Source organism: Campylobacter sp. W0066.1, from assembly GCF_024723635.1.
Taxonomy (GTDB): Bacteria; Campylobacterota; Campylobacteria; order Campylobacterales; family Campylobacteraceae; genus Campylobacter_D; species Campylobacter_D lari_C.
In genome coordinates this window covers 1-57,671 of record NZ_JANQCW010000001.1, presented here as the reverse complement: position 1 = coordinate 57,671, position 57,671 = coordinate 1, and the positions used below count along the sequence as shown (strand labels likewise).

Here is a 57,671-nt window from a genome sequence, read left to right as displayed (position 1 = left end):
ATCATGCCTTTTGTATCAGTGGCGAGTAATTTTGAGCTTTTAGAAAAAAGCTCCTATTTTCAACCTATATATGAGTATTTAAATTTACCAAGTTATAAGATTATTGCTTATTTTGGCTGTATATTAATCGCCTTTTATATTTTTAGAGCCTTTTTAAATGCCTTTTATTTTCATTTGCTTGCGCGTTTTTCTAAAGGGCGGTATCACAGCCTTGCTTGTCGTATTTTTGATAAATACTTACATCTTGAATATGAGAATTTTACTAATAAAAATCAATCAGAACTTTTAAAAACCATCACTCAAGAAGTATTTCACTTAAGTACTTTAATTAGTGCTTTTTTGCTTATGTTAAGTGAAAGCTTTGTGGTGTTTTTGCTTTATACTTTATTGCTAATTATCAACTATAAAATCACCCTAGCTTTAAGTGCTTTTTTACTTTTAAATGCTTTTATTTTGATCAAAATTCTTTCACCCTTGGTAAAAAAAGCTTCCATAGTTAGAGAAGAGGCGATGAAAAATTATTTTGAAATTTTAAATGCAAATTTAAACAATCTTAAAATCATCAAACTCAAAACCAAAGAACAAAGCACACAAAAGCTTTATGAAACTCAAAGTGGGCTTTTTGCCAAAGCAAATATTAGCAATGAAAGCATGTCAAGTATTCCTAGAATTTACCTTGAAGGTATAGGTTTTTGTATGCTTTGTTTTATTGTGGTATATTTAGTTTTAAGATATGAAAGTGATATTTCCTCTATCTTAGCAACTATCACCATTTTCGTAGTAGCTCTTTATAGGCTTATGCCAAGTGCTAATCGTATTATCACAAGTTATAATGAAATCACATATTATAAAAACTCTTTAGATATTATTTATAACATGCTCAATGAAAAAGAAGAAAAACTAGGCGATAAAAGTATTGAATTTAAAGAAAAAATCGTTTTGAAAAATCTTTTCTTTGCTTATAAGGGTAAGAAAAATTTATTTAAAAATTTAAATTTTGAGCTTAAGAAAAATGAAAAAATAGCTTTTATAGGTAAAAGTGGAAGTGGTAAAAGCACTTTAGTCGATCTTATCATAGGGCTTTTAAAACCAAGCGATGGAGCTATATTTGTAGATGGAATTAAGCTTGATGAGAGCAATATAAAAAGTTTTAGAAGTAAAATTGGCTACATACCTCAACAAATTTATCTTTTTAATGATTCTATTGCTAAAAATATTAGCTTTGGAGAAGAAGTAGATGAAGCACTTTTGCATAAGGTAATCAAACAAGCTAATCTTGAAAACTTTGTAAATTCACTTGAAGATGGAGTGCATACTAAGGTAGGTGATTCAGGTTCGTTTTTAAGTGGGGGTCAAAGACAAAGAATAGCCATAGCAAGAGCGCTTTATCAACAGCCTGAAATTTTAGTTTTAGATGAAGCAACTAGTGCTCTTGATCAAGAAAGTGAAGCAAAAATCATGGAAGAAATCTATAAAATTTCAAAAGATAAAACCCTCATCATCATAGCTCATAGACTTTCAACCATACAAGGTTGCGATAGAGTATTTGAAGTAAATCATGGGCATTTAAAGGAGCAAGTATGAAAATCACTTTCATCATAGCTACTTTAAATTCAGGTGGTGCTGAAAGAGTATTGGTCACTTTAGCTAATGAGCTTTGTAAAAATCATGAAATAAATATTATTAAATTTCACAAAGAAGACTCTTTTTACAAGCTTGATCCAAAAATCAAACTTTTTACCCTAGAGCAGTTTGACTTTTCCACTCTTTATAATAAAATAGCCTCACGCATTAAAAAACTCAAAGCCTTAAAACAAGCACTTAAAGATCATAAAAGCGATGTTTTTATCTCATTTTTAGATACCACTAACATCGCTTGCATTTGGGCAAATAAAGGTTCCAATACACCTTTAATCATTAGCGAGCATAGCTCTTATACTTATTTAAAATCTAAAATTTGGAAATTTTTACGCCGTATAAGTTTTCCTCATGCAAATGCTCTAACCGTGCTAAGTAATGATGATAAAAATTATTATGAAAACTTTGTTAAAAAAGTTATCAATATGCCAAATCCTTGTCATTTTAGCCCCATTAAAGAAAATTTAGAAAAAGAAAATAATGTCATTTTCGTAGGCAGACTTGATCATAATAAAAATGCTTCTATGTTTTTAAAAGCCATAGCAAGGCTAGATACAAATTTACAAAAACAATACAATTTTTTCATAGCAGGCGATGGAGAATTAAGACAAGATTTAGAACAAGAAGCTATGAAATTAAATATCAAAGTTAATTTTTTAGGTAAAGTTGAAAATATGCAAGAGCTTTATAAAAAAGCAAAAATAATCTGCCTTTGCTCTTTCATAGAAGGCTTGCCAACGGTTTTACTTGAAAGTTTATATTATCAAGTAGCACGCATTAGCACTAAATACACAAGCGGCCATAAAGATTTAATTGATGATGGAAAAGATGGATTTTTAGTAGATTTAGATGATGAAAAGGCTTTAAGCGAAAAACTCGCCCTTTTAATGCAAGATGAAAATTTAAGAAAAACACTAGCGCTTAATGCACAGCAGCGATGTAAAGATTATGAAGTGGCCAATGTAGCACAAAAATGGCTTGATTTAATCAAAGAAGTAAGGGTTTAACATGAAAAAACTAGCAATTTTTATTTATTCTTTAGGAAGCGGTGGTGCTGAAAGAGTTGTATCTACGCTATTACCTGTGTTAAATTTAAAATATGAAGTACATTTGATTTTAATGAATGATAAAATATCCTATGACATTCCTGAGGTTAATATCCACTACCTTGAAAAATCAAATCCAAGCGAAAGTAATTTAGCTAAATTTTTAAAACTACCCTTGCTAGCTATGAAATACAAAAAGCTTTGCGAAGATTTAAAAATCAATTTACAATTTGTATTATTAAATAGACCTAATTATATTGCTTTAATGGCAAAATCCCTAGGACTTGAATCAACCCTTATTATCAATGAATGTACTACTCCAAGTGTGATTTACAAGCATAATAATCTAAATTCTTTTATCAATAAATTTCTTATTAAAAAACTTTACAATAAAGCAGATTTAATCTTAGCAAATTCTATAGGAAATAAAGAAGATTTAATACAAAATTTCAATATAGAGGCTAAAAAATGCGATATTTTATACAATGCCATAGATTTAGAAAACATTATAGAAAAATCTAAAGAAGAAATAGACTTTAAAGATCCTTTTATACTAAGTGTTGGCAGACTTGATCATGGTAAAAATCATGCTATGCTTATAAGAGCTTATGCAAAAGTTAAAACTGATTTAAAATTAGTCATTTTAGGCGAGGGTATTTTAAAAGATGAACTTTTAGCTTTAATAGAAACTTTAAATTTAAAAGACAAAGTCTTTTTACTAGGTTTTGATAAAAATCCTTATAAATACATGAGTAAATGTGACTTTTTTGCTTTTGCTTCAAGTTTTGAAGGTTTTTCTAATGTTTTAATCGAATGCCTAGCTTGCAATACTGCCGTGCTTTGCACTGATCATAAAAGCGGTGCAAGGGAGCTATTTTTAGATGATGAGTTTGGACTTTTAGTAAAAGTAGATGATGAAAAAGCCATGCAAGAAGGCTTAGAAAAAATGTGTAATGATGAAGCATTAAAAGCTTCATATAGACAAAAGGCTTTTTTACGTGCAAAAGAATTTGATAAAATTAGCATAGCAAAGCAATTATTTGAATTTTTCAACAAGGCATAAAATGAAACTACGACAAAATTTCACGGATAATAATTCTATAAAATATACCTGTATTTTAATCCTTATAGCCTTTGCTTTTAGTGTTTTGTGTAGATTATACTGGGTAGCTTGGGCAAGTGAGTTTTATGAGTTTTTCTTTAATGATCAACTCATGATTACTACTAATGATGGTTATGCTTTTGCAGAAGGTGCAAGAGATATGATAGCAGGTTTTCATCAACCTAATGACTTATCTTATTTTGGAAGCTCACTTTCTACTTTGACTTATTGGCTTTATAGTATTTTGCCTTTTAGCTTTGAAAGTATTATTTTATATATGAGTACTTTTTTTGCTTCTTTGATTGTTGTGCCTATTATATTAATCGCAAGAGAGTATAAACTCACTACTTATGGTTTTATAGCAGCCTTGCTTGGAAGCATTGCAAATAGTTATTACAACCGCACTATGAGTGGGTATTATGATACTGATATGCTAGTATTAGTTTTACCAATGCTTATTTTACTTACTTTTATACGCTTAACTATTAATAAAGACATTTTCACCCTACTTTTAAGTCCGGTTTTCATTATGATTTATTTATGGTGGTATCCATCAAGCTATTCTTTAAATTTTGCTATGATAGGACTTTTTGGACTTTATACTTTAGTATTTCATAGAAAAGAAAAGATTTTTTATCTAGCTATTGCTTTGATGATCATAGCTTTAAGTATGCTAGCATGGCAATATAAACTTGCTTTGATTGTATTATTATTTGCTATTTTTGCTTTTAAAGAAGAAAAAATTAATTTTTATATGATTTGGGCTTTGATTTTTATTAGCATTTTGATATTACATTTAAGTGGTGGTTTAGATCCTGTTTTATATCAACTTAAATTTTATGTTTTTAAAGCTTCTGATGTGCAAAATTTAAAAGATGCTGCCTTTATGTATTTTAATGTTAATGAAACTATTATGGAAGTAAATACTATCAATCCTGAAGTATTTATGCAAAGAATTAGCTCTAGTGTTTTAGTATTTATCCTTTCTTTTATAGGTTTTATCTTACTTTGTAAAGATCATAAAAGCATGCTTTTAGCTCTACCTATGCTTGCACTAGGTTTTATGGCTTTAAGAGCTGGACTTAGATTTACCATTTATGCAGTTCCTGTGATGGCTTTGGGTTTTGGGTATTTTTTATATGCTTTTTTTAATTTTTTAGAAAAAAAACAAATCAAACTTAGTCTAAGAAATAAAAATATCTTACTCATACTTATTGCATTTTTTAGCATAAGCCCTGCTTTGATGCATATTTATTATTATAAATCCTCTACTGTTTTTACTTCTTATGAAGCTAGTATTTTAAATGATTTAAAAAATAAAGCTCAAAGAGAAGATTATGTCGTTGCTTGGTGGGATTATGGTTATCCAATACGCTATTATAGCGATGTAAAAACCTTAATCGATGGTGGAAAACACCTAGGAAAAGATAATTTTTTCTCATCTTTTGTCTTAAGTAAAGAACAAATTCCAGCAGCTAACATGGCAAGACTTAGCGTAGAATACACTGAAAAATCTTTCAAAGAAAATTATCCTGATGTTTTAAAAGCTATGGTAAGAGATTATAACCAAACAAGTGCTAAAGATTTTTTAGAAAGTTTAAATGATAAAGATTTTAAATTTGATACCAATAAAACTAGAGATGTATATATTTACATGCCTTATAGAATGTTGCGTATCATGCCCGTGGTAGCACAATTTGCAAATACAAATCCTGACAATGGAGAGCAAGAAAAAAGTTTATTTTTCTCCCAAGCTAATGCTATAGCTCAAGATAAAACCACAGGTTCTGTTATGCTTGATAATGGAGTAGAAATTATTAATGATTTTAGAGCCTTAAAAGTAGAAGGTGCAAGTATACCTTTAAAAGCTTTTGTGGATATAGAATCCATCACTAATGGCAAATTTTATTACAATGAAATTGATTCAAAAGCTCAAATTTATTTGCTCTTTTTAAGAGAATACAAAAGCTTTGTGATTTTAGATGAAAGTCTTTATAATAGTGCTTATATACAAATGTTTTTATTAAATCAATATGATCAAGATTTATTTGAGCAAGTCACTAATGATGCAAGAGCAAAAATTTATAGGCTAAAAAGATGAAAATAGGAATTTTAACCCATAGTGCAATGAGTGTGTATTATTTTCGTCTTGCACTCATTAGGGCTTTAGAAAAAAATAATCATGAAGTTATAATCATCACTCCAAAAGATGATTTTGCTATTAAGTTACAAGAGCTAGGCTATAAGGTTTGTTTTTATGATTTAGCTAGATCAAGTGTCAATCCTTTGATTGTTTTTAAAAATCTACTTAGTTTAAAAAATACACTCAAAAGTTTAAATTTAGATCTTTTACAAACAAGTGCTCACAAAAGCAATACAACAGGTATCATAGCAGCTAAAATGGCGGGCATTAAATACACTTTTGGTTTGGTTGAAGGCTTAGGAAGTTTTTATATAGATGATGATTTTAAAAGCAAATTAGTAAGAATGAGCATTAATTTACTTTATAAAATTTCTTTTAAACTTGCTAATGGTTTTATTTTTGTCAATGAAAGCAATGCTTTATTTATGAAAAATTTAGGCTTAAAAGAAGAAAAAATCAAAATCATCAAATCCGTAGGACTAAATTTAAAACAATTTTTACCTTTAAAAATTAACACAGAAGAAAAACAAGCTTTTTTAAAAGAACACAATATGCCCAATAAGCCTATCGTTTTAATGATTTCAAGAGCGCTTTGGCATAAAGGTATTAAAGAATTTTATGAAGCAAGCCAAATTTTAAAAGATAAGGCAAATTTTGTTTTAGTGGGTGGAAGAGATGATAATAAATCTTGTGCACCATTAGAATTTTTAAACTCAAATGATGTTTTTTATCTTGGCGCAAGAAGTGATATTGCACATTTATTAAATTTATGCGATATTTTTGTTTTACCAAGCTATAAAGAAGGCTATCCAAGAACGGTTTTAGAAGCACAAGCTTGCAAAAAAGCATGTGTTGTAAGTGATGCTGAGGGTTGCATTGAGGCAGTGGATAATGCCATAGATGGTTTAATTTGTAAATGTAAAGATAGTAAAGATTTAGCTGAAAAAATCGCAGTTTTATTAGAAGATGAAAAACTAAAAAATACTTTAGCACAAAATGCTTTTCTTAGAGCGCAAAATTATGATGAAAATATCATAGCTTTGAAATATCTTGATTTTTATAGGGGTTTTACAAATGTATAAAAATGGTTTAAAGCGTGTTTTTGACTTTTTTTTGGCTTTGATTTTATTGATTATTTTTTTACCCTTTATAGTGCTTATCGGTATTGTTTTAAAAATCGTTCAAGGAAGTGTGCTTTTTAAACAAGCAAGACCAGGATTAAATGAAAAAATTTTTTATATTTATAAATTTAAAACTATGAGTGATGAAACCGATGAAAATGGAGAATTACTTCCTGATGCATTACGCCTAAAGCCTTTTGGTAAGCTAGTTAGAAGCTTGAGCTTGGATGAATTACCACAACTTTTTAATGTATTAAAAGGCGATATGAGCTTCATAGGCCCAAGACCTTTACTTGTAGAATACTTACCCTTATACAATCAAGAGCAAAAAAAACGCCACGATGTAAGACCGGGCATTACAGGTTGGGCACAGATTAATGGACGCAATGCTATTTCTTGGGAGCAAAAATTTAAATATGATGTAGAATATGTGCAAAATTGCTCTTTTTTATTTGATCTTAAAATCTTTTTTATGACCATTGTTAAAGTTTTAAAAAGAAGTGGGGTTAATAAAGAAGGAGTAGCTACAACGGATAAATTCAATGGACACAACTAAAAGTATTTATATATATGGTTCTAGTGGGCATGGTTTAGTCTGTGCTGATGTGGCTAGAAATTTAGGGTATGAAAAAATCATCTTTTTAGATGATAATAAAGGCTTAAAATATCACTCCAACTTAGAAAAACATGATATGTTTATTGCTATTGGCGCAAACTCTATTAGAGAAAAACTTTTCAAAAAAGCAAAAGATGATGGATTTAGATTAGTAAATTTGATACACAAAAGTGCTATTATTAGCCCAAGTGCTTTTTTAGATGATGAGGGTATTTTAATCATGCCAAATGTCGTAGTTAATGCTAAAGCTAGCATTGCAAAAGGTGTGATTTTAAATACTGCCTGTGTGATTGAGCATGAATGTTTTGTAGATGAGTTTAGCCATATTAGCGTTGGAGTTAAACTAACAGGAAATGTAAAAATAGGAAAGCGTTGTTTTTTGGGAGTTAATTCAAGCGTTATTCCTTGTATGAGTTTAAATGATGATATAACTTTAGGCGCAGGAGCAGTTGTAGTTAAAAACTTAACTTCTAAAGGCATTTATGCTGGAGTTCCTGCTAAGAAAATAAAGGAGGTAAAATGAGATTTTTTCTATCAGCACCACATATGAGTGGAAAAGAATTAGAATACATACACAAAGCTTTTGAAAGTAATTATATAGCACCTTTGGGTGAATTTGTTAATGCCTTAGAACAAAGTATTAAAGATTATACAAAAAGTTCTAACGCACTTGCTCTAAATGCAGCCACTGCAGCTATTCATTTAGCTTTAAGAGTTTTGGGTATCAAAGAGGGTGATGTGGTTTTAGCTTCAAGTTTTACTTTTATTGCTTCAGTAGCGCCTATTTCTTACATGAATGCTACGCCTGTGTTTATTGATTGTGATGAAACTTATAATTTAGATGTAAATTTATTAAAAAAAGCTATCAAAGAAAGCCCTAAAAAGCCAAAAGCTCTCATTTTAACACACCTTTATGGTAATGCTTCTAAAATGGATGAGATTGTCCAAATTTGTAAAGAAAATGAGATTTTTTTAATCGAAGATGCTGCTGAAGCTTTGGGAAGTTTTTACAAAAATAAAGCTTTAGGTACTTTTGGGGATTTTGGAGTATATTCTTTTAATGGTAATAAAATCATCACAACAGGCGGTGGTGGTATGCTTGTGAGTGAAAATCATGCTAATCTTGAAAAAGCAAGATTTTATAGCACTCAAGCTAGAGAAAATTGCCTTCATTATGAGCATAAAGAATATGGCTATAATTATAGAATGAGTAATATCTTAGGTGCAATCGGCACTGCTCAAATGGAAGTTTTAGAAGAAAGAGTAAGTAAAAAGCGTGAAATTTATAGCTGGTATAAAGAATTTTTAAGTGGCACCTTTACTTTTTTAGATGAACTTGAAAATACCAAGTCAAATCGCTGGCTAAGTACTGCTTTACTTGATTTTGATTTAAATAAACTTAATACTTATGAAAAACATTGTATATGTGAAAATAAAAATGTTCAAATTCAAGATAAAATTTTAAAAATCATACAAGTTTTAAAAGATAATAAAATCGAAAGTCGTCCACTTTGGAAACCAATGCATTTACAAGAACTTTATAAAGGTTGCGATGCTTACTTAAATGGCAATAGTGAGTTTTTCTTTAGCAATGGAATTTGCCTTCCAAGTGCAACTACTATGAGTAAAGCTGATGTAGAAGAAGTTTCTACTTTAATCTTAAACACCTTAAAGGACTAAGATGGATTATAAAAGCAAACGCTTAGGTTTTTTCCTAGGCGCTGATATTTTACTTTTTGTTATAAGTATTTATTTGTCTTTTTCTTTACGCTTTAGTGCAGACATCCCGAGTGAATTTTATGAAGGTATGTTTAAAAGTGCGGTGATTTTGATTTTACTTAAAATCATTTTTCTAGCTTTTTTTAAAATTTATCAAGTTGCTTGGAGATTTTTTTCACTTAATGAGGCACGTAAATTAGTTATCGCTTTAGCTTTAGCTGAACTTGTATTTTTAGCAATTTATTATTTTTATGATGATTTTTTTAATCCTTTTCCAAGAAGCGTTATAGGAATAGACTTTGTTTTATCTTGTATGTTAATTGGAAGTTTGCGTATAAGCAAAAGAATGATAGTTGATTTTAGAAAGCCAAAATATAATGAAGAACATCCTTGTATAGTAGTTGGTGCCACTTCAAAGGCTTTGCATTTATTAAAAGGAGCCAAAGAAGGGAGCTTAGGACTTTTTCCTGTAGCTGTGGTAGATGAGCGTAAAAATTTAATAGGTACTTATTGTGATAAATTTATAGTTGAAGAAAAAGAAGTCATTAGAAAATATACCGCTGAAGGTATTCATACTGCTATCATTGCTTTAAAACTTGAGCAAGAAGAACTCAAAAAGCTTTTTGATGAGCTTATTGCTTATGGGATTAATGATATAAAACTTTTTTCTTTTACACAAAATGAAGCAAGAGATATAAGCATCGAAGATTTATTAGCACGCAAGCCAAAAGATTTAGATAATGCTTGCGTGATTGATTTTATCAAAGATAAAGTAGTTTTAGTTAGTGGGGCTGGCGGGACTATAGGAAGCGAGCTTTGCAAACAATGCATTAAATTTGGCGCAAAACACTTAATCATGCTTGATCATAGCGAGTATAATTTATATAAAATCAATGAAGAATTAAGCTTGCATAAAGAAAAAATTGAACCTATTATGATGAGTATATTAGACAAAGAAGCTCTAGAAAAACTTTTACAAGAAAAAAACATAGATTTGGTTTTACATGCAGCAGCTTATAAACACGTGCCTTTGTGTGAGCAAAATCCACATTCAGCTATTTTAAATAATATCATAGGTACTAAAAATTTAATCGATCTTGCAAAAACTTACAAGGTTGCCAAATTTGTTATGATAAGTACTGATAAAGCTGTAAGACCAACTAATATCATGGGTTGTACAAAAAGAATTTGTGAGCTTTATGCACTAAGTTCAAGTTGTGAAAATTTTGAAGTAGCTTGTGTGCGTTTTGGTAATGTTTTAGGATCAAGTGGAAGTGTTATACCTAAATTTAAAGCTCAAATTGCAGCTAATGAGCCACTTACTCTTACTCATCCTGATATAGTACGTTATTTTATGCTTGTGGATGAGGCTGTGCAACTTGTTTTACAAGCTGCTGCTATTGCAAAAGGCGGGGAGTTATTTGTACTTGATATGGGTGAGCCTGTTAAAATCATGGATTTGGCTAAAAAAATGCTTTTGCTTTCTAATAAAAAATTAGAAATTAAAATCACTGGACTTAGAAAAGGTGAAAAACTTTATGAAGAACTTCTAATCCATGAAGATGATTTAAAAACTCAATATGAAAGTATTTTTGTTACCACTAGCGAAATTAAAGATTTAAAAATTTTAAATCAAGAAATAGAAAAATTACTCCAAAGCACAGATCCTGCAAAAGTTTTAAAGGAAATTGTGCCTGAATTTAATCACAATAAAAATGGAGAGTGATTAAATTCTAATTTTATTTTAAAATGGTATAATATATACTTTTAATTGATTAATAAAAATAAAAACGATACAATTACACTTATGTAATTACATCGAAATAAAGGAAAAAAAGTGAAGTTATTAGTAGTTGATGATAGTTCTACCATGAGAAGAATAATCAAAAACACTCTTGTAAGATTAGGTCATAAAGATGTTTTAGAAGCTGAACATGGAGTTGAAGCTTGGGATTTACTTTCACAAAATGATGATATTAAAATTTTAATTACCGACTGGAATATGCCTGAAATGAACGGCTTAGAACTAGTAAAAAAAGTAAGAGCAGAAGAAAAATACGCTGATATGCCTATTATCATGGTAACTACAGAAGGTGGTAAGGCAGAAGTTATTACAGCCTTAAAAGCAGGTGTAAATAACTATATCGTAAAACCTTTTACACCTCAAGTATTAAAAGAAAAACTTGAAGATGTTTTAGGAACAAACGAAGGCTAATTATAAGTTTTTATGCAAACACATTATTACGAACTTTTTTTTCAAACAGACAAGGAATATTTAGATTTATTCCTTGATCTTATTTTTTCTCTAGATATAGACGCCATAGAAGAAAAAAACGATGGCATTTATATACGATCAGAAGAAGATATAGAACTCATTCAAATAGCCTTACAAAATTTTCATCAAAAATTATGTGAAAAATTTAACACTAAGATTTATTTTCATTCTACTTTAGAAAAAAAAGAAAATAAAAACTGGATAGAAGAGTATAAAAAAGGCATACAAGCTTTAACTATTGACAAAATCCATATTCACACGACTTGGCAAAAACCTATGCAAGATAAAATCAATATCATTATAGATCCTGCCCTAGCTTTTGGCTCAGGACATCATGAAAGTACTTATACTTGTATAGAATTTTTACAAAAATACACAGATGATTCCAAATTTTGTTTAGATGTAGGCTGTGGAAGTGGGATTTTAAGTATCATCATGGCAAAGCTTGGAGCTAAAGTGCAAGCTTGCGATACAGATGAGCTAGCTATAGTTGCAAGCAAGGAAAATGCAAAATTAAATCAAGTTAGCTTTGATGATATTTGGGTAGGTTCTATTAATAAAAGCTTACATAAATATGATATAGTTGTGGCAAATATCATTGCCGATATTTTAATCATACTAGAAAAAGATCTTAAAGAAAAAACCAAAGAAGGTGGAATTTTAATCTTATCTGGTATTTTAAACAAATACGAAGAAAGAATTAAAGATAAATTCAAAGATTTGACTTTGTTAGAATACAAACACAAAGGAGAGTGGTTGAGTTTAGCTTACAAAAAGGAAACAAAATAATGAATAAAAAACCAAACGAACCAAAAGATAATCCAAGCAATAATAGCTTTTTCAATAAAAACCCTATTTTTATTTTCGCTATTTTTGCCATTGTGATGATTCTTTTATTTAAAGGATTTTCAGATGATGGTAGTATGGGTATTATGGGCGGAGAAAATACTAAAAAAGTTACTTATTCTGAATTAAAAACTCTAATTGAAAATAATCAAATTGCCCAAGTTAATATAGGCCAAACCACCATAAAAGCTGTGTCTAAAGCAGGAAATATGGTATATATTACTAAAAAAGTTCCAAATGATGCTACTTTTGTGCCTTTACTTGATTCAAAAGGCGTTTCTTATGGAGCTTTTAATGAAAGTAATTGGTTTATAGATATCTTGCTTTCTTGGGTTTTACCGGTATTTATTTTCTTTGGTATATGGATGTTTTTAGCCTCTCGTATGCAAAAAAATATGGGCGGATCTATACTTGGTATAGGAAGCTCTAAAAAACTTGTAAATTCAGAAAAACCAAAAGTTAAATTCAATGATGTTGCAGGTGTTGAGGAAGCAAAAGAAGAGGTTAAAGAAATTGTTGATTTTCTAAAATATCCTGAAAGATATATCAATCTTGGAGCAAAAATTCCAAAAGGACTTTTGCTTGTAGGCCCTCCAGGTACGGGTAAAACTTTACTTGCAAAAGCAGTGGCAGGCGAAGCTGATGTACCATTTTTTAGCGTCTCAGGTTCATCTTTTATAGAAATGTTTGTGGGTGTTGGTGCTAGTAGGGTTAGAGATTTATTTGAAAATGCTAAAAAAGAAGCTCCGGCTATTGTATTTATAGATGAAATTGATGCTATAGGTAAATCCCGTGCTGCAAGTGGCATGATGGGCGGAAATGATGAAAGAGAGCAAACTTTAAATCAACTTCTAGCAGAAATGGATGGCTTTGGTACTGAAAGCTCACCAGTAATCGTACTAGCAGCGACAAACCGTCCTGAAGTACTTGATGCGGCATTACTTAGACCGGGACGTTTTGATAGACAAGTTTTAGTAGATAAGCCTGATTTTAAAGGTAGATGTGATATTTTAAAAGTTCATATGAAAGATGTTAAAATTTCGCCTGAAGTAAAGGTAGAAGATATCGCAAGATTAACAGCAGGTCTTGCGGGTGCTGATTTAGCAAATATCATTAACGAAGCAGCTTTACTTGCAGGTAGAGATTCTAAAAAACATGTAGAACAAAAAGACTTAGTTGAAGCAGTAGAAAGAGCTATAGCAGGACTTGAGAAAAAATCACGTAGAATTAATGATAAAGAGAAAAAAATCGTAACTTATCATGAATGCGGCCATGCCTTAATTGCTGAAACCACAAAAGGTGCTAAAAAAGTAAGTAAAGTTTCTGTTATACCGCGTGGTTTAGCAGCTTTAGGATATACGCTTAATACCCCTGAAGAAAATAAATTTTTAATGCAAAAACACGAGCTTTTAGCTGAAGTTGATGTACTTTTAGGTGGGCGTGCAGCTGAAGAAATTTTCATTAAAGAAATTTCAACTGGTGCAAGCAATGACCTTGAACGCGCAACTGATATCATAAAAGCTATGATTTCTATGTATGGCATGAGTGAAATCGCAGGTTTAATGGTGCTTGAAAAACAAAGAAATACTTTCTTAAGTGGTGGACAAACTATCAAAGATTATTCTGATAAAATGGCTCAAGATTTAGATGAGTATGTGAAGAAAACCTTAGATGAACGCTATGCGGGTGTAAAAGAAATTTTAAAAACTTATAGCGGTGCTATAGAAGTAATGGTACAAGCACTCTATGAAGAAGAAACTATTGATGGTGCTAAAGTAAGAGAGATTATTAAAAATTATGAAGAAGAAAATAATCTTCCAACACGCTTAGAAGAAAAAGAGCAAGAAGCTACTAAGGATAACTAATGAAAACAAATTTTATTGCAAAGGCTGGCTGGAATTTACTCATAGTTCTAGCTATAGTTTTTGCAATAGCTCAATTTATATGGGGATTTTCTTGGCTTTTGTGGTGTATTTTTATACTTTTTGTTTGTCTTTTTAGAACTAGTAAAATCGATTATATAGCAGATCCAAATACTATCATAGCTCCCATAGAAGGAAAAATAAAAAGCATTAAAACAAGCTCATATAAAGAGCTTGGCGAATGTATAGAAGTACAAATTATAAACAATATCATTCATCAAGGCAATATCATAGCTCCACTTGATATGGATATAGAAGAAACTAGGCTAAGACACGGACTTTTTTTATGTCCATTTATGAAAAATACAAATTTAATGGGTGAAAGAATGTTATTTTTAGCTCATTCTAAGAGCAAACAATGGGCATTACGTATCATTTTTGGTGCTTTAAATAGAAAAGCTCATATTGATGATTTTGGTCATCATTTAAACCATGGACAAAATATAGGTTTTATGTTTGATGGTAATGTGAGTTTATTACTTCCAAAAGATACTAGAATTTGCGTAAATGAAAATGACAAAGTACGCATTGGTGCATTGATAGGATATTTAAATCCATGAATTTTAAACTAATTTATATTTTACCTAATCTTTTTACAGCTGCTTCCATATTTTTAGGCATTATTTCAGTGATTGCTTCTATTAATCAAAACTTTGATAAAGCATTAATTTATATCATTTTATCATTAATTTGTGATGGTTTAGATGGTCGCGTTGCAAGAGCTACAAATTCAACTTCTAAATTTGGAGTTGAGTTTGACTCGCTAGCAGATCTAATAGCCTTTGGCGTAGCACCTGCCATGCTTTTTTATATGAGCATAGGTTATGAATATGGTCGTTTTGGTTCCTTGATAGCAGGCTTATTTGTAGTTTTTGGCGCTATACGCTTAGCAAGATTTAATGTCACCACAGGTACTTATGAACCTTCAGTTTTTATAGGACTTCCTATACCAACAGCAGCAGTTGTAAGCGCTTTATGGGTAAGCGCTTATTTATATTACGATTTTTTGCATGATTTTTCTTTAATGATAGTATGTATTCAAATGCTTTTAGCTTTTTTAATGGTAAGCAATATAAGATATCCAAGCTTTAAAAAAATCGATTTAAAACGTGCAAATGTTTTAAAAGTATTAATCCTTTTAGTAATCTTATTTTCAATGCTTTATTTGTATTTTTTAGAAAGTGCGTTAATCGTTGCAAGTTTATATGTGCTTTATGGAATTATACGAAGCTTTTTTACTCTAGCCCGTAAATTTAAAAAAGATTAAAATTTTATTTTCGCTTCACTTTTTGATAATATACTTTTCATTATTTTCAAAAAGGAGTAAAAAATGAATAAAAACAAATTATTCAGACAAATTCACATTTACATTAGCTTATTTTTCTTGCCACTAGCATTTTTATATGCTGTTACTGGTTTTGCCTATATAGCTGGTTATGATGGAGAAAGTGGAGCTAAAATTCAAAGTCAAAAAGTTCAAGCCATTATCCAAGAAGGTGCTGAAGCTGAATTTTTAATTGATTTTTTAAAGAAAAATAACTTAAAACTTCCTTCATCTTTAGAACCAAAACTTAACAAAAAAGGTGATGGTATAGAGCTTGGCACTATAAGCTATACTGCAAGTATTATTAAAATAGATGAAAATAACTATGAAATCATCACAAAAGAAAGAAGCTTACTTGGCAATATGATTTTGCTTCATAAAGATAAAGGTATGTGGTATTTTTCTGTGGCTGGGTTAGCTTTTGCGCTTGCTATGATAATCCTTTATATTTCAGGACTTTTAATCACTATTATAGCTATACGCAAAGACAGAGGCAAACAAATCGCAGTTTTAGGTGCTGGTTTTGTTATAACTTTAATCATAGCTTATCTTAGTGTATAAATTTAAGGTATATCTTATAAACAATAAGATATACTTTCCCTTTTAATACGGACAGATGGGTGAGTGGCTGAAACCACACCCCTGCTAAGGGTGCAGATCTTAACGGGTCTCGAGGGTTCAAATCCCTCTCTGTCCGCCACCTTATAAAATTCATTTCCTTTCATCTATTTTAATAGTTTTTATTGTTATAATTAATACTATCAAACTTAATAAATCTAAAGGCAAGCTTCACATACTATGCAAATTTATGCTTCTATTGATTTGAAATCTTTTTATGCTTCAGCTGAATGTGTTTTAAGAAATCTAGATCCTTTAACAACTAATCTTATTGTAGCAGATGAATCAAGAACAGATAAAACCATCATACTAGCAGTTTCACCTGCGCTGAAAACTTACAATATACCCGGTAGGTTAAGGCTTTTTGAGTTTAAACAAAAAATCCATTCAATCAATCAAGAAAGACTAAAACAAACTAAAAAACACCGCTTTAAAGATAAAAGTTTTGATACATTAGAACTTGAAAATGATTTAAATTTAGAACTAGATTACATCATTGCTAAACCCAGAATGGCAACTTATATAGAATTTAGCACAAAAATATACAGCATTTATTTGAAGTATTTTGATGCAAAAGATATCCATATATACTCTATTGATGAAGTTTTTATCGATCTTAGTTCTTATCTTGAAAAATACAAACTTTCAGCTTATGAGTTACTTACTAAGGTTTTACTTGATATTTCACACACAAGTAAAATCACCGCAACAGCAGGCATAGGCACAAATTTATACTTAGCTAAAATTGCTATGGATATACTTGCTAAAAGACAAAAAGTAGATGAAAATGGCTTGCTTATAGCCTTTTTAGATGAAAAATTATATAGATATAAATTATGGCAACACAAACCTTTAAAAGATTTTTGGCGTATAGGTAAAGGCATTGCCTTAAAACTTGCAGATTTAAACATTCATACTATGGGAGATCTTGCAAGATTTTCTTTAAAACACGAAGCTTTGCTTTATAAACACTTTGGTGTTAATGCTGAACTTTTGATCGATCATGCATGGGGCGTTGAAACTTGCACGATGAAAGATATTAAAAATTACAAATCACAAAATCACTCTAAAGTCATGGCTAAGGTTTTACCCTTTGCATATGATAATAATCAAACAATAAAAGTTTTAAAAGAACTTGTTGATCATTTGGTGCTTGAACTTATTCAAAACAACCTTAAAACAAACCATATCACACTAGATATACAATATGATAAAAGCAATTTAGAAAATTCAAGTATTTTGGCTTCTTACAAAGGAGCTATTACTAAAGATAATTATGGAAGAACTATACCTAAAAATGCTCATGGAAGTATAAATTTAGAAAATTTTACCCATTCTCTAAAAATCATCAATAAAAAAGCCTTAGAACTTTTTTATAAAATCAGCGATAAAAACTTAAGTATTAGAAAAATCAGCCTAACTTTAAATAATATCACAGATAAAGCTCAAGAAAATTTCCAAGAACTAAATTTATTTAGTGATTTTAATGCAATTTTACAAGAAAAAAATCAACTTGAAAAAGAAGAAAAACTCCAAAAAGCAAGACTTCAAATCATGCAAAAATTTGGTAAAAAGGCTATTTTAAAAGCTTCAAGTTTAGATAATGAAACCAAAGAAATTACTTCTTTAATAGGAGGTCATAATGCATGATGATTATAAAGATATAATAGACATAAAATATCAAAAATCAAAACAATTTCCACCAATGCCAAGAGAAAAAAGAGCGGCGCAATTTGCCCCATTTTCAGTGCTAAATGGTTTTAGTAAAGCGATTTTAAAAACGCAAAAAGATATGGAAAAAGCATTAGAAAATAGCAAATATCAAGAAGAAAGCTAAGTTCTTCTTGATAAAATTTTATTTTGCATTAGAGTATTTTTCAAACTCTCCACTTTCATCGATCTCATTGCCATAAAGTTTGTGTAATTCATAGTAGTATTTTACAAATTCCTTACACTCTTCATTAAGTGGTAAAAACACCTCATCTTCTAAAACACAAAATTCATCTAAATAATTTTTAGCATCTTCTTTTAACATATAATGTCTTGCTAACTTATAATAATTTTGCATAAACACGGCCTTAAAGGCTTCATAAGCTTCCTCATCAAATTTAATGTTTAATTTCTCATTTGCAAAAGATAGCACCCCTGATTTAAACAACAATGACAAATGAATCAAACCTTCTGTATAATAAGGCTTAACCTCCTCTACTCTTTGCCAAGCAATCAATCCTATAGCCCTTTTAATAAGCTCATAAAACACAGGAAGCTTTAAATCATCTTCTTCATGTAAAAAGAAATTCACAAGCCCACCCGCAGTAGCTTTAAACTCTTCTATATTTTTAAACACACCACTTTCATTCATTTTCTTTTCGCTATCATTTGCCACAAAGAAAATATGTCCAAACTCATGACCTATGGTAGAAACTTCATAAATTCTTTTCCATAATTTTTCATTGTAAAATAAAATTTCTCTACCATAATCTAAAAATTCTTTTTCAAATACCATAGAAGAAAGCTTCATAAAAGGTTTGGTTTTAGCATTTTCATAAACATAATTTAAAAAAGCAAAGATCTTTTTGCCTGCTATATTGCTTACATACTCATCATTTGGCACTACTTGAGCAGAAAAAAGTCCCTTAAGCTCTGCTCCATAAAAAATCATAGGCATACAAATATAAAGCTGAGTTTTTTCAAGATTAAAATTTACCTCATCAAACAAAGCTTCGTCTTCTTCATCTAAATTCGCATACACCATTGCAAAGCTTTCTTTGATTTTATCTTTAAACTCATTCCCATTAAAATCACTCACATCTTCTAAGCGTATATCCCACTCAAGTGCTACTGCATGTGTGTAAGAGTCTTCATAGTATTCTAAAGGATGGCCAATTTGCAATGGGCATTTTACTTCCATCCACGCAAGCTCTGCTTCTTGCCATTTTTTAACCACTTCATTATTATCTTTTTCACAAAATGCAAATTTTAATTTTTCTATATAGTCAATATAAGCATTTTTTTCATCATCTAACGCACAATTTCTTAGTTTTTCTAAAAGTTTATCAAACTCATATTCAAGCTTTAAAACTTCATTTTCAAAAGCCTTTGCATAAGGTAAAAATCTCCAAAGTGTTCCTATTTTAACTAAAGCTCCATAGCTTCTTTCACAAATCTCACCATCTTGATTAAGTTGATAAAGCTCATTTTGTTTTAAAAACTCCAAAGCATCACTTAAATTTGGAAATTGTTCTTTTAAGATTTTATTATTTGTATCTAAAATTTGTTTACTCCAAACAAGCTCAAAAGAATTCATAACTACGCCTATATTATGCACACCCTGAACCAAAGCTAAATAAAACTCATCGAGTAAATTTTTACTCTTAATCTCATCGATTAAATCTTGGTGTTCTACTTCATAAAAGGCTCTTACTAAAGAAAAAACTTTATATTTTATTTGAGAAATTTCTTCTTCATTTAAACCTTTTTTCTCAAGTTCTTGGACTAAATTTTCCTCTTTTAAATCCACCAAACGACGCAACATTGCCAAAACATTGCTTTTTTCATTTTCAAGATTAGCTAGTTCTAAAGCTCTATCTATCAAAGGATGACTTTGATTAGTTTGAAGTATATTATAAAGACTATTGATATTTTGTTTCCTATTTTTCACAATTTTTGCTATTTGCTTAAAATCATTCATTTTTTACCTTTCTTTATTTTTAAAACTTAATTATAATGTTTTTTTTAAAACACAAGGAGAATGTATGAAAGATATGGGAGAACCTAAACTAAGAGTTATAGCTATGCCAAGCAATACAAACCCCGCTGGTAATATCTTTGGTGGTTGGATCATGTCACAAATTGACCTAGCCGGAGCCATTGCCGCAAGAGAACTCTCCCCACAAAGAGTTGTCACGGTTGCGGTAGATAAAATCATTTTTAAAGAGCCAATTTTCGTAGGTGATTTGGTATCTTGCTATGCAAAAATCATCAAAGCAGGTAATACATCCATCACTGTAGAAGTAGAAGTAGTTACTCAAAGAGCTAATGAATATGGCCGTGTGTATTGTATGCATGTAACTTCAGCTGTGGTAACTTATGTAAGCGTAGATAAAGATGGAAATAAATTTCCTATTGATGCGGATTTAAAAAGATTACACGGCTTTTAATATGTTTTATTGTATTTTTAAAAAACTTTTTATATCATCACAAAAAACTTTCTAAGGCTTATATATGCGTGGATATAAAATATTTTCTGGTTCAGCAAATGAGGAATTTGCTAAAAAAATCTCAAAATACCTTTCATTGCCTCTTAGCAATGCAGGCGTGAAGCGTTTTAGTGATGGTGAAATTAGCATTCAAATAGATGAAAGCGTGCGTGGTAAAGATGTGTTTATCATACAAAGTACTTGTGCTCCAACAAATGATAATCTAATGGAGCTTTTAATCATGACAGATGCTCTGCGTCGCTCAAGTGCAAGCTCTATCACAGCTATCATTCCTTATTTTGGCTATGCTAGACAAGATAGAAAAGCAAGTCCTAGGGTGCCTATTACTGCAAAATTAGTAGCAAATCTTATAGAATCAGCAGGAGTAGATAGAGTAGCTACCATAGACTTACATGCTGGACAAATTCAAGGCTTTTTTGATATACCTGTGGATAATCTTTACGGAAGTATTATTTTTAATGATTATATTAAAAATAAAAACTACAAAAATCCTATCATCGCAAGTCCTGACATAGGCGGTATAGCAAGAGCTAGGAGCGTAGCAAAAGCTTTAGGACTTGATATAGTTATAGTAGATAAAAGACGCGAAAAAGCTAATGAAAGCGAAGTGATGAATGTCATCGGCGATGTAAAAGATAAAGAAGTGATTTTAGTAGATGATATTATCGATACAGCAGGAACCATAGTAAAAGCTGCTGAAGTATTTAAAAGCAAAGGTGCAAAGTCAGTTATAGCTTGCTGCACTCACCCTGTGCTTAGTGGTGTAGCTTATGAAAGAATAGCTAAAGATGCATTAGATGAGCTAGTAGTAACTGACACTATACCTTTAAAACAACAAATGGATAAAATCAAAGTCCTAAGCGTAGCACCTATTTTTGGTGAGGTAATACGCAGAGTTTATCACAATGAAAGTGTAAATTCTTTATTTGTATAAATTCTTTGCAAGGCTATCCTTGCAAAGAAAGCTTATTTTCTATTTAGATTTATAATAATTTCTAATAAAAAAATTCATCAAAAAATACCACATATAATCAGCCAACATATAATGCCCGTTAAAAATATCTTGTGAAAATCTTGCATGTGCTATTTTATTTCTAATATTAAAACCATCTTTACAAAACAATAATCGCAATTCTTTTACAGTATCTTCCTCTAAAAGATTTTGTTTTTTTATTTTGCCTAATAAATTTTCTAAAGTTTCATACTCTTGTATTTGATGATTTTTTTTGTCATTCTTTATAATATCTTCGCCTATTATATGTCTTAATATAGCCTCAATGCTTACTGAAGCATATACAAAAAAGTCCATATAGTCTTTGTGTATCCCAGCACAAAACATTCTAGCTATGATTTCTTCATACCCTTTTGGAATGATATTATTATCATAAGTTAAAGAATAAAAATATTCTTTATTTGGATAAAATCTTTGTAGCAATTTTGTTTTTAAGATATTTATCCAAGGATAAGATGTCATTATATAATTATAATATTTCCTAAATAATCCAGAATTATCAATATTTTCTATCAAGTAATCTTCATCAAAGTTTATTGTTTGCCAAAAAAATAATTCTGAAAAATCTTTTTTTTCTATTTCTTTGAAATTTACTTTAAAACATGGATAAAACTTAAGAATGCAATTAAATAAATTATAATTAAAGTTTATAAAACTATCCACATTATTTTCAAATCTCTTTATTGCTTCTTGAATTTCTTTTGGAATATTAAAACATACTGGTTTAAAATTGGAGACAATTTCTTTATTATTTTCCTGTATTAGTAAATTAATTTTTGATATTTGCTCTTCGTTATTTATTTTATTGGCAAAACTTAAGGCATGTAATAGTGCCTCTCTCTTAATATTACTATATTTAATTTTATTGACTATTAATAAATTTATATCAATTATCTTTTGATAAATATTTATTTTGTTGCTTTTATCTATTAAAATCAAAACCCCATATATTCCACATATAATATATTTATGAAATTGCAAAGAATTATCTTCATTTATAGTATCTATGTGATTAGTTTTTATTTCAATAATTTCATAAAGTTTTTGTTTTATTATATTCAATTCATCCTCGGTATAAAAATTTTTATATTCTATAACTAATTTTTTAAATAAGCTTGTGAATATAAAATCCATATTTTTAGATTCTTTGCTATGTAGATAATGACTTATAATATCTTTTAATTTTTTTATATAGTTAAACTCTTCTTCTAGTTGAAATTTATAATTTAAATCAAGCGCAAACAATACTCCCTCTTTTAATTCATAAGAATTTTCTAAAAATAATTTATCTAAAAATAAAATAGTATTTTTTACGATAAGCTTAGCTGTATTAGATTTATTTGCATTTTTGTATTCTATCAATAAGAGTGTTGCTAATCTCAATTGCAATAAAGGATTTTTGATATCGTAAATTATCTCATTAAGTGGTTTTAAGTATTCTTCTTTTAGTTTTTCTCGTTTATATTTATAATTTAAATAATTAGGGTTGTAAGTATAAAAATAATATAAAAAATCAATACTATCTTTATATATTATATTTTTTTCATTTTCATTGATTTTACTTATTAATTCACTAAATAAAACTATATTTTCACAGCCATTTAAGTCTAGCTCGAGTAAATCGCTTATGAACTTTGTATCTTCCATCTTAATTCCTTAATAATGCTATATATTCGCTTTGTTTTTCGTTTAAGACTTTAAAAGTGCTTATCATGTAAGAAAATTCATCATCACTTAAACTATAAAGTTCTTTAACTAATAAATCATTTTTTGCTCTTAAGACATCATAAGCTTTTTTAGTTTTTGGAATTTCATCATCTTTTATGTTAAATTCTTGTTTTAGCTCATCAAAATGATGATTTTTATCATTATAAAGCTGTAAAAGTAAGGCATTTTTAGCTAGGGTTTTATAGATTTCATTGTTTTGAATTTCTTCATCACTTGGTTGAGGCAGAGGAATTCTTTCTAAATAGGTTTTGCTTACATTGATTTGTACCATATTTCTTATGATAAAATCAACCACTAAAGAATTTAACAAAGCCAAAACAAATAAAATCTTTTCATAAGGCACTATATCCATGCAAATTTCATCATCTTTTAAAATATATAGTTTTGGTGCATTTGCAAACATACTATGTCCAAAACCACAATTTTTTGGCAATAAAGAAGCTATCAAGGTTCTCTCATTTGTATCACTTGCAACGGCTCTATAAGCAAGTCTAAAAAATTCTCTATCGTATTTTATCAATTCAGGCTTTAGTTCTTTGCCGGTAGCTTTTTTAGCTCTTAAAAGTTCTTTGCTTTTTAAACGCTCATCAAAATGAGCCTTTTTTAAAAAATAAGTAGCTTGGCTAAAATTTGCATTAAATTGATGTATCATTTTACCTTCATATAAAGGTAAAAGCCCTTCCCTAAACTCTTCTATAAACAAATCTTTATCACTAGTCATATTTAATTCTTGTCTAAAATCTATATAATCAAAAGATAAGGTTTGAAAAGCATTATAAGATTTTTTTAAAATTTCTAAAGCTTGTTTGTCTTTTAACTCCATTAAGGCTAGGTGAGTTGGGCTTAGCTTTTTGATATCTTTTAAGCTTAGAGTTAAAATTTCATCTTTGTTTTTTAATGAGTTTATATCTGTTTTATAAAACATCGTTTTGATTTTATGATTTTTATTTGCTTGTGTGTTTTTTATTTACATAAGAGCAAATTTATATCTTGAATCCACATCAGCAAATATAGCTTGTCTATTTTCAAAACTATAAAAATACTCTAAAGTTTTATTTTCTAAAATTTCTTTTCTTAAAGTCAAGCTTCCATCTTCAAACATCAAAGCACTAGGAAGCACATAAGCTAAATTTCCATCTTGTTTTAAAAGAGAAAGATTTTTTTCTACAAAAAGACGAAATAAATTAATATCTTTTGTTAAGGAATTAGACATAAATGTGTTTTTATAATAAACATTAATTACATCTATATATGCTTTTTGCTTTTCATAATTTTGCTTTATATAATCTTTCGCTAACAAATTGTCTTGAATTTCTTTTTTCTTACTAGCGATTAAGCTTCTATAATCGCTTTTATATTGTGGAAAGAAATCATTGTCACTAAATTCTGACTTATCCCAAGGTGGATTACCTATGATGATATCAAATCCTTTAAAGACTTGATTTTCTATGATTTCAGGAAATTCTAACTCATAATTAAAGAAATTAAATTCTTTTTGATATTTGCTAATGATAGCTTTTGCTTGTTCATTTTGGCTTAAATTTTGTATATCATCTTGACTTAGGGCTTTTAGAATTTGTAATTCCTCTTTGTTAGCAAAATGAAGTGAGTTGATATAGTTTAGATATAAATTTAGCTTATCAAGTTTTGGTGTGATTTCATTTTGATAGATTTGTTTGGATTGTTTGATTTGTTCTTCGTTGGTATCTTGTAGATTATCAAGCTTTTCAAATACTTCTTGTAAAATTTCAAATTCTTGAGTAATGGAATTTGTGAAAATATTTTCTTTATTTTGCTTTATTAAATTTTCAAAATCACTTATGCTTGAGCCTACCAAAGCATTACCGCATTTTATATGATGTTCTATAAAAGAAAGCGGGGTTCCAAAGATAAAACTATCTATCCAAAGACTAAGCTTAGTAAGCTCTATACTAAATGGATTTAAATCTACTCCATAAATAATGCGTTTTAGCAAAAGTCGTTTTAAAACATCGCTTTCATCTAGCTCATAATCTTGTGTGAAATCTTTTATATGATTTGCGATATTTTCTTTTTCTTGTTCATGGAGTTGTTTTAAATTTGTAAAATGTTCAAAATCTGATAAAACAATATGCGTGATAGCATTTAAAACCGCAACTAAAAAATGCCCACTACCGCAAGCATTGTCTAGAATTTTAAATTTCAAAATGTTTTCATTGTTTAGTTTGTCTTTTAAAGCACTTTGGATTAAAAAATTAGCAATGGATTGAGGTGTATAAAAGCTTGCGCTTGCTTTTCTTGAGTTGCTAGTATTTTTTAGATAAATTTGTCCTTTTTCATAAAAAGTGTATTTTTCTAATTTTTTTGATTTTTCTAAAATTTTAAAATCATAATTATCAAAATAACACTCTATTTCTTTTGATTTTTCTTTATAGCTTACATAGTAAATATCTTCATTTGCTACTTCAAAAAAGTAAGAAAGCAAGCCTTCATAAATCGTGCCTAAATGCTCTATGCTTAAGGTTTTATAGTCTCTTTTAAAAGTTAAATTTTTATCTTTGTAGTATAATAATTTTTCTAAAATTTTCTTTAAGTCTTTATCGCTGAAAATCTTTGGTGTGCTTAAAAGAGTGGTTTTGCTCTCATCAAACAACCCGCCATTGAAAACAGGCATGTCAAAATTGCCTTTACCTTTATTATAAATTTGAAATATCATTTCTAAATCACCAAAGCCAGCACTTGAGCTTTCATCATCGCTTAAATTTTGCAATAAAGTTTTTATGCTAATTTTGCTTTTGAAGTATTTATGCTTTTCTAAGATATTTTCAAATTTATCTTCAAAATAAGCAATAAATAAAAGCCTAAACACAAAATATAAAGAATTTTCATAGATTAGCTTTAAATCAGCTTTAGTTTTGTTATAAATCTTAGAACCTATAAATTCAAATAAAGATTCATTGCCATTAGTTCCATAGATGATAGATTTTAAATCATCTTCTATTTTTATTTTTGATTCTTTATTAACTTGTAAAGATTTTTCTATGTGTTTTTCTTCTGTATAACTTGCTGAAGCAAAAATACTATAAAAATACGCAAAAGCTTGGTAGTTTTTATCTTTTATGATTTGTTCTAAATTTATCTCATAAAATACTTTGTTTGCACTAAGTGTAGAGTTATCATAAAAACGCCAAAATCTACCATTAGTTAAAAAGCCATAATTTTTCTTAAGATTACTAAGATATCTTAAAATTTGAAAATGGGGATTTTCTTTTACTTTTTTATTATCTATTTGCACATTATAGGCTTTTGACTCCATGATAATAGTGAATTCATTGCTTGATTTTTTTGTTTCTTTGTCTAAATTTTCATAATTTGCTTTTATATTTTCATCACTAAAAAGCAAAAAGTCAGGCTTTTCTAATTTACCTTGTATGATCTTTTCATCTTGTCTTATAAATTTCCAACCTAAAATGTCTAACACTTTTGATATAAATTCATCTTCAAATTGATGTTCATTATAATTTTGAAAATTTCTTTGAGTGGCGTTGTATAGACAGATTATATTATCTAAGGTTGTTTTATATGTGTTTTCATTTTTAGTAAAATTATAAATATTTGGAAAATCCACCTCTAGAGCATAGTTGGTAAAAAGATTATTATCAAGATATTTTTTAATTTCTTCATAAAAATTCATAGAACAGCCTTAGTATTTTTTAAAATGATAACAAAAAGAACTTTTTAAAATGCTAAGAAATACTATCAAGCTTTATAATGAATTTAAATTTAGAATTAATAAAAACCTTACCATCTATCTAAAAAGAAGCCTTCCTTGAAGTCCTATCAATAATAAGAAACCTTTGATGAAATTAAATTATTAAAATACTAAATTCTAATAAATTGATATATGAAAGATTAAATTTGGTGGAGACGAGGGGAATTGAACCCCTGTCCAAAAATAAAACAACCACGGCATCTACATGCTTAGCAAAGGTGAAAATTTCATCTAGCCAAACTCACCTTCCAAAATTTCAAGCTAGACTAAGACTTTAACTTCAATCAAAACTTGTCAAATTTCAATCTACACTATCGAAAATGACCAAATCCTAAGCTAGATAGCATCACTTAAAATTCAGGCTCAACTGAACTTACGCAGCTTTAGCGTAAGCAGGAGCAAATTTAACGTTGTTTGCGTTTAATTTTAATTTGAGCTTTATACGCTTTGCTCAAAGCGACATGCCACCAAGGCCACTCTACTCCTGTCGAAGCCAAGTCGTCCCCGTTATTTAGAAATTTTATCAGGAACATTTGCAATTTGAGGGTTAAATACGCTTAAAAAAGAAGCATTTTTTTCATAATCACTGCAATATCTATCAAGCTGCTCACCCACTAAAAACATCCAATCCACAAATTCATCGCTAGCAGGCCCATCAAATTTAGCTGCTTCTTGCATAATTTCCTCACAAAATGTGCAAAAATTTGCAATTTCATCTAAATTTAATCTTTTAGCAGCCCAAACCACATTGTGGATATTTTGCTCCAAGTCTTTTAAAGCTTCTTTGTATTTTGAGCTATCACTGCTTAGCTTTACTATCAAAGGCTCTAAAACATCGCAAAGACTTCTAAAAAAATACAAAAAACGCTCGATTTCTTCAAGCTCGTAATCTAACTCTAATTGCTCTAAAATTCCCATAAAAACTTCTATAATCTAAGTTTAAATGTTTATTTTAGCAAATTTTAGATAAAATTAAAATTTCTTACAAAATAAAATGGAAAAAATATGGATAGAATCGTAGAGATTGAAAAATTCTCCCCTGATGAAACTTATGAAACAAGCCTTAGACCTTCAAATTTTGACGGCTACATAGGACAAGAAAACATTAAAAAAAATTTAGAAATTTTCATCAAAGCTGCTAAAAAAAGAAATGAATGTCTAGATCATATCCTTTTTAGTGGGCCTGCAGGACTTGGTAAGACAACTTTAGCAAACATTATCTCATATGAAATGAATGCAAATATCAAAACTACCGCTGCGCCCATGATAGAAAAAAGCGGGGATTTAGCTGCGATTTTAACTAACCTTAGCGAGGGAGATATTTTATTTATCGATGAAATTCATCGCTTAAGCCCTGCCATAGAAGAAGTGCTTTACCCTGCTATGGAAGATTTTCGTCTTGATATTATCATCGGTAGTGGCCCTGCTGCACAAACAATCAAAATCGATTTACCTAAATTTACTCTAATAGGTGCTACTACAAGAGCGGGTATGCTAAGCAATCCTTTACGCGATCGCTTTGGTATGCAATTTCGCTTGGAATTTTATAAAAATGAAGAACTTGCTATCATTTTAGAAAAAGCAGCTCTAAAGCTTAATAAAACTTGTGAAAAAAAAGCTTCTTTAGAAATAGCCAAACGCAGTCGCTCAACCCCAAGGATTGCTTTAAGATTGCTTAAGCGTGTAAGAGACTTTGCTGATGTAAATGATGAAGAAATCATTAGCGAAAAAAGAGCTAAAGAAGCACTTGATTCTTTAGGGGTAAATGAGCTTGGTTTTGACGCGATGGATTTGCGGTATTTAGAGCTTTTAACTGAAGCTAAAAGAAAACCTATAGGACTTTCTAGTATAGCCGCAGCATTAAGTGAGGATGAAAACACTATAGAGGATGTGATAGAGCCATATTTACTAGCAAATGGTTATATAGAAAGAACAGCCAAAGGTCGTATTGCGAGCTTAAAAAGTTTTGATGTTTTAAAATTAAAATACAACAAGGGTTTATTTGATGAAAAGTAGTAATTTTTTCTTGATTAGTTTTATTTTAATCATTTTATTTTGGGTACTTTTTTTATTTAAACCTTTTTTGATGAATATAGCTATAGCAAGTTTAATGGCTGTTTCTACTTCTAATGTTAATGTTAAATTCTTAAATATATTCAAAGGTAAAAAAGTCGTTGCTGCAGCAGCTACTACTGCTTTTATGCTGGCTTTATTTTTTATACCTTTTGTATATGCTATTATAGAGCTAGCAAAGGCTGCAAAAGGTTTTGATATAAGCTATTTTCACAATACCATAGAATATTTTAAAAATTATTCTTTACACCTACCTGAATCTTTAAGCTTTATAGAACCCAAAATCAAAGAAGCACTAGCAAGTATTGACTTAAATTCTATCTCTAAAAATGTTTTAACCTATCTTTCAAGTGCAACTAAATTTGGCACTAAATTTCTAACTGATATGGTGTTAATTTGTGTGTTTTACTTCTTTGCTAATCTGTATGGAGCCCAACTCATTGGCTATATAAAAAGCATAGTGCCTATGAAAAAAGAAGAAACTCAAGGCATTTTAAGTGAAGTGAGCAATGTAATGTCTGTTGTGTTTTATTCTATGGTGCTAAATGCTATTTTACAAGGAGTGCTTTTTGCTATCATTACTAAATTTTATGGTTATGATGCGATTTTAATGGGGATATTATTTTGCTTTAGCTCTTTAATCCCTGTAGTAGGCGGGGCTTTAGTTTATGTGCCTGTTTCTTTATATGAATTTGCAAATAACAATCTAAGCGGCGCTTTAGTGATTTTCATTTATAGCGTGGTTATGATATCTTTTATCGCAGATACTTTAGTAAAGCCTTACATCATTAAATGGATCAATGAAAAACTTGTTCAAATTCCAACACAAATTAACGAACTTTTAATTTTCTTTGCGATGATAGCAGGAATTTCAAGTTTTGGTTTTTGGGGTATTATCCTAGGACCTGCTATTTTAACTTTCTTTATCTCTACTTTAAAATTATACGTGATTTTAAAAGAAAAGCATTTCGTATAAAGGCGATTATTTTTCAATAATCGCTAAAATTTCTTCTTCGCTTGTAAGTTTTTTATTGTATTTAATCACTAAAAATTTAGAGTTTTTATACACATCTAAAACTCCATTTATGCCTTTAATCATATTTAAATCATGTTTTGTTTCTAAAGATAAATAGACATTTTTAAAATCTGCTGGACTTTGTAAAAACAAAAGCAATACAAACCAAATTACAGACAAAGCTATCAAAATAAAAGCAAGAGTGACTAAACTAAAATGGTGTAAAAAATACCCTCCAACAACACCGCCTAAAAAGCTTCCAAAATAGCCAAAAGCATTAAACACACCCAAAGCTGCACCTTTTTCATTTACTTTGGCAAATTTACTCGCACAGCTTTGCATAATAGGCTCATGTAAATTAAATCCTATAAAAAACACTACAACACCCACCATAAACACTAAAGCATTATGCGAAAAAGCAAATATAATATAAGCAATGATAAAAAATGCCACACCTAAAAGCAATATCTCTTTACTTAAGCCTCTTTTTTCTCCTAAAGATCCCGATAAACCCATAGCTAAAAACCCAAGTACCATAGAGCTAACATAAACATGCCATAAATTCTCACTTGGGTAATTAAACTCATGTACTAAAACCAAAGGAATACTTAAAAACGCAATACTCATAAGCATTTTTTGCATACAATTAGTAAGATTCATCAAAGCTAAGTTTTTTTCTTTTAAAAGTTTTTTCAATGGAGTTTTAGTATTTTCATGTACTATTGTATGCTCTTTTGGCACAACACTAAATAAAAGCACGATACAAATTAAACTCAAAATAGCACTTAAATCAAACAAACTAGAAAGTCCAAATTTAGCACTCATTAAAGGAGAAAGCACCAAAGAAGCTGCAAAAGAAAGTCCTATAAATGAACCCATGATAGCCATAGCCTTACCGCGATTTTCTTCATTGATAAAATCACTTATCATAGCAGTAGCTACTGCTCCTATGGCCCCTGCTCCTTGTAAAAGCCTTCCAAACATCATCGTATAAATATCATCAGCATATGAACACACCAAAGAACCTATGATAAACACCACAAGTCCTATTAGCATAGTTTTTTTACGTCCTATTTTATCTGAAATGATTCCGAAAGGAACTTGCAATGCCATTTGGGTTAGAGCATACACACCCACTAAAAGCCCTACTAAAAACTCATTGGCTCCTTTTAAATTTAAAGCATATAAACTTAAAACCGGCAAAACTATAAATAATCCAAAAAATCTAGTTCCTACAATAAAAGACAAAGGTAAAACGGTTTTTAACATCTTTTCTCCTTATAAAGGATAATTTTACTATGATTTTGATAAACTTTTTTTAAAGTCAAAACAAAAAGAGTAATTTATGAAGAAAAAATTAAAAATCATTCTAGCAACTTCTAACGCACACAAAGTAGAAGAAATCAAAAAATTTTTAACTACTTGTGAAATTTATGCCTTAAATGAAATCATCACCCCTTTTGAAATCATCGAAGATGGCACAAGTTTTAAAGAGAATGCTTTAATAAAATCTAAAGCTATTTTTAATGCTTTGGGCAAAAAACAAGATGAATTTATCACCTTAAGTGATGATAGTGGTATAAGCGTAGAGGCTTTAGACAATGCACCAGGGATTTTTTCTGCAAGATACTCTCAAGAAGGCACTGATGAAGCCAATAGAAACAAGCTCATCCAAGCCTTACATGAAAAAAACTTACATCAAAGCAAAGCTTTTTACACTGCAGCCATAGCTATAAGCTCAAAATATGGACATTTTAGCACACATGGATATATGCATGGCCTTGCTATTGATATTCCAAGGGGTAATAATGGCTTTGGATATGATCCTTTATTTATCCCAAAAGGTTTTGATAAAACCTTAGGCGAATTAGATGAGCAAGTAAAATTAAAAATTTCACATCGCTCACAAGCACTAATGTTTGCTACTTATATCTTAAGAGCATTAGAAAAAATGGAGCATTAATGAAACAATTTATAAAATATATGCTTATTGCTTTTGGTGTTTATGTGATTTGGATTTTACTTTATTATAATTTTGCTTAAGATAATGATAGCTTAAAATAAAACTTGGCAATAAAAAAAGCGAACCAAATAAAAGCAAACTCATAGCCAAAACCGTAAGCAAGCCAAAATAAATCGTCGGGATAAAATTACTGCTAATCATCACTAAAAAACCTAGAATAATCGTAACACTAGTATAATAAATCGCACTTCCTATGCCTATATGCGAAGCTTTTATAGCCTCTTCTAAGCTTTTATGTTTTAATTCTTCTTTAAAACGATGAATATAATGAATCATATCATCAACCCCTATTCCTATACAAATAGCAGCTATGGTAATGCTCATAATATCAAGTGGTATATTTAAAACACCCATTAAACCAAATACTAAAGCTAAAGGTATGAGATTGGCCAAAATCGCCACAAAAGCATAAACAAAACTTCTAAAAATCACTACAAACAAAGCAAAAATCACAAGCACCACAAAGGCTAAAGTGTCAAATTGTGATGAAAAAAGACTTTGAAGCATATTGTTATACAAAGGCATAATACCACTGATTTTAACCTCTACATTATCATTTTGTAAAAGTTCTTTTAAGTCCTTTTCAAGCTGTTTTAAAAAAGTATCGCGTCTTAAATTTGGATCACTATCTAACATACGCACGCTAAATCGCAGCTCGTTATTTTCTACACTTACAAAAGGGGTTAAAACTTGCTTTTTAAAATTCTCATCTAAATTTTCATATAAAAACGCTAAGGCAAAATCATCTAAAGCCTTGCCATCATTAATGCTTTTTCCAAGCTCTAGCAAGCTTTGTAAGCTAAGCACAGAGCCTACATATTTTTGCTTACTTAAAAACTCATGAACCTTAGCAGCTATTCTTGTTTTTTCACTACTAAAAAAATACCTATCATCTTTGGCTAAATCATCAAATTCTTGTTCAAACTCATCTAAGCTTTCATTTTGTTTTGGACCTTGCTTAAATTTGACAATCACATCTAAAGGCATAGTTCCACCTAGCTCTTTATCTATAATCAACAAACCTTGTTTGATCCTAGAACTATCTTTAAAATAACTCACAAAACTATTTTCTACTTTAATTTGCAAAATTCCATACAAAGCAAAAGCCACACAAAATAAACTTATGCTATAGATAATTTTTCTATGTTTTAAACTTACATTTGCACAGAAACTTAAAAATTTCAACGAATTTTGATTAAGCTCTTTAAAATTTAAACGCGGCATTAATACCAAAATACTTGCAAAATAAATATAAGCTAAAATCAAACTCACACTGATACCAAGGCTCATCATAATACCAAGTTTGATAATAGGCTCAATATCTGAGAAAACAAAACTTAAAAACCCAACAACTGTGGTTAAAATAGCAAAAAAACTAGGACTTGCTTTATCAAGTAAGGTTGAGAGTAAAAGCTTATAAACGCTAGCTTTTGGGTGTTTGTGTAAATTTTCTATAAAATGCACGATTAAGTGTATCACAACAGAAACAGTGATAATAAGCACTAAAGCTACATAGTTTGAAGACACTACGGTAATATCAAAGCCCAAAAGTGCGAAAATCCCGCTTGAAGTAAAAAGCGAAACCACACAAATTCCCAAAGCCAAAAACACTAAACGCAAAGAGCCAAAAAACCACCAAAGCGCTATAAATAAAAGTCCTATTAAGCTAAGACCATAAATTTTTAAATCACTTTTTACATAATTAATCATATCATTAGCGATCATTTCTACACCACCAAGGTGTAAAAAGTCTCCATTTTGACTATATTTAGATACTATTTTAGTGATTTCTTCTAATCTTTTTGCACTAAATTGCCTTGAGCTTTCTTGGTGTTTTTTAATCAAGGCTCTAAAATGCTCTTTTTCATTTTCACTTTTTGCATTATCTCTTGAATTAATCAAATCATTATAAATAAGATCAGGCGCTAGATAAATCAAAATTCCTGCTGTTTTTCCATCTTTTGAAATGATATTATTTTTATAAAAGGGTTGGTTTAAAATTTCTTTTTTAGCCAGATTAATATCCACATCTTGACTAAAAATATTAGGTATATTTTGGATAAGCTCTTTTAACTCTTTACCTTTAGAACTTGCAAGTAAAGGCGCATTAGTGATAGAAAATACCTTTTGCACACCATTGATTTTTTCTAAATCAAGAGTTAAGTTTTTGATAGTTTCTAAATTTTCTTTAGTAAAAATATCTTTATTTTTAGGAGCAAAAGCAAGCATTAAAAAATTATCATTGCCATAACGTGCTGAAACTTCTCTATATAGTTTCAAACCCTCATCATGCTCTAAAAGCAAGCTTTCAGCACTTGCATCAACGCTTAAATTTTTAGCAAAAAAACTAAAAAATATACAAAATACTAAAGTAATCCCCAAAGTTAGCTTTGGGAAATTAAGAAAGATTTTTAAAATTTTACTTAGCATTATTTAGAAAAATCAACACTAGAAAGCTTTTCAAGCAAGGTTTTAAAATCACCATTTTGTAAGACATCTTTAAATTGTGAGCGATAAGTTTGTATGATACTTATACCAAAAATATCCACATCATAAATTTGCCAGTCATTATTTTTATCATAAAATTTAAAGATTACAAAATTTTCTTTGCCATCTACTATCATAGAAGTTTTTAAAAAAGCTCTTTTATTTTTTTCTTCTAAGTTAATCACTTTTAATTTTTGAGAATCATACAAAGCAAGCTTATCTGTGAAACTTTTTTTAAGATTTTTTTCAAAAGCTTTGTTAAATTCATTTTTTTCATTTTCACTTAATTTTTCATATCTTGTAGAAAGACTAAGTTTAGCCATAAGCTCATAATCAAAAATACCATCAAATAAAGCAAAGATTTTTTCCGCTGCTTTGGTTTTATCGTTTTTATTTTGATCTAAAATTTTTAAGCTCTCATCAATTTTTTCTTGCATGGTTTTAGAAATATTTTGCAAATTTAAAGCAAAAGCAAATACTACACTAAAAAGCAAAACTATGATTTTTTTCATTTTATCTCCTTATTTGATGAGTTCTTGGCGTCTTTGTTCATACGCATCGCGTATAAAAATATAATAATCTACACTATTTTGGTAAATATCATCTATTTTTTCATACTCAAAACTTAATTCATTGAGTTTTAATGCAGCATTTACACCCACACCAACCCAAAAATTCTCAATATATCCCTCAGGCACCATAAACCAATTTACAGGCAAAGCTAAGGCATCTCTTACATTATAAGGACCTAAAAGTGGAAGCACTAGGTGTGGTCCACCACCTACTCCCCATTTACCCAAAGTCGTTCCAAAATCAGCCTCATAACTTTTTAAAGGAGTTTTACTTGCACTATCTAACAACCCAAATCCAAAAATCACATTCACACAAAATCTTCCAAATTCCTCGCCGGCTTTTCTAAATTCTAAACTTAAAAGGTGATTGATAAATCTAAAAGGCGATCTTGTGGTATCAAAAGCATTTTTTACTCCTGTTCTTATAAAACTTGGAGTAACACTTTTGTAAGAAAGTGCAACCGGTCTTAAAAAATAAGTATAAAGATCATAATTAAACTTACTCATAGCTTTATTATAGGTATAAAAGCTATCTTTGACTTCTTTTTTTTGATATTCTTGTTCAAAATCTTCAAAGTCATTTGCTAAAATCAAAGTGTTAAAAAATAAACACAAACTTAGTATGTATTTTAACAAGCTTTTTCCTTTTAAAATTTCATAAATTAAAATCTTAAATTATACAAAAATTAAAATAAATTTTTACATTAAAATGCTTTTAAAATATTCTTTAAAAAAATTAAAATTTTTTATTTGCTTATGAAATAAGTCTTAGAAAATATGCAAAAAATACAAATTTATTTTTGCTTTTAAAAATAAGCTATAATTTTTTCAAAATTTACTACCAAAAGGATAAAAAATGAAAAAAATTTTCACCCTACTTTTTTTATGTATTTTCAGCTATGGCGCTGATGTAAATATCGCTGCAGCTGCAAATGTAGCTTATGCTTTTAAAGTCTTGCAAAAAGAATTTCAAAAAGAAAACCCTGATATTAGTATCAATGTGAGCTTAGGCGCTAGTGGAAATTTAGTCTCACAAATTAAAAATGGTGCGCCATTTGATATATTTATGGCTGCAAATATGAAATTTGCACAAAGCTTGTATGATGATAATTTTGCTAGCACAAAACCTGTTATTTATGCTCAAGGAGCTTTAGCTTTACTCAGTGTTAGAATGGATTTAAGCAAAGGATTAGACACACTTAAAGAAGAAAAAGTAAAAATCATCACCATAGCCAATCCCAAAGCTGCTCCTTATGGTCAAGCTAGCATAGAAGCTTTACAAAATGCTAAAATTTATGAGCAAACAAAAGCTAAAATCATCGAGGCAAAATCTATAGGAGAAGCACTTACTCAAACATTAAAAGCAGCCGATGTGGGTTTTATAGCAGCAAGTGCTTTATATGAAGATACGCTAAAATCTTATAAACTCCAAGAAGGAAAAAATTATATTTTAATCGATCCAAAGCTTTATGAACCAATCAATCAAGGCATTGTTATCACTTCTTATGGTAAAGATAATGCCAAAGCTAAGAAATTTTATGATTTTATTTTAAGCAAAAAGACTAAGGAAATTTTCAAAGCTTATGGCTATAATATCCCATGATTAAAGCTAAAATAAATACTATAAAAAATCATGAAAATATAAACTGGGTAGAATTTCTTATAAATAAACATAAATTATATATGCTTGCTTTAGAACTTGATGAAAAAGCAAGCATTGATCAAGAAGTTTTACTTGCTTTTAAAAGTAGCGAGTGCTTGCTTAGTAAAAAAAATTTAGAAAACTCATTTTTAAATACCTTTTATGCAAAAATCATTGATATTTTTCAAGGACAAATCATCACTATCGTAAGATTAGAAAATGAAATTTGCACTTTCGAAGCTCAAATTAGCACCCATGAGCTTTTAGAGCAAAATTATCAAAAAAATGATTTTGTATTTGCTTATGTACATCCTAGTGCTTTATTTATCAAAGAGTATCTATGCTAAAACTTGACTTTGAAAAAATCTTTAAAAATAAAGAAAAAGAATTTAAACTTAAGGTTAAATTTGAAGTTAAAGAAGGAGATTTTTGTGCTATTTTTGGAAAAAGTGGTAGTGGTAAAACTACGCTTTTGAGAATTTTAGCGGGTTTTGAAAAAGCACGAGGAATTTGCACTTTTAATAATACGATATTTTTTGATGATAAAAACTTTCTAAGCCCACAAAAAAGAAATCTTGGTTTTGTTTTTCAAGATTATGCTTTATTTGAAAATATGAATGTAGAGCAAAACTTACTTTTTGCCAAAAAAGATCTAAAATTTGCTAATGAACTTTTAGAACTTTTAGATTTAAGCAAACACAAAAAAAGTCATATTTTAGAACTAAGCGGGGGACAAAAACAACGCGTAGCTTTAGCAAGAGCTATTATGCAAAAACCCAAACTTTTACTTTTAGATGAGCCATTTAGCGCCTTAGATAATGAGATAAAACTACACTTGCATGATTATCTTTTAAATATACATAAAACTTATAAAATCACTACTATTTTAATCAGTCATGATGTAAGTGAAGTTTATAAACTAGCCAATAAAGTCATCATTTTAGAAAATGGAACTATCATTAAAGAAGGCTCGCCTAATGAAGTTTTTTTAAAGACACAAGGCTCACAAAAATTTGCTATAAAAGCACGCATTTTAAAACTACAAAAACAAGATAGCATATTTATAGCCATACTTGCCATAGGTAATCAAATCAGCCAAGTAGCACTAAGTCCTTTAGAAGCTAAAGATTTTAAAGAAAATGATGAAGTGCTTTTGAGTCAAAAAGCTTTTGCGCTAAATTTAACTAAGATTTAAAAAACAAATGTCAAACTCTTTTCTGAAATAACATAAATACGAAAGTTACCTTTTTTATACTTGTAAAATATTATTCCACGCAATTTGATGCTCAGCATTTATTTCCGGATGTCTCTTAATATTATCAAGATAATTTTCCAAAAAGAAATCAGTATTTTCTAAAAGTCTCAAATAATATTTAATGGTTGAAAATACGCCATTGATTATTACTTGACAGCCATGTTCTTCTCTTATTCTATTTATTAAATCATATACCTTCTCAACCTCATCATCTTTGATGGATAATGTACTTAAAATATAGTATCTCTGAATTGTTGTGCTAGAAAACTTTTTGTAGGCATCCTCTATCATAGTACAATTAGGAGCAATATCAAATTTAACCTCAACTACCTCATACAAACTTCCATCGCTATTTGAAATAACAATATCTCCAGTATTTCCACTACTTTTATCACAACTATAATGAGATGATAATTTATGCAATTTTTTATCGTTAAAACGCTTAAGTTCTTTACTGATACATTCATATACACTATATAGCGCCACCACTGGTAAAATAGAAGCACCTCTACTTTTATAAGGATAATAGAAATGTTTTTGTAACAATCCTATTATATTTTCTATATTTAATTTTGATTCTGAAATAATAGGATTTATAAGCATAATTGATTTTTCTTCTTTTGCTTTTATACTAAGATAAAACATTGCTTTAAGATATGCTTTAGGGTTTTCTTTATTTTCTTCCACATCATTTAAAATTTCTAAAAAAGATTTTTTAACTAAAGTATTATTTATTTTTCCTGGAAAATCAAGGTTATACGGAATATTTTGCTCTAAGCTTCTTGTAAGCCATCCTGACTCTTTCATAGCTCCTAAAAATTTCTTTTGCTTCATAAATGGTGTTATATATTTTGTATCAAAAGTTCTACCACTATAACCATTATTCATATTTGCTTGATGTAGTCTAACATCTTGTTCAGGATTAAGGCACTTATACACTAAACTTGTAACAAGAACAGTATATACACCTTTTAAAGTTTCTTCTTTTTTAACTATATTTTTAACATATTCTTTTTGTTTTTCTGATAATTCAATTTCATCTAATGATTTTATTGACAAACTTTCCTTATATAAAGTCTCTAAATACTCACTTATATTAATCATATTAACACTATCTCCATTTATAAAAAATTGATTTATTACTTCTTTTGCTAACTCTTTTATCATTGGAACACATACACTATTGCCTATTCTTTCATATAGCTTTGCCTTGCTTCCAATCTTTTTAAAATTTTCAGGAAAGCCCATAAATCTAAAGCATTCATTTAAAGTAAGTTTTCTAACTTTTTCTTTATCATATATAAAATATCGTCCACTTTGTTCTTGTGAAGCTATAGTTGGATGCACTCCACTAGATGAATATATTCTATTTGGCTGTTTATGAACTCTTGACAAATGGTTTGTTTCTTTACGAACTCCATTTATTCTAGTTTTTTTATTTCTATAACCACAGAAAATAAGTCCTGATTTTTGGAGTTTAATTTGTTTATTATCCAGTAGGGTATATTCTTTTTCATCTAAGTATTCAAATTCTCCATCATTGTCAAGAAAATTTTTCATACTATGAACTTTTTTTATTTTTATTTTATCAAAATTAAACACCTTATTTTTATTATTACCTACTATTATAATTCGTTCTCTATTTTGCGGAACTCCAAAATCTTTCGCGTTTAAAACCTTATACGATACCGAATATCCAAGCTCATTTAATGCTTTTATCATCACAAATAAAGTATTTCCTTTATTGTGTTTTTCTAAATTTTGAACATTTTCAAGAATAAAAGCTGATGGATTTTTTATTCTTAATATTTTAACTATATCAAAAAACAGCGTTCCTCTTGTTGCATCTGCAAACCCCTTTTGCCTACCAGATACAGAGAAAGCTTGACAAGGAAATCCTGCACATAAAATATCGAAATCTGGTAAAGTAGATGGATCAAGATTTGTTATATCACATTCTGAATCATCTCCAAAATTTTCTTTGTATACATCAATGGCATGTTTTTCAATCTCTGAGCTAAAAACACATTTTGCTCCAAGACTATCTAATGCCAATCTAAACCCCCCTATACCGGCAAACAAATCAATATATTTTAGTTTCACTTTATTTTATCCTATATTTTTAGTTCACCAATGATATAATCGGTTTATTTATACACCTCATAATCAAACCTATACACTCTGTTTTTTGTGTAAAATCTAAAAATATTATACCTTTATCATTGTTTTTTAGATTTTTTAAAAAAATATTTTTTATCATTTTCGTTTAAGTTATTCAGATAGTTGTTTTAGAATATTAAATTTTATGGTTTTATTGCTCATCAAATACCTATATATGCTATAATCTAGAAGAATAGTTATATCATATTTTAGATAACAAATCAACGTTATTTCAGAAAATAGACTATAATTAATATTACAAGGTTATAAATGACTTATGGATTTTTTTATCTTAAAATTTTATACTAGCTTATGGACAAAATGGAAGATAAAAACTGCATATGGTTATTTTTTCTACGCCATAGCTCCACCTTTTATCCTTTTATAGTTTCATTTTTAAATTAGTTTAAAAGGATATAAAATGCATTGGTTAGTATTAGCAATTAGTATAATTTTTGAAGTGATTGCAACAAGCTCGATGAAGTATGCAAGCATAAGTAAAAATAATCTTTATTTAATCGTTTTTGCGGTGTTTTTTTCATTTTCTTTAGCAGGTTTATTTTATGCTTTGAAAAAAATTGATTTAAGCATAGCTTATGCAACTTGGGCAGGTTGTGGTTTGGCATTAGTTAGCGTGGTGGGATTTTTAATCTTTAAAGAAGCAATTACTCTTAATAAAATCATTTTTATTATTTTAATCATCACTGGAGTGGTGGGATTAAAACTTAGTGCTTAAGCCTTTTAGCTTAAAGCACATTCATACTTTGTATCATTACTTTTGCTTTGCATTCAGCACAGCAATATAGTGTTTTTATCTTAGCTTCATCGCCCATAAATCTTGGTTTCATAATGCTAGCGATTTTTTCAATGGCCTTTTTAGTAGCAAATTCTTTCCCACACTCTACACAAGCAAAAAGTTCATCTTGAGCTAAAACCATAAAAGAAAAATACTCTTTTTCTAAATCTATCCCACTTCTTTGAAGCATTAAAGTATCTTTTTCAGCACAACTTGCCTCACAATATCCACAGGTAGTACATAAGCTTGCATTAAATTTCAAAGAATTATCCTTAGCATCAGCTACTAAAGCTCCTACATTACAAGCTCCCACACAAGAAAGACATAAGGTACAGGTATCTGTATTGATAGTGATTTTTCCATAGCGTATCCATTCTTTGCTTGGGATATTGCCTAAATTTTCTTCTTTTATAAGTTCTCTTAATCTTATAGCAAAATCTTCTCTTTTTAAAAGTGCAGGATTATAAGAAATAAATTTGAGATTTTCTATAAAATGTGCTTGATTTATAGCCTCTAAAAGTTCTTTTTCATCTTTAGCTAGAAAAATTGCATTTTGTTTAAATTTTCTTTGAAAAATTTCATTCATCAAAGCTATTACTTCTAAAGCACCTTGCGATAAGCCATCACTATAAAAAATCACACTCGCACCACTTGTTTGAAGCATAGCTAAAAAATGCGCTTGATCAAGATAGTTTTCGCCTTTAATCATAAAAGGCATTACATCTTCTTTTAAAGTGATATTTAAATTTTCTATAGACATTTTCTCAGGGATTATTAAAATGATTTTATCTTCATAAAATTTTAAAATTTCATAAAAGCTATTACGTGGCATAGGTGCATAATCAAGTGCGCCACTAGGACAAATTCCTACACAATCACCACAGCTTAAACAATCTACATGAGAAAATTCTAATTTTCTTTGCTCATCATCTTTTAAAATAGCTACACTAGGACAAATTTCAGCACATTTTCCACAATGAACACTTCTTCTTTCATGGTATTGACAAATGCTATCATCATAACCAATATAATTTCTAAATTTATATTTTGGAGAATTAGAATTTAAAAGCTTTATAATTTCTTCTTGACTTAAAGTAGTTAAATCATAGCAACCACTTTGTTGATCAAAACTTTCTTTTTTTACATCATATAAGAAAAAATCACAATCAATCTCTACTTGCTCATTGTCTTTTAAAGCTATCACACAAAGCTCTCCCACGCAACCTAAAACACCCAAACATTGCTCATTACTTAGCTTTAAAACCTTGTATTCTTGTTTTTTTAAACTTTCTATAAGTTCATTTTGATCCTCATTGCTTACAATAATTACATTTTTACCCACTTCTTTGGTGTATTCTAAATCAAGTCCTAAATCATAAACTTTAGATCTAATCTTATATAAAGACTCAATAGTTTTAGCTTTTTTAAGCACATCATCTTGTGAGTTTTTAAGGTAAAAATTAATCTCAGGTGCATAAACTTCAGGGTTTAAAAGCTTTGAATTTCCTATAAAAACTTCTTCATCACAGGCTTTTTGAACTATGCTAATATCATCACTTAAAGGAATTAAATCTTCATTTTCTAAAAATACAAAATCTTTCATAACACTCTCTTTTAAATTTTTTAATCTTAATTATATAAATTTCATTATAAAAAAGTTATAATTTTACTAATTTATTCTTAAGGTTTAAGATGAACAAATTTAGAAATTTTCCACCCATAAACACACTTATAAACAATGAAAACTTGGCTAATTATCCTTTGTATTTAAGATCTCATTTTGCAAAAATAGCTGTTTCAAATTGTAAAAAAGAACTAAGCAAAAATGAAAATTTAAACTTTAGCTTGCAAGATTTGCTAAGTAAAATTGCTCAAAGTATTGATGAGTTTTTAAATATGCAAAGTCAAAGTTTGATCAATGCTACTGGAGTTATCATACATACTAATCTTGGTCGTAGTATTATTGATGAGAGTATTTTTGAAAGAACTAAAGAAATCATCTGCTCTTATTCAAATTTAGAGTTTAACATGCAAAGTGGCAAAAGAGGCTCAAGGTATGACGCACTTAGTGCGAATTTAAAAATATTATTTGATTGTGAAGATTGTTTGGTTGTTAATAATAACGCCTCGGCTGTATTTTTAATCTTAAACACCTTAGCAAAAAATGAAGAAGTTATTACTTCAAGAAGTGAGTTAGTTGAGATTGGGGGAAATTTTAGAATTCCTGAAGTTATGCTAGCAGCTGGTGTTAAGCTAAAAGAAATAGGCACGACTAATAAAACTCATCTGTATGATTATGAAAAAGCCATCAATGAAAATACTAAGATGATTTTAAAAACTCATCGCTCTAATTTTGCTTTTAAAGGATTTTTTGAAGAAGTAAGCTTGAACGAAATTCATGCTTTGGCAAAAAAGAAAAAACTCATATCTTATTATGATTTGGGTGCTGGCTGGTGTGAAAAAATTAATAAACAACTTAGCAAAAACGAGCCAAGCGTGAAAGAGCTTTTAAAACATTGTGATATTTTAAGTTTTAGTGGAGATAAACTTTTTGGTTCTACTCAAGCAGGTATTATACTTGGAAAGAAAAAATACATTCAACAATTAAAGAAAAATCAACTTCTAAGAATGTTAAGGGTTGATAAAATCACTCTAGCTTTTTTAAATGAAACTACCAAAGCATACTTAGAAAAAGAATATGAAAAAATTCCTACACTAAAACTTTTAAATGATGATTTAAAAACCATAGAAAAAAAAGCACTCTTTGTTAAAGAAAAAATTCCTACAAAATGTGAGTTAAAAGCCTCTAAAAGTTTAGTAGGCGGTGGTTCTATGCCTGATAAAAGCTTAGATACTTTTGTGTTAAGTTTTGATGAGAAAGCTTTGCTTTTACAAGAAAAATTTAGAAAAAAAGGTGTGATTGGCCGTGTTGAAAATGGACATTTTGTGCTAGATTTTAGAAGTATTTTAGAAAAAGATTTAAACCGTTTAATCCACGCTATCAAAGAGGTATTTCATGCATAGTATTATCATAGGCACTGCTGGGCATATTGACCATGGTAAAACTTCGCTTATTAAAGCTTTAAATGGTTTTGAGGGTGATGATTTAAAAGAAGAGCAAGAAAAAGGCATTACGATTAATCTTAGCTTTTCAAATTTAAAAAGTGAAAATTTAAACATTGCTTTTATTGATGTGCCTGGGCATGAAAGTTTAATTAAAACTATGATAAGTGGTGCTTTTGGCTTTAGAGTATGTATGTTTGTCATAGATATAAACGAGGGTTTAAAGGCTCAAAGTATAGAGCATTTAAGGGTTTTGGAATTTTTAGGCGTAAAAGATGTGGTGCTTATTTTGAGTAAGGTTGATTTATGCAAAAATTTAGCACAAAAGCAAACAGAGCTTTTAAAAGAATTAAAAGCCTTTAAAATCAATATCTTAAAAATTTTTCCAACAAGCATTTATGATGAGCAAAGTATATTAAATTTAAAAAACTATCTACTTAGTTTAAAGCCTAAAGAAAATGATGAAAATTTGATTTTTAGATACTACATTGATAGAGTTTTTTCTCTAAAAGGTATAGGAACGGTAGTAACAGGGAGTTTAAATGAAGGAAAAATCAGCAAAAATGAAAAAATCTTTTGCCTTGAAAATCAAAAAGATATCATTGTAAAAAACATACAAATTCATGAAGAAAATGTTTTAGAAGCAAAAGCTTATAATAGAGTTGCTTTGAGTTTAAATTGTGATTATCATGAGTTAAAAAAAGGCTATGTATTAAGCAAAAAAGGTGTCTTTAAAAGCTTTAAAAGTATCGATGGGGTTGTTTTTAATACAGAGATTAAACACGGAAGCATTTTAGAATTTTGTAGTGGTTCAAAAAAGCTTAATGCAAAAATTAGTGTAATTAAAGAATTTGAAGATAAAACTTATATTAGCTTGGAGTTTGATAAAAACTTACCTTTGTGCTTTGATGATAAATTTATCTTGCTTGAAAATGGGCGTATTAAAAGTGGTGGCGTGGTATTAAATGCAGTGAGTGAGCCTTTGAAAAAAGATATAAAAGCTAAGTACTTAGCACTTTTAGAACAAAAAGATTTTAAAAAAGTATTTGAGTTTTTAAAACAAACTCACAAACTTGGTTTTGGCTTACTTTCAAGCTATCAACGCTTTAAACTCACTCATGAACAAGCTTTAAACTTAGCAAAAAGCTTAGATCATGTTTTTGTCGATGAGCAAGCTTTAAATGTATATGATTTAAATGCTATGCAAACTTTGAAAGAATTTATTGATTTTATTTTCTCTAAAAATCCCTATGCTTTAATCTCGCCTCATTCTATCGCCTTAAGGCTTAGCTGGGCAAGTGAGAGTTTTTGCGCTTATGTACTCAAGCAAATGCAAGAAAAATTAGATTTTAAAGATGGCATATGGTTTTTAAAAGGACAAAATTTTGAAAAATTACAAGAAAAGGCTCATTGTGAGCTTTATGAAATTTTAAAAAAAGAAGGTATAAAACCTACCGCACCTTATAATCTTTATGAATATTTAGAACTTGATAGGAAAAATGGAGATCTTATCTTAAAAAAACTCACCAAAGAAAACAAAGTCAAAAGATTAGCACATAATCTTTTTATAGAAAAAAATGCCCTTGAAAATCTCATGCAAGAGTTTTTAAAGCTTTTGCAAGATCATCATTTAGATGTCGCTTTTGTAAAAAATCATTTTCAAATTTCAAGAAAATACGCCATAGCTTATTTAGAATACCTTGATAAAAACTATCCTCAAGTGATAAAAATCGAGGAAAAAAGAATGCTAAAAGTCTAAGTGTTAAAATTTACATTTTATAATGATACAAATTTAAATTAAAGGAAAAAAATGAAAAAATCTCTAGCTCTTTTAACCCTTGCTAGCTCTTTATTTGCTGCAAGTAATGAAGAAATTATTAATTTTTTTAAGAAAAATCCAAATTTATCAAATGCAAATATTAGTGTTTCTAGTAGAGAAAAAATTCCTGATACTAACTTTGAAGCTGTGATAGTTAATTTTGAAATTAGTGGTAAAAATTTCCAAGAAATCGTTTTTACTCAAGATAATATCATCACAACCGAAGTAATTGATGTAAAAAAAGGTGAGTTTTATTCTCAAGTTTATCAAGCAAAACTCATGGAAAAACAACAAGCCGAATTTTCAAAAAAAGCTCTAGTGGAACTTAAAAAAGAAAAAATGTTTGTTTCTTTAGGTGATAAAAACAAACCTTTACTTTATGTATTTAGCGATCCTGAATGTCCATATTGTAGAATGCATTTAGATAAGATAGAAGAAACACTAAAAACTCATCAGGTTAAATTTATCTTAACCCCTATCCATGATACTAGTGCTTTTGAAAAATCTGCATTAATCTATAAAGAAAGTAAAAATGCTAAAGATGATGCACAAAAAATTACTATCATGAAAAAATACTATGATAAAAATTTAAAAGATTATAAAAAACCTAGTGAAGCTGAGGTTAAAGCGGTAAGAGAAACTTTTGCAAAATACTCTAAACTTGGTCTTCGTGCCGTACCAACCATAATCGATGCTCAAAAATAATCTTTTCTTACTTGTGCTTGCACTATTTTTAAGTGCTTGCACAGGCCCTATGCAAACTTTTATCCAAACAAATAATGAGGGTATTTTCCTACATGCTAATAAAAATCAAAGTTTTTCTTTACACATCAATAATCCTTCAAAATTAAACACAAATTTAGAAGCTAAGCTCACTCAAAAATTACAAAATTTGGGATTGGTTTTAGATAATACTCAAAGTGATTATAAAATTTATATCAATATAGTAGATTTTAAAAAATTTTCTTACGCACAAAGACTAATTGCTTCTAATGCGAGATTTTTTTATAATGACTTTGATAAAATAGATGATGTTTTTGAAATGGAAGTAGAAAATTACTATCTTTTGCAAGTTAATTTACAAATTAGCTCCAAAAACTCTACTCAAAGCACCTCACTTTTAGCAAGAACTGCTTATCTTAGCAATATAGACAGAGCCAAAGAATCTTTAGAAGAAAAAATTGCTAATCAAATAACAAGCTTTTTTTATATGCATTAAAGATGGCATTTAAGCCATCTTTTTAAATATAACCATGATCAATCATCGCATCAGCCACTTTTTTAAAGCCTGCTATGTTTGAACCTACTACTAAATTTCCTTCATGATTATAAGCTTTTGCACACTCGTATGAATTTTCAAAAATATTTTTCATAATCTTATGCAATTTTGCATCAACTTCCTCAAAACTCCATTGACACATACTTGCATTTTGTTGCATTTCAAGTTGAGAAGTCGCTACACCGCCTGCATTTGCAGCCTTAGCCGGAGCAAATAAAAAGTCTTTTTGATTTAACATAAAATCAATCGCTTCAAGTGTACTTGGCATATTAGCTCCCTCTGCTACCATACGACAACCATTGTGATATAAGGTTTTAATATCTTCTAAATTTAACTCATTTTGCGTAGCACTTGGAAATGCTATATCGCAAGGTATACTCCATACTCCATTGCAACCTTGTTTATACGCGCTTTTTGGAGTAAAAACAGCACCTTTTTTAAGCGCTGCATAATCACTCACCCTAGCTCTTTTTACTTCTTTAATTTCTTTTAATAAATCTAAATCTATTCCATCTTTATCATAAACAAATCCATCGCTATCGCTTATTGTGATTGCTTTTGCGCCAAGTTGATGCAATTTTTCTATGGTATAAATTGCCACATTTCCACTACCTGAAACTGCACACTCTTTTCCTTCTAATGCATTGTTGTATTTTGCTAGCATTTCTTGGGTAAAATACACGCAACCATATCCTGTTGCTTCTGTTCTTGCTAAACTTCCACCCCATGGAATTTTCTTTCCCGTTAAGGTTCCATCAAAATTAGAGCTAATTTTCTTATAAGCTCCAAACATATATCCAATTTCCCTAGCACCAACCCCTATATCGCCCGCTGGCACATCAGTGCTTGCACCTATGATTTTTGAAAGCTCAGCCATAAAAGCTTGACAAAAACGCATAATTTCTGCTTCACTTTTACCCTTAGGATCAAAATTTGCTCCACCTTTAGCACCGCCTATCATCAAACCCGTTAAAGAATTTTTGAAAATTTGCTCAAAACCTAAAAATTTCAAAACATCCAAATTCACACTAGGATGAAATCTAATCCCACCTTTATAAGGACCTAAACTAGAATTAAACTGCACTCTATAGCCAAAATGTGTTTGAGCTTTACCTGCATCATTGATATATACAACTCTAAATATAGTTGTTTTTTCAGGCATTACAATACGCTCTAATATTGCATGATCTTGATAAGTTTTGTTAGATTCAAGTAAAGGTTCTAAAGAATTTAATACCTCAGTTGCTGCTTGAAAAAATATAGGTTGTCTTGGGGAAATTGTTTGAATTTTTTCTAAAGTTTCATTGATATATTGTTTAGCCGTACTCATAAATTGTCCTTTTTATAGTATCTTGCTGTTTGTTTTAGCTAAAAATTTTTTTAGCGCCATTTGCTCCTTTGTTCCTATTTTGTAATAAATTAGCTTTAAGTATGCGCTAATTTCCTTTTGAGAAAGATTTCTTGATTTAGAATAATCTAGCAAAATATATTGTGGAATGAAAATTTTACTTTTTGTGAAATTTTTCATCATTTTTTTATAAATAGAAAAATTTTTAACACAAGAAAAGCGTGCAAAAACAAAAGGTAGTCTTGTCTTTTCATACCATAATTCACACAAATCAATATAATCTTTTGGATTTTGCAAATAAAGTTTTAAAGCCTTATCACCGATGATAACCTCCCCTTTTTGCTTTAAAACTTTTGCAAGAGCATTAGAAGTTGCAGAACTTGCATCTTCTTTGCTTTGAGAATGTTTTTTTACTAAAACGCTTTTTACCTTTTTGCTTGCGCAAATTCCCACATTTAAGGTTTTGTATTTTTTTCTACGACTTTCAATACTTGAAATAATCGCTGCGTCAATACGTCTAAAATACAAATGGCGATTTAGCTTACTAGGAACCCCTTTTTTGTATTCTGTAGTTTGCTTAACATAGCTAGGAAAAGCTGTTTTTTTAAGATAGATATGCAAAGGGAGTAAATTAAGATAATCTATCTTTCCAAAAACCATCTTAGCCTTTCTATGATTAAGTATTAGTATCCTATAAAAAAATATCTTAAATATAAATTAATTTAATTAAAAATATAATCAATACTAAAATTTATATCAAAATTTAACATTTATTGTGAAAAATTATTTTGTAATCTTAGATTATTAAGTAAAAAAGTAAAATAATAGAAAAGTCAAATTGAAAGATTAAAAATAAAAATTAAGTTTTATTCAAAAAAATATTTTAAATAAAACTTAATTTATAAAAACTATTGTAAACTTGCTAGATATTTTTGATAGTCAAATTCTTTTACTAAAGCTACCCCATCTTCAACTGCAGCTTTTGCCACAGCAGCACTAACTACAGCTTTTACCCTGCTATCAAATGGTTTTGGTATCACATAATCTCTACCAAAGCTAAGCTCTTCTACTCCATAAGCTTGTTTTACCTCATCAGTTACTTCAAGCTTAGCTAAATCAGCCAAAGCTTTAGCAGCAGCTACTTTCATATTTTCAGTGATTTTAGTCGCTTTTACATCTAAGGCTCCTCTAAAAATAAAAGGAAAACCTAAAACATTGTTAATTTGATTTGGGTAATCGCTTCTACCTGTTCCAACTATAGCATCATTTCTAACCCTTTTAACATCTTCAGGCATTACTTCAGGCACAGGATTAGCTAGTGCAAAAATCACAGGATCTTTAGCCATACTTAAAATCATCTCATCATCTAAAATCTTAGGCGCACTTAAACCCAAAAACACATCAGCACCTTTTAAAGCCTCTCTTAAAGTGCTATCTTTGGTATCGCTTACAAATTCTAGTTTGTATTTATTTAAATCATCTCTTTGGGTATTAATCACACCCTTACTATCTACTAAAACGATATTTTTAACCCCTAAATTTCTATACATTCTAGCACTTGCAATACCCGCTGCACCCGCACCACTTACTACTACTTTAATATCTTCAAATTTTTTACCACTAATTTCCATAGCATTCATTAATCCTGCTGTAGAAATGATCGCAGTACCATGTTGATCATCATGCATTACAGGAATTCCAAGATCTTGCAAAGCAGCTTCTATTTCAAAGCATTTTGGCGCTGAAATATCTTCTAAATTAATCCCTCCAAAGGTAGGTGCTATAGCTTTACAAAATGTAACAATCTCATCTACACTATGAGCATTAATTTCTAAATCATAAGCATTAACATTAGCAAATTTTTTAAACAGACAAGCCTTTCCTTCCATCACAGGCTTACTTGCGCTTGCTCCTATATTGCCAAGTCCCAAAACCGCGCTACCATCACTTACTATGGCAACTAAATTAGCTTTATTAGTGTATTTATAAGCCAAAGTTTCATCTTTTGCTATCTCAACACAAGGTTCAGCAACCCCTGGAGAATAAGCTAAAGACAAATCATGCGCACTATCCATAGGCTTTCTAGCAATAATATCTACTTTACCACCTAGGTGGTACTCTAAAGCCTCTTCTTTTAAATTCATTATTTCTCCTTCATGTAAGTTAGTAAATTTTCTATTCTAAGCTTAGCTTTTTGCACTCCTAAAAATTCTAATACTTCAAATATACTAGGACTTACCGAGCTTCCAGTGAGTGCAATGCGTATGGCTTGAGCTAGATCTTTTAACTTAAGATTATTTTCTTCTAAGAATTGATTAGTTAATTCTTCAAATTCACAAGCATTTTTTTGCTCATTTAAAACCATAGCGTATTTTTCCAAATAAGTTAAATTTGTTACATTAAGAAATTTATCTACAGCCTTTTGATCATATTCTTTTGGGTCATTTAGTAACACTTTGGCCCCGCTAATAATATCATGCAAGGTTTTAGCTCTCTCTCTTAACATATCTAGCAAAAAGCCTGCTTTTTCATACTGACTTAAATCAAAACCTAAATCTTTTAATTGTCTATTGATTTCTTCAAAAGGCAAGGTTTTAATATAATGAGCATTAAGCCATTCTAGCTTTTTAAAATTATAGCAAGAAGCACTTTTATTAATATGATTTGGATCAAAAAGCTCTTGCATACTTTCTAAAGAAAAAATTTCATCATCGCCATGGCTCCAACCAAGACGCACTAAGAAATTTAGCAGGGCTTGAGGTAAAATCCCCATATTTTTATACTCCATCACATCAGTTGCTCCATGACGCTTAGAAAGTTTTTTACCATCTTCGCCATGTATCATAGCCACATGATAAAATTTAGGTATTTTAAAGCCTAGTGCCTCATAAAGAACGATTTGTTTTGGAGTATTTGATAAATGATCATCCCCTCTTATAACATCACTCACACCCATTAGAGCATCATCAATTACAACGGTTAAATTATAAATTGGGCTACCATCGCTTCTTGCAATTACAAAATCATCTAATATATCTTCAGCCTTAAAACTAACCTCGCCTTTAATACCATCTATAAATTTGATCTCTCCACTTTGTGGTGCTTTTATACGCACCACAGGCTCAATACCACTTGGGGGAGTTCCTTTAAAATCTCTATATCTACCATCGTATTTTGGGCGCTCTTTGGCTGCTTCTTGCTTAGCTCTTAACTCATCAAGCTCTTCTTTGCTCATATAACAATAATAAGCCTTACCCTCATCTAATAATTTTTGAATGTATTTTTTATAAATATCGAATCTTTGAGATTGATACTCAATCGTCCCATCATAATCAAGCCCACACCATTTAAATGCTTCTATAATAGCTTGTGTAGCTTCTTGTGAATTTCTTTTTAAATCCGTATCTTCAATACGCAATAAAAATTTACCCTTATTTTTTCTTGCATAAAGATAATTATATAAAGCCGTTCTAAGCCCTCCTATGTGCAAATATCCTGTTGGAGAAGGAGCAAAACGCGTTGTGATTTCTTGCATATTTTTACCTTTTTTAAATTTTTATTGTTATAATGCTATATTTACACTTAAATAAAGGTTTTATATGAGAAAATTTTTAATATCTTGTTGTTTTGCTGCAAATATTTTATATGCTCAAACTCTTGGTGGCGTAGCAATGGTAGTAGAAAATCAACCTATTACTCTTTATGATATAGAACAAACCATGAAAGAATTAAAAACCAACGATAGACAAAAAGCTATAGCATTTTTAGTAGATGATAAAATTCAACAAAGTGAAGCTAAAAAACTAGGAATTTATGTAAGTACTTTTGAACTCAATGAAAAATTAGCCCAAATAGCAAAAGGCAATAAAACTGACATTAATGGTTTGCAATCAAAGATAGAAAAAGATGGTTTAAGTTTTGAAGTTTTTAAAAACAAAATTAAAAAAGATCTTGAAAGAGAAAAACTTTATAGAAGTATAATGCAAAATGCAAAAATCAATATCGATGATGAAACACTAAAACATTTTTATGAAAGTAATCTTGATAAATTTAGCACTTTTTCAAATATAGACTTAGTTGTTTATAATTCTACTAATCCAGAACTTTTACAACAGCTTGCACAAAATCCTATGTATAAAAATTCTCAAATTAAATCAAAAGCCATTAGTTTAAATGCAACTAGTTTAGATCCAAGATTACTTGCTTTGTTAAATAATACCAAAATAGGAGAATTTACTCCAGTGTTAAATGGCGAAAATGCTTATATAGTGTATTTTGTAAAAGAAAAATATGGTAAAAATCCTATCGAATTTGACTTAATCAAAGATCAAGTTAGCAATGTCTATACCCTAACTCAAAAAGAACAAGCCTTAAAAAATCATCTTGATAAAATAAGAGCAAATGCTCATATAGAAGAATTAAGATAGGTTTAAAACCTATCTTAATTAATGTCTTGAAAGATAATTTGTATCATAATTATTATTGATAAAATCTGCATTATCCATCATCGCTAAATGAAAATCTTTAGTTGTTTTTATCCCACCTACAATAAGCTCTTGCAAGGCTATTTTCATTTTAGCTATAGCCGTGTTTCTATCTTCTCCCCATACAACTAATTTTCCAATCATAGAATCATAATAAGGAGGTACACTATAATCTTGATAGCAATGGCTTTCCATTCTTACATTGCGTCCTGCTGGAGCTACATATTTTGTGATTTTACCTGGACAAGGTAAGAAAGTTTTAGAATCTTCGGCAGTGATTCTACATTCTATAGAATGACCCTTAAGTTTAATTTCTTCTTGTTTTGGCAAAGGATACCCTTCTGCTACTTTAATCATAAGCTCGATAATATCCACCCCACTTACCATCTCACTCACACAATGCTCAACTTGCAAGCGCGTATTCATCTCGATAAAATAAAAATCTAAATTTTTATCCACTAAAAACTCAAAAGTTCCCGCACCCTCATAATCAATAGCCTTAGCAGCTTTTACTGCTGTTTCATGAAGTCTTGCTCTTGTTTTTTCATCTAGTAAAATTGCAGGAGATTCTTCTATAAGCTTTTGATGGCGTCTTTGCATAGAGCAATCTCTCTCACCCAAATGTATCACGTTACCAAAGCTATCTCCTATGATTTGCACTTCTATGTGACGTGGGTTTTGGATGTATTTTTCCATATACATAGTGCCATCACCAAAAGCACTCATAGCTTCACTTTCTGCTGACCAATAAGCTTTTTCCAAATCTTTTTCATCTTCAACTACACGCATACCACGGCCACCACCACCTGCTGCTGCTTTTAAAATCACAGGATAGCCTATTTCTTTAGCAAGTTTTTTAGCTGCTTCAACCCCACCTAAAGCTCCATCGCTTCCTGGGATTACAGGCACACCTGCTCTTTGCATTACTTGTTTTGCTTTACTTTTATCACTCATTAGTGCCATAGCAGCTACTGAAGGGCCTATGAATTTGATATTATGTTTTGCACAAATTTCGACAAAATTTTGATTTTCACTTAAAAATCCATACCCTGGAAAAATAGCATCAGCTTCGCTAATTTCAGCTGCACTTATAATAGCTGGAATGTTAAGGTAGCTTTCTGAACTTCTAGCATTTCCTATACAAATACTCGCATCAGCATATTTTAAATACAAAGCATCTTTATCTGCAGTAGAATACACACAAATTGCTTTTTTTCCCATTTCTTTTACAGTTCTTAAAGCTCTTAATGCAATTTCTCCACGATTTGCTATTAAAACTTTTTTAATTTCCATTTTATAATTTCTCCACCACAAATAAAGGCATACCAAATTCTACAGGCTGACCATCTGCAACTAATACTTCTACTATCCTACAATCATATTCAGCTTCGATTTCATTCATGATTTTCATTGCTTCAATAATTGCTATAGTACTTCCTTTTTTAATAGTTTGTCCTGCTTTAGCAAAAGGTGCTGCACCTGGGCTTGGAGCTTGATAGAAAGTACCTACCATAGGACTGTTGATAGTTGGTTTATTAGAAGAGTTTGAGCTTGCTTTGGTTTCATTAACTACATTTACATTAATTGGTTGTGGAGCTGGAGCAACAGGAGCTGGAGCTGGTAATTCACAACACATATCTCTTTCAAGTTCTATTTCAAATCCATCTTGTTCTTTTATTTTAATCTTGCTTATATTTGCTTCTGCAAAAAGTTGCATTAGTTCTTTGATTTCTTCTTTTGTCATATATTCTCCTTGTTTATAAGACTTAATTTATAATTATATATAAAAATACTAAAAATAACTTCAATTATTTATTTTTTACTTTTATTTTAAGATATAATTTAAAAATTCACTTTAATTATAAAGGACAAAAATGGGCTTAAAAGCAGATAATTGGATCAAAAAAATGGCATTAGAACACAATATGATAGAGCCATTTTGTGAAGCAAATATAGGTAAAGGTATAGTTAGTTATGGGCTTTCAAGCTATGGATATGATATAAGAGTTGGAAGAGAATTTAAGATTTTTACTAATGTAAATTCCACTGTTGTAGATCCTAAGAATTTTGTAGAAGAAAATGTAGTAGATTTTGTAGGTGATGTATGTATAGTACCTGCAAATTCTTTCGCGCTTGCAAGAACGGTTGAGTATTTTAAAATACCAAATGATGTTTTAGCAATTTGTCTTGGCAAAAGCACTTATGCAAGATGTGGCATCATAGTAAATGTAACTCCTTTTGAGCCAGGTTTTGAAGGACATATCACTATAGAAATTTCAAACACAACCCCACTACCTGCTAAAATTTATGCTAATGAAGGTATAGCTCAAGTTTTATTTTTACAAGGAGATGAGCCTTGTGATGTAACATATGCTGATAAAAAAGGTAAATATCAAGCTCAAACAGGTATAACTTTACCAAGAATTTTAAAATAATTTTATTTTCAGCCGATATAAAAACTTAGTCAAGTAATAGGAAAATATATATGTTTAATGGAAAAAGCATTTTAATCACCGGTGGCACAGGAAGTTTTGGAAAAACTTATACTAAAACTTTACTTCAAAAATACAAACCCAAAAAAATCATCATTTATTCAAGAGATGAGTTAAAACAATTTGAAATGGCAAGAAAATTTAACGATGATTGTATGCGTTATTTTATAGGTGATGTAAGAGATAAAGAAAGATTAAGCATAGCAATGAAAGATGTTGATTTTGTCATTCATGCAGCTGCTATGAAACATGTGCCAATTGCAGAATATAATCCAATGGAATGTATAAAAACTAATATCCATGGAGCACAAAATGTAATCGATGCGTGTTTGGAAAATAATGTAGAAAAATGTATCGCTCTTTCAACCGATAAAGCATGCAATCCTATTAATTTATACGGAGCTACAAAGCTTGCAAGTGATAAGCTTTTTGTAGCAGCAAACAACATCGCAGGAAATTCTCATACTAAATTTAGCGTTACAAGATATGGTAATGTAGTGGGCTCAAGAGGCTCTGTTATACCATTTTTTAAAAAACTAATCAATGAAGGCGCTAAAGAGCTTCCTATCACAGATGAGAGAATGACAAGATTTTGGATATCTTTAGAAGATGGGGTTGATTTCGTGCTGAATAATTTTGCTTATATGCATGGAGGGGAAATTTTCGTACCAAAAATTCCTTCTATGAAAATTGTAGATTTAGCTAAAACTATGGCTCCTAATTTAGCTCATAAAATCATAGGTATAAGAGCGGGTGAAAAACTACATGAAATTATGATTTCAAGTGATGATAGTCATTTAACTTATGAATTTGAAAATTATTATGCTATTAGTCCAAGTATTCAATTTAATAATATTAATGTTGATTTTAGTATAAATGCAAAAGGACAAAAAGGAAAAAAAGTTTCTAATGGCTTTTCTTATAGCTCTGATAATAATCCATCATGGATTAGCCAAGAAGAGCTTTTAAATATAATAAATCATACAGAGCTTGAAAAATGATAACTTATTCTCATCAAAATATTGACGAACAAGACATAAAAGTAGTTTGTGAGGCTTTAAAAGATGATTTTTTAACCGGTGGAAAAAAGGTTGAAGAATTTGAACAAGCCCTTTGTGAATATGTAGGTGTAAAATATGCTTGCGTGCTAAATTCAGCTACTTCTGCTTTACACCTTGCGTATTTATCTTTAGATGTAAAAGAAAAAATTGTCTTAACAACCCCCATTACCTTTGCTGCAACTGCAAATGCAGCTTTAATGGCAGGTGCTAGGGTTGAGTTTATAGATGTAAAAAGCGATGGAAATATTGATGAGAAAAAACTTGCTTTAAGACTGAGCCAAGATAGCTCTAATATAGGAGCAATTTGCGTGGTTGATTTTGCGGGAAATAGTGTAGAAATGGATGAAATTTTAGCCTTAGCTAAACAACACAACATCCCACTAATTGATGATGCAAGTCATGCTCTAGGTGCTATTTATAAAGATCAAAAAGTAGGCTCTATGGGGGATTTGAGCATATTTTCTTTTCATCCGGTTAAACCTATTACAACCTTTGAGGGTGGTGCGGTTGTTAGCAATGATGAGGAATTAATCTCAAAAATTAAGCTTTTAAGAAGTCATGGCATAGTCAAAAAAAGGCTTTGGAATAGTGATATGATTGAACTAGGCTATAATTATCGTTTAAGCGATGTAGCTTGTGCTTTGGGTATAAATCAACTTAAAAAACTTGATAATATGCTAGAAAAAAGAGAAATCATCACAAGTTTTTACGATAAAGAATTTGAAAAAAATCCTTATTTTAGCACTATAAAAATCAAAGATTATAAAAAAAGCTCAAGACATTTATATCCTATTTTGCTTTTTCCTGAGTTTTATTGCCAAAAAGAGATTATTTTTGAAAAATTATTAAATTTGGGCATAGGTGTACAAGTGCATTATAAGCCTACTTATGAGTTTAGTTATTATAAAAACTTATATGGAAATTTATTCTTAGAAAATGCGGATAATTTTTATAAAGCTGAACTTAGCATACCTGCTCATCAAGAAATGAATTTAAAAGAAGCACAATTTATTAAAGATAA

49 protein-coding genes, 1 tRNA gene, 1 other RNA gene and 1 pseudogene (1 of these 52 running past the window's edge) are annotated in these 57,671 nt (G+C 29.6%); 35 read left to right on the top strand and 17 right to left on the bottom strand.

Annotation, left to right across the window (positions count from 1 at the left end):
* From pglK to CAMP18497_RS00175, 18 genes are all read left to right on the top strand, one after another.
* Positions 1–1,584: the 3' portion of a BC-type lipopolysaccharide transporter PglK gene (pglK, locus tag CAMP18497_RS00260; protein WP_337212058.1), read on the top strand. The gene continues 111 nt to the left of window position 1, outside the view; the window shows 1,584 of its 1,695 coding nt (coding positions 112–1,695); its start codon lies beyond the left edge, outside the window; its stop codon occupies positions 1,582–1,584.
* Entirely contained in the window at positions 1,581–2,645 is a 1,065-nt protein-coding gene (pglH, locus tag CAMP18497_RS00255; RefSeq protein ID WP_337212057.1) for a GalNAc-alpha-(1->4)-GalNAc-alpha-(1->3)-diNAcBac-PP-undecaprenol alpha-1,4-N-acetyl-D-galactosaminyltransferase, read from the top strand. Before pglK ends, pglH begins: the two co-directional genes overlap by 4 nt.
* A gap of 1 nt (position 2,646) precedes the next feature.
* Complete coding sequence (gene pglJ / locus CAMP18497_RS00250) at positions 2,647–3,747, top strand: N-acetylgalactosamine-N,N'-diacetylbacillosaminyl-diphospho-undecaprenol 4-alpha-N-acetylgalactosaminyltransferase (RefSeq protein WP_337212056.1); 1,101 nt, start codon at positions 2,647–2,649, stop codon at positions 3,745–3,747.
* A 1-nt stretch (position 3,748) separates the two neighbouring features.
* Positions 3,749–5,887, top strand: coding sequence for an undecaprenyl-diphosphooligosaccharide--protein glycotransferase (gene pglB, locus CAMP18497_RS00245; RefSeq protein WP_337212055.1), 2,139 nt, complete (start codon positions 3,749–3,751; stop codon positions 5,885–5,887).
* Positions 5,884–7,011 (top strand): N,N'-diacetylbacillosaminyl-diphospho-undecaprenol alpha-1,3-N-acetylgalactosaminyltransferase, encoded by a 1,128-nt coding sequence (gene pglA, locus CAMP18497_RS00240; RefSeq protein WP_337212054.1) that lies wholly within the window; start codon positions 5,884–5,886, stop codon positions 7,009–7,011. Before pglB ends, pglA begins: the two co-directional genes overlap by 4 nt.
* Positions 7,004–7,606 (top strand): undecaprenyl phosphate N,N'-diacetylbacillosamine 1-phosphate transferase, encoded by a 603-nt coding sequence (pglC, locus tag CAMP18497_RS00235; protein ID WP_337212053.1) that lies wholly within the window; start codon positions 7,004–7,006, stop codon positions 7,604–7,606. Before pglA ends, pglC begins: the two co-directional genes overlap by 8 nt.
* On the top strand, positions 7,593–8,189 hold the full coding sequence (pglD, locus tag CAMP18497_RS00230) for a UDP-N-acetylbacillosamine N-acetyltransferase (RefSeq protein WP_263695618.1): 597 nt from the start codon (positions 7,593–7,595) through the stop codon (positions 8,187–8,189). Before pglC ends, pglD begins: the two co-directional genes overlap by 14 nt.
* On the top strand, positions 8,186–9,346 hold the full coding sequence (gene pglE, locus CAMP18497_RS00225) for a UDP-N-acetylbacillosamine transaminase (RefSeq protein WP_039628859.1): 1,161 nt from the start codon (positions 8,186–8,188) through the stop codon (positions 9,344–9,346). The genes pglD and pglE overlap by 4 nt, the downstream gene beginning before the upstream one ends.
* 1 nt (position 9,347) lies before the next feature.
* A complete protein-coding gene (gene pglF / locus CAMP18497_RS00220; RefSeq protein WP_337212052.1) occupies positions 9,348–11,111 on the top strand; it encodes a UDP-N-acetylglucosamine 4,6-dehydratase (configuration-retaining) in 1,764 nt (587 codons plus the stop codon).
* Positions 11,112–11,222: 111 nt separating this feature from the next.
* A complete protein-coding gene (locus CAMP18497_RS00215) occupies positions 11,223–11,600 on the top strand; it encodes a chemotaxis response regulator CheY (RefSeq protein WP_039619063.1) in 378 nt (125 codons plus the stop codon).
* A gap of 12 nt (positions 11,601–11,612) precedes the next feature.
* A complete protein-coding gene (locus CAMP18497_RS00210; RefSeq protein ID WP_337212051.1) occupies positions 11,613–12,449 on the top strand; it encodes a 50S ribosomal protein L11 methyltransferase in 837 nt (278 codons plus the stop codon).
* Positions 12,449–14,371, top strand: a complete 1,923-nt coding sequence (gene ftsH, locus CAMP18497_RS00205) for an ATP-dependent zinc metalloprotease FtsH (protein WP_337212050.1) — start codon at positions 12,449–12,451, stop codon at positions 14,369–14,371. Before CAMP18497_RS00210 ends, ftsH begins: the two co-directional genes overlap by 1 nt.
* Positions 14,371–14,988, top strand: coding sequence for a phosphatidylserine decarboxylase (locus tag CAMP18497_RS00200; protein WP_337212049.1), 618 nt, complete (start codon positions 14,371–14,373; stop codon positions 14,986–14,988). Before ftsH ends, CAMP18497_RS00200 begins: the two co-directional genes overlap by 1 nt.
* On the top strand, positions 14,985–15,695 hold the full coding sequence (pssA, locus tag CAMP18497_RS00195; RefSeq protein WP_264273933.1) for a CDP-diacylglycerol--serine O-phosphatidyltransferase: 711 nt from the start codon (positions 14,985–14,987) through the stop codon (positions 15,693–15,695). The genes CAMP18497_RS00200 and pssA overlap by 4 nt, the downstream gene beginning before the upstream one ends.
* 63 nt (positions 15,696–15,758) lie before the next feature.
* Positions 15,759–16,313 carry a hypothetical protein gene (locus tag CAMP18497_RS00190; protein ID WP_337212048.1) on the top strand — a complete coding sequence of 185 codons (555 nt, stop codon included), beginning with the start codon at positions 15,759–15,761 and terminating at the stop codon, positions 16,311–16,313.
* A 49-nt stretch (positions 16,314–16,362) separates the two neighbouring features.
* A tRNA-Ser gene (locus CAMP18497_RS00185) sits at positions 16,363–16,452 on the top strand.
* Between the two features lie 98 nt (positions 16,453–16,550).
* Positions 16,551–18,020, top strand: coding sequence for a Y-family DNA polymerase (locus tag CAMP18497_RS00180; protein ID WP_337212047.1), 1,470 nt, complete (start codon positions 16,551–16,553; stop codon positions 18,018–18,020).
* The gene (locus tag CAMP18497_RS00175) at positions 18,013–18,207 is read left to right on the top strand and encodes a hypothetical protein (protein WP_039628870.1); all 195 of its coding nucleotides are present in this window, start codon (positions 18,013–18,015) and stop codon (positions 18,205–18,207) included. Before CAMP18497_RS00180 ends, CAMP18497_RS00175 begins: the two co-directional genes overlap by 8 nt.
* A gap of 18 nt (positions 18,208–18,225) precedes the next feature.
* On the opposite strand, the gene ciaB is transcribed toward CAMP18497_RS00175, so the two are convergent.
* Positions 18,226–20,061, bottom strand: a complete 1,836-nt coding sequence (gene ciaB / locus CAMP18497_RS00170; protein WP_337212046.1) for an invasion protein CiaB — start codon at positions 20,059–20,061, stop codon at positions 18,226–18,228.
* A gap of 64 nt (positions 20,062–20,125) precedes the next feature.
* Here ciaB and CAMP18497_RS00165 point away from each other — a divergent pair, with 64 nt between their 5' ends.
* Together CAMP18497_RS00165 and CAMP18497_RS00160 are read left to right on the top strand one after the other, a co-directional pair.
* The gene (locus CAMP18497_RS00165; RefSeq protein ID WP_039619080.1) at positions 20,126–20,530 is read left to right on the top strand and encodes an acyl-CoA thioesterase; all 405 of its coding nucleotides are present in this window, start codon (positions 20,126–20,128) and stop codon (positions 20,528–20,530) included.
* A 64-nt stretch (positions 20,531–20,594) separates the two neighbouring features.
* The gene (locus CAMP18497_RS00160) at positions 20,595–21,524 is read left to right on the top strand and encodes a ribose-phosphate pyrophosphokinase (protein ID WP_039619082.1); all 930 of its coding nucleotides are present in this window, start codon (positions 20,595–20,597) and stop codon (positions 21,522–21,524) included.
* A 39-nt stretch (positions 21,525–21,563) separates the two neighbouring features.
* Here the strand turns inward: CAMP18497_RS00160 and CAMP18497_RS00155 are convergent, their stop codons facing one another.
* From CAMP18497_RS00155 to CAMP18497_RS00140, 4 genes and pseudogenes are all read right to left on the bottom strand, one after another.
* Entirely contained in the window at positions 21,564–23,249 is a 1,686-nt protein-coding gene (locus CAMP18497_RS00155) for a DUF4209 domain-containing protein (protein WP_337212045.1), read from the bottom strand.
* 1 nt (position 23,250) lies between these two features.
* Positions 23,251–27,003 (bottom strand): annotated as a pseudogene (locus CAMP18497_RS00150) (Eco57I restriction-modification methylase domain-containing protein).
* A 225-nt stretch (positions 27,004–27,228) separates the two neighbouring features.
* Positions 27,229–27,587: a transfer-messenger RNA gene (gene ssrA / locus CAMP18497_RS00145) on the bottom strand.
* 1 nt (position 27,588) lies between these two features.
* A complete protein-coding gene (locus CAMP18497_RS00140; RefSeq protein WP_039619086.1) occupies positions 27,589–27,999 on the bottom strand; it encodes a hypothetical protein in 411 nt (136 codons plus the stop codon).
* 87 nt (positions 28,000–28,086) lie between these two features.
* Here CAMP18497_RS00140 and ruvB point away from each other — a divergent pair, with 87 nt between their 5' ends.
* Together ruvB and CAMP18497_RS00130 are read left to right on the top strand one after the other, a co-directional pair.
* A complete protein-coding gene (gene ruvB, locus CAMP18497_RS00135; protein WP_039619088.1) occupies positions 28,087–29,097 on the top strand; it encodes a Holliday junction branch migration DNA helicase RuvB in 1,011 nt (336 codons plus the stop codon).
* Positions 29,087–30,130, top strand: a complete 1,044-nt coding sequence (locus CAMP18497_RS00130) for an AI-2E family transporter (protein WP_263723835.1) — start codon at positions 29,087–29,089, stop codon at positions 30,128–30,130. The genes ruvB and CAMP18497_RS00130 overlap by 11 nt, the downstream gene beginning before the upstream one ends.
* Positions 30,131–30,136: 6 nt before the next feature.
* On the opposite strand, the gene CAMP18497_RS00125 is transcribed toward CAMP18497_RS00130, so the two are convergent.
* The gene (locus tag CAMP18497_RS00125) at positions 30,137–31,438 is read right to left on the bottom strand and encodes an MFS transporter (RefSeq protein WP_039619090.1); all 1,302 of its coding nucleotides are present in this window, start codon (positions 31,436–31,438) and stop codon (positions 30,137–30,139) included.
* Between the two features lie 76 nt (positions 31,439–31,514).
* Between CAMP18497_RS00125 and CAMP18497_RS00120 the strand changes: the two genes are divergently transcribed.
* Positions 31,515–32,132: a non-canonical purine NTP pyrophosphatase gene (locus tag CAMP18497_RS00120; RefSeq protein ID WP_337212044.1), complete on the top strand. Its 618-nt coding sequence runs from the start codon at positions 31,515–31,517 to the stop codon at positions 32,130–32,132.
* A 24-nt stretch (positions 32,133–32,156) separates the two neighbouring features.
* Here CAMP18497_RS00120 and CAMP18497_RS00115 read toward each other — a convergent pair whose 3' ends face one another.
* Genes CAMP18497_RS00115 through CAMP18497_RS00105 form a run of 3 tightly spaced genes read right to left on the bottom strand, consistent with a single transcriptional unit; the run spans position 32,157 to position 35,887 of the window.
* Entirely contained in the window at positions 32,157–34,622 is a 2,466-nt protein-coding gene (locus CAMP18497_RS00115) for an efflux RND transporter permease subunit (protein ID WP_337212043.1), read from the bottom strand.
* A complete protein-coding gene (locus CAMP18497_RS00110; RefSeq protein ID WP_337212042.1) occupies positions 34,622–35,191 on the bottom strand; it encodes a Tgt2/MlaC family protein in 570 nt (189 codons plus the stop codon). Before CAMP18497_RS00110 ends, CAMP18497_RS00115 begins: the two co-directional genes overlap by 1 nt.
* Before the next feature lie 9 nt (positions 35,192–35,200).
* Positions 35,201–35,887, bottom strand: a complete 687-nt coding sequence (locus CAMP18497_RS00105) for an MlaA family lipoprotein (RefSeq protein WP_337212041.1) — start codon at positions 35,885–35,887, stop codon at positions 35,201–35,203.
* 220 nt (positions 35,888–36,107) lie between these two features.
* Between CAMP18497_RS00105 and modA the strand changes: the two genes are divergently transcribed.
* Genes modA through CAMP18497_RS00090 form a run of 3 tightly spaced genes read left to right on the top strand, consistent with a single transcriptional unit; the run spans position 36,108 to position 38,088 of the window.
* The gene (gene modA / locus CAMP18497_RS00100) at positions 36,108–36,854 is read left to right on the top strand and encodes a molybdate ABC transporter substrate-binding protein (RefSeq protein ID WP_337212040.1); all 747 of its coding nucleotides are present in this window, start codon (positions 36,108–36,110) and stop codon (positions 36,852–36,854) included.
* The gene (locus tag CAMP18497_RS00095; protein ID WP_337212039.1) at positions 36,851–37,240 is read left to right on the top strand and encodes a hypothetical protein; all 390 of its coding nucleotides are present in this window, start codon (positions 36,851–36,853) and stop codon (positions 37,238–37,240) included. Before modA ends, CAMP18497_RS00095 begins: the two co-directional genes overlap by 4 nt.
* A complete protein-coding gene (locus CAMP18497_RS00090; protein ID WP_337212038.1) occupies positions 37,234–38,088 on the top strand; it encodes an ABC transporter ATP-binding protein in 855 nt (284 codons plus the stop codon). Before CAMP18497_RS00095 ends, CAMP18497_RS00090 begins: the two co-directional genes overlap by 7 nt.
* 54 nt (positions 38,089–38,142) lie before the next feature.
* On the opposite strand, the gene dcm is transcribed toward CAMP18497_RS00090, so the two are convergent.
* The gene (gene dcm / locus CAMP18497_RS00085) at positions 38,143–40,251 is read right to left on the bottom strand and encodes a DNA (cytosine-5-)-methyltransferase (RefSeq protein ID WP_337212037.1); all 2,109 of its coding nucleotides are present in this window, start codon (positions 40,249–40,251) and stop codon (positions 38,143–38,145) included.
* A 478-nt stretch (positions 40,252–40,729) separates the two neighbouring features.
* Here dcm and CAMP18497_RS00080 point away from each other — a divergent pair, with 478 nt between their 5' ends.
* Complete coding sequence (locus tag CAMP18497_RS00080; RefSeq protein WP_263669893.1) at positions 40,730–41,044, top strand: DMT family transporter; 315 nt, start codon at positions 40,730–40,732, stop codon at positions 41,042–41,044.
* 10 nt (positions 41,045–41,054) lie between these two features.
* On the opposite strand, the gene CAMP18497_RS00075 is transcribed toward CAMP18497_RS00080, so the two are convergent.
* Positions 41,055–42,707 carry a 4Fe-4S dicluster domain-containing protein gene (locus CAMP18497_RS00075; RefSeq protein ID WP_337212036.1) on the bottom strand — a complete coding sequence of 551 codons (1,653 nt, stop codon included), beginning with the start codon at positions 42,705–42,707 and terminating at the stop codon, positions 41,055–41,057.
* 89 nt (positions 42,708–42,796) lie between these two features.
* Between CAMP18497_RS00075 and selA the strand changes: the two genes are divergently transcribed.
* The 4 genes from selA to CAMP18497_RS00055 are packed head-to-tail and all read left to right on the top strand — an operon-like array spanning position 42,797 to position 47,205.
* Entirely contained in the window at positions 42,797–44,128 is a 1,332-nt protein-coding gene (selA, locus tag CAMP18497_RS00070; protein ID WP_337212035.1) for an L-seryl-tRNA(Sec) selenium transferase, read from the top strand.
* Positions 44,121–45,926, top strand: coding sequence for a selenocysteine-specific translation elongation factor (gene selB / locus CAMP18497_RS00065; protein ID WP_337212034.1), 1,806 nt, complete (start codon positions 44,121–44,123; stop codon positions 45,924–45,926). The genes selA and selB overlap by 8 nt, the downstream gene beginning before the upstream one ends.
* Positions 45,927–45,977: 51 nt before the next feature.
* A complete protein-coding gene (locus CAMP18497_RS00060; protein WP_039619110.1) occupies positions 45,978–46,691 on the top strand; it encodes a thioredoxin fold domain-containing protein in 714 nt (237 codons plus the stop codon).
* Positions 46,678–47,205: a hypothetical protein gene (locus tag CAMP18497_RS00055; RefSeq protein WP_039628900.1), complete on the top strand. Its 528-nt coding sequence runs from the start codon at positions 46,678–46,680 to the stop codon at positions 47,203–47,205. Before CAMP18497_RS00060 ends, CAMP18497_RS00055 begins: the two co-directional genes overlap by 14 nt.
* 22 nt (positions 47,206–47,227) lie before the next feature.
* Here the strand turns inward: CAMP18497_RS00055 and gdhA are convergent, their stop codons facing one another.
* The 4 genes from gdhA to gltX all read right to left on the bottom strand — a co-directional run bounded on the left by gdhA (position 47,228) and on the right by gltX (position 52,148).
* On the bottom strand, positions 47,228–48,595 hold the full coding sequence (gdhA, locus tag CAMP18497_RS00050) for an NADP-specific glutamate dehydrogenase (RefSeq protein ID WP_214118323.1): 1,368 nt from the start codon (positions 48,593–48,595) through the stop codon (positions 47,228–47,230).
* Positions 48,596–48,607: 12 nt separating this feature from the next.
* On the bottom strand, positions 48,608–49,273 hold the full coding sequence (locus CAMP18497_RS00045) for an MqnA/MqnD/SBP family protein (RefSeq protein ID WP_337212033.1): 666 nt from the start codon (positions 49,271–49,273) through the stop codon (positions 48,608–48,610).
* A gap of 248 nt (positions 49,274–49,521) precedes the next feature.
* Complete coding sequence (locus CAMP18497_RS00040) at positions 49,522–50,757, bottom strand: malate oxidoreductase (RefSeq protein WP_039628903.1); 1,236 nt, start codon at positions 50,755–50,757, stop codon at positions 49,522–49,524.
* Positions 50,757–52,148: a glutamate--tRNA ligase gene (gene gltX / locus CAMP18497_RS00035; RefSeq protein WP_264274739.1), complete on the bottom strand. Its 1,392-nt coding sequence runs from the start codon at positions 52,146–52,148 to the stop codon at positions 50,757–50,759. The genes CAMP18497_RS00040 and gltX overlap by 1 nt, the downstream gene beginning before the upstream one ends.
* A gap of 64 nt (positions 52,149–52,212) precedes the next feature.
* Between gltX and CAMP18497_RS00030 the strand changes: the two genes are divergently transcribed.
* The gene (locus CAMP18497_RS00030) at positions 52,213–53,040 is read left to right on the top strand and encodes a peptidylprolyl isomerase (RefSeq protein WP_337212032.1); all 828 of its coding nucleotides are present in this window, start codon (positions 52,213–52,215) and stop codon (positions 53,038–53,040) included.
* Between the two features lie 18 nt (positions 53,041–53,058).
* Here CAMP18497_RS00030 and CAMP18497_RS00025 read toward each other — a convergent pair whose 3' ends face one another.
* Together CAMP18497_RS00025 and accB are read right to left on the bottom strand one after the other, a co-directional pair.
* Positions 53,059–54,390, bottom strand: coding sequence for an acetyl-CoA carboxylase biotin carboxylase subunit (locus CAMP18497_RS00025; RefSeq protein ID WP_039619123.1), 1,332 nt, complete (start codon positions 54,388–54,390; stop codon positions 53,059–53,061).
* A gap of 1 nt (position 54,391) precedes the next feature.
* The gene (gene accB / locus CAMP18497_RS00020; protein WP_039626958.1) at positions 54,392–54,841 is read right to left on the bottom strand and encodes an acetyl-CoA carboxylase biotin carboxyl carrier protein; all 450 of its coding nucleotides are present in this window, start codon (positions 54,839–54,841) and stop codon (positions 54,392–54,394) included.
* Positions 54,842–54,971: 130 nt separating this feature from the next.
* On the opposite strand from accB, the gene dcd reads away from it, so the two are divergent.
* The 3 genes from dcd to pseC form a co-directional block, all read left to right on the top strand.
* Entirely contained in the window at positions 54,972–55,532 is a 561-nt protein-coding gene (gene dcd, locus CAMP18497_RS00015; RefSeq protein WP_257943632.1) for a dCTP deaminase, read from the top strand.
* A 50-nt stretch (positions 55,533–55,582) separates the two neighbouring features.
* Positions 55,583–56,590: a UDP-N-acetylglucosamine 4,6-dehydratase (inverting) gene (gene pseB, locus CAMP18497_RS00010; protein WP_337212031.1), complete on the top strand. Its 1,008-nt coding sequence runs from the start codon at positions 55,583–55,585 to the stop codon at positions 56,588–56,590.
* The coding region (gene pseC, locus CAMP18497_RS00005) for a UDP-4-amino-4,6-dideoxy-N-acetyl-beta-L-altrosamine transaminase (RefSeq protein WP_337212030.1) at positions 56,587–57,671 on the top strand (1,085 nt) is incomplete at its 3' end. The genes pseB and pseC, both read left to right, overlap by 4 nt.

Bases quoted from the DNA above. Each gene is read 5' to 3' on its own strand.
- pglH (WP_337212057.1), top strand. From the start codon at position 1,581: ATGAAAATCACTTTCATCATAGCTACTTTAAATTCAGGTGGTGCTGAA.
- pglJ (WP_337212056.1), top strand. From the start codon at position 2,647: ATGAAAAAACTAGCAATTTTTATTTATTCTTTAGGAAGCGGTGGTGCT.
- pglB (WP_337212055.1), top strand. From the start codon at position 3,749: ATGAAACTACGACAAAATTTCACGGATAATAATTCTATAAAATATACC.
- pglA (WP_337212054.1), top strand. From the start codon at position 5,884: ATGAAAATAGGAATTTTAACCCATAGTGCAATGAGTGTGTATTATTTT.
- pglC (WP_337212053.1), top strand. From the start codon at position 7,004: ATGTATAAAAATGGTTTAAAGCGTGTTTTTGACTTTTTTTTGGCTTTG.
- pglD (WP_263695618.1), top strand. From the start codon at position 7,593: ATGGACACAACTAAAAGTATTTATATATATGGTTCTAGTGGGCATGGT.
- pglE (WP_039628859.1), top strand. From the start codon at position 8,186: ATGAGATTTTTTCTATCAGCACCACATATGAGTGGAAAAGAATTAGAA.
- pglF (WP_337212052.1), top strand. From the start codon at position 9,348: ATGGATTATAAAAGCAAACGCTTAGGTTTTTTCCTAGGCGCTGATATT.
- CAMP18497_RS00210 (WP_337212051.1), top strand. From the start codon at position 11,613: ATGCAAACACATTATTACGAACTTTTTTTTCAAACAGACAAGGAATAT.
- ftsH (WP_337212050.1), top strand. From the start codon at position 12,449: ATGAATAAAAAACCAAACGAACCAAAAGATAATCCAAGCAATAATAGC.
- CAMP18497_RS00200 (WP_337212049.1), top strand. From the start codon at position 14,371: ATGAAAACAAATTTTATTGCAAAGGCTGGCTGGAATTTACTCATAGTT.
- pssA (WP_264273933.1), top strand. From the start codon at position 14,985: ATGAATTTTAAACTAATTTATATTTTACCTAATCTTTTTACAGCTGCT.
- CAMP18497_RS00190 (WP_337212048.1), top strand. From the start codon at position 15,759: ATGAATAAAAACAAATTATTCAGACAAATTCACATTTACATTAGCTTA.
- CAMP18497_RS00180 (WP_337212047.1), top strand. From the start codon at position 16,551: ATGCAAATTTATGCTTCTATTGATTTGAAATCTTTTTATGCTTCAGCT.
- CAMP18497_RS00175 (WP_039628870.1), top strand. From the start codon at position 18,013: ATGCATGATGATTATAAAGATATAATAGACATAAAATATCAAAAATCA.
- ciaB (WP_337212046.1), bottom strand. From the start codon at position 20,061: ATGAATGATTTTAAGCAAATAGCAAAAATTGTGAAAAATAGGAAACAA.
- CAMP18497_RS00165 (WP_039619080.1), top strand. From the start codon at position 20,126: ATGAAAGATATGGGAGAACCTAAACTAAGAGTTATAGCTATGCCAAGC.
- CAMP18497_RS00160 (WP_039619082.1), top strand. From the start codon at position 20,595: ATGCGTGGATATAAAATATTTTCTGGTTCAGCAAATGAGGAATTTGCT.
- CAMP18497_RS00155 (WP_337212045.1), bottom strand. From the start codon at position 23,249: ATGGAAGATACAAAGTTCATAAGCGATTTACTCGAGCTAGACTTAAAT.
- CAMP18497_RS00140 (WP_039619086.1), bottom strand. From the start codon at position 27,999: ATGGGAATTTTAGAGCAATTAGAGTTAGATTACGAGCTTGAAGAAATC.
- ruvB (WP_039619088.1), top strand. From the start codon at position 28,087: ATGGATAGAATCGTAGAGATTGAAAAATTCTCCCCTGATGAAACTTAT.
- CAMP18497_RS00130 (WP_263723835.1), top strand. From the start codon at position 29,087: ATGAAAAGTAGTAATTTTTTCTTGATTAGTTTTATTTTAATCATTTTA.
- CAMP18497_RS00125 (WP_039619090.1), bottom strand. From the start codon at position 31,438: ATGTTAAAAACCGTTTTACCTTTGTCTTTTATTGTAGGAACTAGATTT.
- CAMP18497_RS00120 (WP_337212044.1), top strand. From the start codon at position 31,515: ATGAAGAAAAAATTAAAAATCATTCTAGCAACTTCTAACGCACACAAA.
- CAMP18497_RS00115 (WP_337212043.1), bottom strand. From the start codon at position 34,622: ATGCTAAGTAAAATTTTAAAAATCTTTCTTAATTTCCCAAAGCTAACT.
- CAMP18497_RS00110 (WP_337212042.1), bottom strand. From the start codon at position 35,191: ATGAAAAAAATCATAGTTTTGCTTTTTAGTGTAGTATTTGCTTTTGCT.
- modA (WP_337212040.1), top strand. From the start codon at position 36,108: ATGAAAAAAATTTTCACCCTACTTTTTTTATGTATTTTCAGCTATGGC.
- CAMP18497_RS00095 (WP_337212039.1), top strand. From the start codon at position 36,851: ATGATTAAAGCTAAAATAAATACTATAAAAAATCATGAAAATATAAAC.
- CAMP18497_RS00090 (WP_337212038.1), top strand. From the start codon at position 37,234: ATGCTAAAACTTGACTTTGAAAAAATCTTTAAAAATAAAGAAAAAGAA.
- CAMP18497_RS00080 (WP_263669893.1), top strand. From the start codon at position 40,730: ATGCATTGGTTAGTATTAGCAATTAGTATAATTTTTGAAGTGATTGCA.
- CAMP18497_RS00075 (WP_337212036.1), bottom strand. From the start codon at position 42,707: ATGAAAGATTTTGTATTTTTAGAAAATGAAGATTTAATTCCTTTAAGT.
- selA (WP_337212035.1), top strand. From the start codon at position 42,797: ATGAACAAATTTAGAAATTTTCCACCCATAAACACACTTATAAACAAT.
- selB (WP_337212034.1), top strand. From the start codon at position 44,121: ATGCATAGTATTATCATAGGCACTGCTGGGCATATTGACCATGGTAAA.
- CAMP18497_RS00060 (WP_039619110.1), top strand. From the start codon at position 45,978: ATGAAAAAATCTCTAGCTCTTTTAACCCTTGCTAGCTCTTTATTTGCT.
- CAMP18497_RS00055 (WP_039628900.1), top strand. From the start codon at position 46,678: ATGCTCAAAAATAATCTTTTCTTACTTGTGCTTGCACTATTTTTAAGT.
- gdhA (WP_214118323.1), bottom strand. From the start codon at position 48,595: ATGAGTACGGCTAAACAATATATCAATGAAACTTTAGAAAAAATTCAA.
- CAMP18497_RS00045 (WP_337212033.1), bottom strand. From the start codon at position 49,273: ATGGTTTTTGGAAAGATAGATTATCTTAATTTACTCCCTTTGCATATC.
- CAMP18497_RS00040 (WP_039628903.1), bottom strand. From the start codon at position 50,757: ATGAATTTAAAAGAAGAGGCTTTAGAGTACCACCTAGGTGGTAAAGTA.
- gltX (WP_264274739.1), bottom strand. From the start codon at position 52,148: ATGCAAGAAATCACAACGCGTTTTGCTCCTTCTCCAACAGGATATTTG.
- CAMP18497_RS00030 (WP_337212032.1), top strand. From the start codon at position 52,213: ATGAGAAAATTTTTAATATCTTGTTGTTTTGCTGCAAATATTTTATAT.
- CAMP18497_RS00025 (WP_039619123.1), bottom strand. From the start codon at position 54,390: ATGGAAATTAAAAAAGTTTTAATAGCAAATCGTGGAGAAATTGCATTA.
- accB (WP_039626958.1), bottom strand. From the start codon at position 54,841: ATGACAAAAGAAGAAATCAAAGAACTAATGCAACTTTTTGCAGAAGCA.
- dcd (WP_257943632.1), top strand. From the start codon at position 54,972: ATGGGCTTAAAAGCAGATAATTGGATCAAAAAAATGGCATTAGAACAC.
- pseB (WP_337212031.1), top strand. From the start codon at position 55,583: ATGTTTAATGGAAAAAGCATTTTAATCACCGGTGGCACAGGAAGTTTT.